Source organism: Nitrosomonas sp. (assembly GCA_016703745.1).
In the GTDB taxonomy this organism is placed as follows: Bacteria; Pseudomonadota; Gammaproteobacteria; order Burkholderiales; family Nitrosomonadaceae; genus Nitrosomonas.
The window spans coordinates 1,268,772-1,326,442 of record JADJBK010000006.1 but is presented as its reverse complement, the minus strand read 5'-3'; the positions used below and the strand labels follow the sequence as shown (position 1 = coordinate 1,326,442).

Here is a 57,671-nt window from a genome sequence, read left to right as displayed (position 1 = left end):
GCTTTATTCTCCCTATTCAATTTAATTTTATTATCCTGTTATGGATAAATGTCTAATTACACTAAACACCTACACACTTACCCGGGAAGCAAATTACCTCAGCATTGATACCCGGCAAAACACACTTCATACGTTTTATCATTTGCAAAACCCATAAAGATGAAAAGGATTCTAACTCAGATTTTTTCGCAATGGAAGTAAATCGAGCACTACCCAGTCAAAAAATTGACATTATTCCCCGCTGATTGTTGATTTCAGTGGTATGGAGGAAAACCAGTCTACTGATTGAGCTGACTGGCCCACTCCAGGGCAGATAATTCCGCATGCGCCAGCGCAGAAGCATCCAGAAACCCGAGGTCAGCAATGATATTGTTCACCCTGGTGCGATCATTCTTTTCGCTTGCTTCTACCAGCAACAGTTGCTGGCCGAGCCGTCCTTCGCGCTGCAACAACGCCCGTGTCATTTCTTCCGGCATTTCGAGCCGGTCTACGATCGCCTGAATATCCATGCCTAACAGCACGTCCAGCAGCGACATAATGCCCGTCATAAAGGCGCGATCCTGGTAGTTTTTATCATGCGGACGATCCAGGGCGGCAATTAACTCCATCAGGCGTCCTCGAATAGCCGCCGTCTGCATTAACGCATTAGCAGAGCTTTCACCGCCTGAATTGGCGGCATATAGCAGTAGCTGCACCCAGCGCTGTAATTGCTTAAAGCCCAGTACCATAACAGCCTGTTTGATGGAGCCGACTTTTTGCGTCAAGCCACCCGCAACGGAATTCACCATGCGCAACAGGTTATAGCTCAAACCGGGCTGATGCTTGAGCAGTTGCTCGATCTTTTCGATTTCTCCATCCTGCATGACCAGAGATAACAATTGCAACATCGAGAGATTTGCCGGATCAAGCTGCTTGCCAGACACAACTTCGGGTTTGGCGAAAAAAAACCCCTGAAACAGCTCAAACCCTTTATCCATACAGAATCTGGCCCGATCCGGAGTTTCTACCTTTTCAGCGAGCGGAATGACTGGCCAGCGTTTCAGTCGATTGATCAGTTGCTCAATAGCCGCATCAGTCAATGCAAGCACATCTACTTTGACCACGTTAACAATTGGCAACATCGACTCCAGTCTCTCGTCGATGGCAATCACATCATCCAGTGCCAGATGATATCCCTTCTGTTTCAGATCCAGACAACGCTGCACGATCTCTGGCGTGATAACAATGGATTCCAGCAGTTCCAGCACCACATGCTGATGCGGCAGCAGCAAAATGGCGTCACTTAACAACAACTCCGCACTAACATTAATAAAGCCACGCTGATTGCCCAATACCCGCTGAATGCCCAGCTGACCATAAGCATTGATCAGTACATTGGCAGATGCATTGACATCATCCGCCACCTGAGCCGAGTCTATTTGTCCGGGACGGAAGAGCAGTTCGTATGCAACCAGATTTCGCTCACGATCGAGTATAGGCTGTCGGCCAAGAAAAATATTATCCATGCTGGTCTATTGACTATCTACCGCTACTACCACGCGATTTTTGCCGGAGGCTTTTGCTTGATAGAGCGCCTCATCCGCGCGTTTAATCAGGGAATTCTGATTCTCCTGCAGCCGCCGCATTGCCAGACCGCCACTGAACGTGACGCTGACCGGCCGATTACCTGCTCCTCGGAAATGGGTCTTCAGGAAATTATTCTGCAAACGCTGCATTACCCAAATGGCTGATTCCGTTGGGGTATCCGGCAGCAGAATGACGAATTCCTCCCCACCAAATCGGGCAACCACGTCGCTGGGACGGAGGGTCTGTTTCGCGGTTTTGGCGAACTGGACCAGTACCTCATCGCCAAACTGGTGACCATACGTATCATTAATATACTTAAAATTATCAAGATCGATCACGACTGCGCACAATACATTTTCATTGCGGTCAGCGCGCGCTGCTTCCCGCAGATAGACCGTATCCAGCCCGCGCCGGTTAAATACGCCTGTCATCGGATCGGTATGCACCAGCTCACGTAACTGTTCCAGCTCCAGTTTCAGGGTTTCGATTTTCTGTTCGGCCAGACGCACTTGCTCCTGCGCGCTATACACCTCGTTATTGTGGCGCAAATCACGGGTTTCACTCAGTACCGTGTCGAGAATCCCAATAATCTCGCCGACATCTTCCGTGCTACGGATTTTCTGCGCATATTGTTCGACATGCTTGTAGTAATCAATAGTATTCGTATCGGGCTGAGGCAATTTTCGTTTGGTACCTGCAGGCTTTTTTCCACTTTCAGTTGCTGATTTGACAAGCTGCAGCGGTTTATCTTCTTTTGTGCGTCGTATCATCTCTTCCCCCGCTAAAAGGTATTAAATAAAATTGGGTTTTTTCACTGCAGCAGAGATTAGCAGAATCAAGTCGGTGTGGCGGTTGGAATTAAACCGGAATTACACGATTACAAATCGTTTTATTCCCCAGTCAATCGACCAGGTTGTGCTTGATGGCATAACGAATCAATTCGCTGTTATTGGCCAGTTTGAGTTTTTCCATCAAACGGGCGCGATAAACGCTGACAGTTTTGGGGCTAAGACACATGGCGGCGGAAATGTCAGAAAGCGCCTTGCCTGCGGCGATCATGCAGAAGGTCTGGTATTCGCGGTCGGACAAGGTGGTATGCAGCGGCTGATCTGAGCCAGCTGTAATGGTATTGGCGAGTTCTTCCGCCAGTATTGGAGTAATGTATTTGTGGCCACTGGCCACCGTGCGGATGGCAGTTACCAGCTGCGCCGGTGCGCTTTGTTTGCTCAGGTAGCCGGATGCGCCACCCTTAAGCGCACGCAGCGCAAATTCACTTTCGTTGTGCATGCTTAACATCAGCACGGCCATGGATGGATATTCTTTCTTGATTTGTTTCAGTACTTCGATGCCGTTGCGGTCGGGTAACGAAATATCCAGCAAAATGACATCAAACTCAAACTGGCGTACCAGTTTGAGTGCCTGAAAACCACTTTCAGCCTCGCCCGTCACGCTGATATCCCCGGTTTCACTCAGAATCTGCTTCAGTCCCTGACGCACAATCGCGTGATCATCGGTAATCATCACCTTAATCATGCACACACCTTTTTATCATTCAGAATCAAAAGTATGCCACAGGTTTTCATTCTTGATGGAGTTAGTTTCCTCTATTCGCCAGTCGGGTTTCCATCGAGCGGAACATCAATTCTGACGCAGGTGCCGGTTCCTGCCTGCGCGTTGCCTTCGATGTGGAAGTGGCCACCGAGCTGTTGACAGCGCTCGCGCATCCCCCTGATACCAAACGAATTGAGTTTATCCCTATCGCTATCAGCCAGACCGCACCCATCATCTACCACCCGCATAAGAAACCAGTCCCCCGTTTCGCCCAGCTCAACCTGCACCATTGACGCCCGCGCATGCTTGCTGATATTGGTTAGCGCTTCCTGAAACATGCGAAAAACCGCGACGGCAAGATCACCATTGAGCGCAATATCATCATCTGAACAATCGACCTCACAGACAATACCAGTACGTTTGCTGAATTCGCGCGCCTGCCAGTGCACCGCCGCCACGATACCGCAATCGAGAATTCCAGGGCGCAGGTCAAGTGCGATACGGCGTGTGCTATCGATCAGCATATCCGTCAGCACTTCAATCGCCGCCGCCTTGTTGCGATAAAACATAGTGGTGCGCGGCTGATCATCCAGACAGGGCAGTAATTCGCATTTGATTGCGGTCAGCGTGCCGCCGATATCATCATGAATTTCACGGGCAATGCGCGCGCGTTCCTGCTCCTTGACCTTCTGTGAATAGGCGGCAAGCTCCGCCAGCTGCGCGCGCGAATGAGCAATCTCAATCTCGATCTGCTTGTTGCGCGTAATATTGAGCATGATCCCGTCCCATAACACTGCTCCCTGCTGTGTATAACGAGGTGTCGCGCGCAAACTGATCCATTTGACATCATCCTCATCCCCAATCTGCACTCGTCCTTCCCAGTTCCAGGCCGTCATGCGCAGGCGGGAATCCCGCATCGAGCAATCGTAACTGGCAAGATCATCTGCCACGATCAGCGCACCAAATTTATCCGGTTGGGACTGCAACTCATTCGGCAGCAGTCCCAACAAGGCTTTGGCCCCTTCGCTGACATACGGAAAGAAAATACGCTCATCCGGCTCCAGCACAAACTGAAATACCAGTCCGGGTAAGTTCGCAGCCAGCGCACGAAAGCGTGTTTCACTTTTCTCCAGCGCTAGCCGCGTCTGCTGAAAATCCAGCCAATGCGCACTTTGACGCAAACAACGTCGCACGACCGCGAGCAGTGCGCCATCAATTTCACTTAATACATCCTGCGCCCCCGCTTCAATCAAGCGTGAAGTTGCCGTCACATCGGGGCTCGAACGGGTCAGCACAATTAATGGCACGCCCGGCGCATGCATGGCTGCCAGCGCCAGCGCCCGTTCAGCATCTGAATCCGGCTGATGATCTGCCAGCAAGAGATCCCATGACCGGGATAGCAGCCGTTCGGCCAGTTGAGCCTGATTCGCCATCCGTTCGATGGTCACGGTCATGTTTGCTTGAGCAAACAAGGCATCAATATCATGCGACGTTTGCTCTTCATGCCCGATTATCAGCATGGTCACTGGTTTAGTCATAAAAAATCCCAACAGTTTCTGATGGTTGTGAATAGGTGAATTGAATTTTTTTCCATTACACTTCTGCGGCCTGCGAAGTTTCCGGATGCCTGGGTTGCTGTGTCTTTAGTTATTATTTCCCCCTATCGACAATGGCTGCACATAACCCGTCAGTTCCAGATAGCCGCGTCCGACTGGTTTGCCATCACGTTCAAGCGTGACCGCTCCCTCCCAGTAGACCGCGCCGATGGACGCGCGGGAGTCCAGCTCCTGGTCATCCATGAGCGGAGTGAGCTGCCAGGTGGTTTCGCCCGTCCTGATCGTCATGGCCACTGGATAATCGGCCTGAGTATGTGGAGAACGCCAGCGCCGCCGTGGCTGGATATGCACATCGTCCGGCGCAAAGGTGGTCGTGCGTCCGTGAGCATCGCGCCATACCGCATGTGCCCAGATTTTCGCACCATCCTTGCTGCGTATCTGAAAAGCCATCAAGGCGCCTCCATCGTCCAGATTGGCGCCTGCCCAGTCCCACCCAACCGCGTTGGCATCAAGCAGCGCACTGGACCATTCATGATCGAGCCAGGCGGTGCCAGAAATGGCGATTGGCTTGCCGTTGCGGGTAAGGGTGCCTGTTACCTGCAGATGGGGCTCGCTATAGTAATAACTGGCCTGCTCCATTTTGGGTCCCTTGCGCGAAAAACCCTGTTCACCCTGTAACAGCAAGGGTTGAGTCGGCAGAAACGTCAGCTCCAGGGCAAAATCCGCCGCCTGGACGGCTGTCTGGTAACGCCCGTCGGTTTCGCGCCTGAAAAACCAGTCATCGAGTTTGACATCGGTATTGCCGGTACGGGCATACACCAGATCAAACCCTGCGCGCCTGATCCGCTGGTCGTGCAGCAGACTGTCCAGCCTGGGATCGGAAAGCGCCGCATGCGCGATGATCAGTTGTCCGGGTGCGAAGCGGCTGGGGTTATGTTGACTGGCCTGAGTTGCAATCCGAAAGAAGGTGACCTGAAAACCGAGTTTCTGGCCTTCTGCCGTTTGCAGCCAGCCCGTTGTGTACCACCATTCCATCCGGAAATCGGGGTGCGCGCCAAAATCCCGTGGAAAAACCATCGCATATCCTGGCGTGACAGGTGAGAACGAATCTCCGGCGGCCAGCAGCGGATGGCCAGTCAGCAACAAAACCAGCAACAGTAATGAACGCATCACCAGTCCTCCTTGACCGCACGCACCGCATCACGGGAGATGGCCGGTTTGCTTGCCTGATAAACGCTGAACATGGCTGCGCCCAGCATGGCCAGCGCCATGATCGCAAGCCATGTCCAGGGGAGATGCAGCTGCATCGTCCAGCGGAAAGACTGCGGGTTGATCACGAATACCAGTATCAGGCTGATGGTGACCCCGAGCATAAACCCCATGCTGATTCCAAAACCGGTCAGCAGACCACCTTCCGCGAGCAGCATGTGGCGAATCTGCCGTCGTGTGAGACCAATATGAGACAACATGCCAAACTCACGGATTCTGGTCAGCGCCTGAGCGGAGAAACTGGCTGCCACGCCCAGCAGGCCGACACCAACCGCGATCAGTTCCAGCAGATAGGTGACGGCAAAGCTGCGGTCAAACAGCGCCAGGCTGATCTCGCGAATTTCATTTTGAGGTGAGATTTTCAGGTTCTCCCCAAAGGGCAGGGCATGCAGATTTTTGATGATTTCATTGATCTCCACTCCGTCTTTTGCCCATATCGCGGCATCGCCGATATGCCTGTCGCCCGTCAGTCTGCGGTAATCATCAAGCTGCATCTGAATCGCGCCAAACTGACGCCCATAGTCGCGCCACACACCCGCAACGATAAAAATCTGCGCAGGGTCGCCAAGCGGCAATCTGACCTCCCGCCCCACGGTAAACTGATACAGATCCACCATCGCTTCCGATACCCAGATCGGTATCGCATCCTTCAGCCAGGCTGCTCGCGGCAGCGCCGCATCGGTCATCGGCAGGGTATGGGCGGGCTGATGCGCATCAATCGGACGCGCGATCAAAGTGATCATGGGTCTGTCTGGATCCAGTAAAACGGGTTGGGAACGCATCAGATCAATACGTTCGATACCGGCTATCGATGTGAGCAATTGTTGTTCCTCCGGCGTAAACCCGCGCACATCCTGGCGAATGACCGTGCGCACATAAATATCCGCTGGCAACACATGAGTCAGCCAATTTTCGACAGACAGGCGGAAACTCATCACCATAATTGCCATGGCCACCATCAGGCTGAAGCTCGCCAGTATTCCGCCCAGCGCAATCGCGGCCAGGCCGGATGCGTTGGAGAGCCGGGCAAACACCAGGGTACGCACGACACCTTTCGGATAACGCGCAGTCCACTTCGACAATTGCGCAAAAAACGCGCCCGCCAGCCAGGGCAGCAAAGCCACCCCGCCAATCAGCAACAGGACGACCGCCAGATAACCAAATACCGGCAGTTCACCCACGGGTGGCAGGCGCACAAAGAGCGCCGCTAACAGCAGGCACCCTCCTGCCAGCCACGGAAACCGTAACACGGCGAGCGCCTCGCGCTCGCTACCCGATTTCAGCGTAACGGCCAGTTGCGTTCGTGTTGCTTCCCATGCGGGCAGAAGGCTGCCGAGCAGCGTGACGCCGACCCCGGCCACGAAATAAAACAGAGCCGCCACGGGGCTGAAATGGAGAGCGGGCGTCATCCCAGCAAAAAAACCGGCGCCGAGATCCGCGCCATAGAAGCGTAATCCGATTGCGGCGATTCCATAGCCGAGCGCCAGCCCCAACAAGGCGCCGACCGTGCCAAGCAGCCCGCCTTCCAGCAACAACTGGCGCAATATCTGCTGGCGTGTCATGCCCAATACCTGCAGCAGTGCAATCTGGGCGCGCCGCCGCACGGTGGCCAGCACCTGGCTGGCAAATACGAGAAATGCGCCGGTAAATAACGCAACCAATGCCAGTATGTTGAGGTTGACACGATAGGCGCGTGACAGGTTATGCACGCGGGCATCCTGATTCGTACCTTCCACCAGCAGAAAATGATCGCCCAGCTGTTTGGCCAGTTTGGCCTTGAAAGTAGCGAGATTGACGCCTGTATGCAGTTTGAGCTCGATGCGCGACAGCAATCCGGCATAATCGAAATGCCACTGCGCCGCCCCGATATCCATCACACCGACACGTTGTCCGGCAGGCGCGCGCACCAGTCCACCAGCCACGCGCAGGGTGACTTGTTTCCCGCCCAGCGCCAGCGTCAGCTTGTCTCCTTCCTGTATCGCCAGCCATTCCATTGCGGCAGGGGACAGGAAAATGCCATCCTCAGACAACGTATCAAACTGGCGATCCGCTGCTGGTATTCCCAGCAGATCCGGCGTAATGGCCGCTGCCCGAAAAATATCCAGGCCAATAATTTTCAATTCCGGGCTACGCAGCGCCTCCTGATAGTCGGGAATACCGGCCATGATTTCCAGCATCGGACTGGCCTGCGCCACTTCCGGCAGTTGCAGGATTTCCGGAAAACGTAATTCGTCAAAAGCGGGCTGAGCCGCGACTACCGTTAAATCTGACATGCCCGTGAGGCTTTTGCTGGCAGCGGAAAATTCATTGACCGCCGCCGTATTGATCAGATGAATGGAAAATCCCAGCGCGACTCCCAGCATGATGGCAACGACCGCAACCAGCAGCTGCAACCGGCGTGCCCGCCATTCGCCCAGCAGCAGCCAGCGTGATAGCAATGAGCCGCTCATCGGGATGTTTCCGTCAGACCATCGCCCGTCAGCATCAACAATTTGTCCGCAGTCGCCGCTGCCGCAGGGGAATGTGTCACGAGAATAGCTGAGGCATTATTTGCCTTGATTTCCGCCCGAATCAACTGCAGAATTTCCTGTGCGGTGTCAGGGTCCAGATTGCCAGTCGGTTCATCGGCGAGAATCAAGCGTGGACGATGCACCAGCGCGCGTGCAATAGCCACCCGCTGCAATTCTCCGCCGGATAGCTGGTACGGAAAGGCATGCCCCCTCTCGCCGAGTCCGACTGCGGCGAGCATGGCAGCGGCGCGATCAAGCGGCATATGATTCAACAGCAGGGGCAGGGAGACGTTCTGCCATAGCGTCAAATGCGGCAGTACATGAAACGCCTGGAAAATGAACCCCAGATATTTGCGGCGCAGCTCGGTAGCAGCCGTTTCATTGCTGGCAGTCAGAATCTGGCCATTCACAAAAATTTCACCCTTATCCGCTCCATCCAGCCCGGCAATCAGATTGAGCAGCGTGGATTTGCCCACACCCGAATCCCCCATGATTGCGACATATTCACCGGCTGCAAGTGTAAAAGACAAGTCTGCAAGCACCTTGCGGTGGGCATAAGCCTTGCTGATAGCGCGTAATTCCAGAATAGGCATAGTCATCATGATAAGGATTGTAGCGTAATGATCATGGATTCAGCATGATATGGATAGGGATTCACGATGAACTTGCCACTTGCCCGCCAAGTCCAACGCTGCTGGATAATCTATCCATATGCTGACGCTGCGTGATGATGTGCTCGCCTATCGACAGGGATAGCAAGAAAAATTTCAAAATAAGGGAGAAGACATTGAGCCAATATACAATCTTCAGTGACTCAACAGGCGAGTTCGAAGCCATCAAGGCGGGCTGGTCCTGGCCTGCCTTTTTTTTCAATGTTATCTGGGCGCTGACCAAAGGAATGTGGGTGCTGGTTGTGGCCATCCTGCTGCTATTCCTGATAGCAGGCATGTTCGTGCGCATGACCCACGGCGACATCATGTGGACCAACGGGTTATCCTTGGTAGTGAGTCTTCTCATGGGCGCAACGGCTAATTCGCTGCAGGCAAAAAAACTGGCAACCTACGGATTTGAGCCGATTGCCACGGTGTCTGCCAACAGTCCCGAACAAGCGATTACACGCTACCTGGAACACAACCGGCAGGCTGCCGGGTAATCCTTTACTTCAACCCTTTCCCCTGCCGGGCACGCTGGTCAAGCTCGCGCAGGTGCGCCAGCTTTTCCGCTATTTTCGCTTCCAGCCCATGATGGGTGGGCTGATAAAACGGCACGGGCGGCATGCCCTCGGGCAGGTAATTTTCCGCCGCCGCGTATCCTTCAGGTTCGTCATGCGCGTAGCGGTAGCCTTGCCCGTGTCCCAGGTCGCGCATCAGTCTGGTTGGTGCGTTGCGTAAATGGAGGGGAACCGGTCGGGACGTATCCTGCGCAATCAGTTTGCGGGCTTTCTGGTAAGCCAGATAGGCCGCATTACTTTTGGGAGCGCTGGCCAGGTAGAGCGTGACCTGCGCAAGCGCCAGCTCGCCTTCGGGGCTGCCCAGCCGTTCGTAGACCGCGCTGGCATCGAGCGCCATCGGCAGCGCGCGCGGATCGGCCAGCCCGATATCTTCCATAGCGGTGCGAATCAGGCGGCGGGCCAGGTAGCGTGGATCAGCGCCCGCATCGAGCATGCGGCACAGCCAGTACAGCGCCGCATCCGGAGAAGAACCACGAATGGATTTGTGCAGCGCTGAAATCTGGTCATAGAACAGATCCCCGCCTTTGTCGAACCCACGGGAGTGACGCGCCAGCACGTTTTGCAGAAAATCAGCATCGATTAGCGCTTTGTTTTCGATTTGCGCGGCGTGGATGGCCTGTTCGAGCAGGTTCAGCAGTCGGCGGGCATCGCCATCAGCAAACTCGACCAGCAGCTCGCTGGCTGCTTCGGTAAAAGGTTGATCTGCAGCGCAAGTGTGTTGCGCACGTGCCAGCAACTGCCCGAGTTCCTCATGGGATAAGGCCGTCAGCGCATAGACCTGTGCGCGTGACAGCAATGCCCGGTTAACTTCAAACGAGGGATTTTCGGTGGTGGCGCCGATGAACGTGATCAGCCCCTGTTCCACGTGCGGCAGAAAGGCATCCTGCTGCGCCTTGTTGAAACGGTGCACTTCATCGACGAACAGAATCGTTGGCCGGTCTGACTGTTGCTGGGTCAGGCGAGCCTGTTCAATGGCTTCGCGGATTTCCTTAACACCGGACAGCACGGCTGAAATTGCAATGAATTCAGCCGCGAAGGCTCGCGCCATCAGCCGCGCCAATGTGGTCTTGCCGGTGCCGGGCGGGCCCCACAGAATCATCGAATAAGGTTGGCCGGATTGAAAGGCAATCCAAAGCGGCTTGCCCGGCGCAAGCAGGTGAGACTGGCCGATGACCGCCTCCAGGGATGACGGGCGCAGCCGTTCCGCCAGCGGAGCATGGGAGTGTTGCCCGCTGGCTCGCTCAGTCACGGATGATGTCCACGCCCGCAGGCGGAGTGAACTGGAACAGGTCATCCGGCAGCGCCGGGTTGTGCTCGGTTTGCGAGAAGATCAACCAGGTGAGTTGCCCCAGATTATCGCGCAGTATCATTTCGCGCAGCTCTCCTGTGCGAGAAAACCCCAGACGGATCAGCTCGAATGACGTGTCTTCGCTTTTGGAACTGGCTTCCAGCCATTCAAGTTCCCCTTGCGCCTCGATTTCCTGCAGATCAAAATCCTGTTCAATTGTTTTCCCCCCCGCCAGCAGCGCGGCTGGCGTGCTGCCGAGGGTAATATCCAGCTTGCGTGCCGTGACCTGTTCGAGATCCTGGTCATAAAACCAGACCTGCTCGCCATCTCCCACGATCAGCTGCTGATAGGGCGTGTCATAACTCCAGCGAAACTTGCCGGGGCGCGCAAACAACATGCTGCCACCGGATTTCTGAAGGACCCGGAAGTTTTGATCCAGCAGGGTTTGTGAAAATCCGGCGCGGAAGGTCTGCACCTTGTCCACAAAATTTTTAAGACTGGCAACAGCGGCAGCGGGTACCTGCGATGAAAACAGACTCAGCAGGAAAGCGGTGATAATCAGTAAAGAGCGGATCATAATGGCCTGGTTTGATGAGGAGGTTAAAGGATCAGTCGTCCCGTTTCGGTGCCAGCACTTCGCGGTTGCCGTTACTCTCCATGCTGGAAACGATACCGGCGCGTTCCATTTCTTCAATCAGCCTGGCAGCGCGGTTGTAGCCGATGCGCAACTGGCGCTGCACCAGCGAGATTGAAGCGCGGCGGGTCTTGATGACGATGCTGACCGCCTCATCGTACAAAGGATCAGTTTCTCCTCCGCCGGACTGACCACCGTTACTGTTCTCGCCTGCATCTTCTTCCACATCGGCTGCCTGCAGGATATCGTCGAGGTAACAGGCTTCGCCATGCTCCTTGAGATATTCGACCACCTTATGCACTTCATCATCGGCGACAAAAGCGCCGTGAATACGTTGCGGGTGGCCGCTGCCAGGCGGCAGATACAGCATGTCTCCCTGTCCCAGCAGGGCTTCCGCGCCCATCTGGTCGAGAATGGTGCGCGAATCGATCTTGCTGGAAACCTGAAAGGCGATCCGGGTCGGAATATTTGCCTTGATGAGACCGGTGATGACATCCACGGAGGGGCGTTGCGTGGCCAGCAGCAGATGAATGCCTGCCGCGCGCGCTTTCTGCGCCAGCCGGGCGATCAGTTTCTCGACCTTTTTGCCGACGATCATCATCAAATCGGCGAGCTCATCGATGACCACCACGATCAGCGGCATGTCTTCCAGCAATTCCGGCGATTCCGGCGTGATGCTTAACGGATTGGTCAGCGCGGCTTCATTTTTGATGGCATCCCGTATTTTCTGGTTATAGCCCGCAAGGTTACGCACACCCAATGCCGACATCAGCTTGTAGCGGCGCTCCATCTCGCTAACACACCAATTGAGCGCGTTAGCGGCATCACGCATATCGGTGACTACCGGAGTCAGCAGGTGCGGAATGCCATCATAGACGGACAGCTCCAGCATTTTGGGGTCGATCAGGATGAGGCGAACCTCCTCTGGCGTGGCCTTATAGAGCAGACTCAGAATGACAGCATTGATGGCGACCGATTTCCCCGAGCCGGTCGTACCGGCAACCAGGGCATGGGGCATTCTGGCCAGATCGGAAACCACCGGTTTACCGCTGATATCCTTGCCCAGCGCAATGGTCAGCGGCGAAGCATGGTCAGCGTAAACCCGGGAGGCAAGAATCTCATGCAGACGAACTATCTGGCGCTTGGGGTTGGGGATTTCCATGCCCATCGTCGATTTGCCGGGAATGGTCTCGACCACGCGAATGCTGGCCACAGTGAACGCGCGCGCCAGATCCCTGACCAGATTAACAATCTGGCTCCCCTTGACGCCCACTGCCGGTTCGATCTCATAACGGGTGATCACCGGGCCGGGATAAGCGGCCACCACTTTTACCTCCACGCCAAATTCCTTCAGCTTGCGCTCAATCAGGCGTGAGTTTGATTCCAGCATGTCGCTCGATAGCAACAGCACCTGTTTTTCGGGTTCATCCAGCAGCGCGAGCGGAGGCAGGGGAGAATCAGCCGTATCGAACAAAGGCAACCGGGTTTTTTCCTTATTACCGCGTGCGGGTTTTGGGATTTCGGTTTCCGGCAGGTCAATGCGCAGTGTGGGCTGGGCGAGGGGCTGATCTTTAAATGTTTCCAGCAAAGTGTCAGCCGGGTCAGCCGGAATGGCCGCTACCCGATTCATGCGCCGGTCACGCCAGCGATCCCAGTAAGCCAGAATCGAAGCGCCTGCCCATTCTATTGTGGCGCCAATGCGTTCCGACAGTTTCACCCAGGAAAGACCGGTAAACAGACTCAACCCGATAGCGAACAGAATCACCAGCCCCAGCGTCGCGCCGGTAAATCCGAGCAACATAGCGGCATAGCGGCTGAGCACCTCACCGAGCATACCGCCGGGCGCAAGCGGCAGCGACACTTGCAGCGTGTGAAAGCGCAATGACTCGATACCGCTGCTGGCAACGAGCAGGGTGAAAAATCCGGTAAACGCCACCGCAAGCGTGCGGGGATCAAGCACATGGGCTATATCGATACGGCGGTAACTCCACCAGAGCGCCGCCAGAAAGAACGCCACCCACCACCAGGCGGAGACGCCAAACAGATAAAACAGCAAATCCGACAACCAGGCGCCCGCCGCCCCGCCGGTATTACTGGTCTGCGCCCCCACGGCGCTGCGCGACCACCCCGGATCGGTCAGATCAAAGCTGATAAAAATCAGCACCAGATAAAGCGCAATCCCGCCCAGCACCAGCGCAATGGCTTCGCGCAATAACCGGCTGATTTGGGGCGGAAGTGGCGAACCGGCCGGTTTTTTCGCCATCGATTTATTGATGAAACTCATGGGAGGCGGCTAACAAGGCTAACAATCATGGTGGACGGGTAACGCGACAAGCGCCCTGATTCAGGATGCGAGCGTGGTGGAAACACAATCATCTGCGAACAAAGAACGGGAAAACACCAGTTTAACCGATTTTTCAGGTAATCAGTCCGGGTATGCATGTCGTTGAAACGGCTTCGTGGTTTCCGCGCTCCGCGCATCCCGCCACGCTATGAGTTAATGATGGGTATAGAAAACCCGGTTTTTTAACCCTATCCCTCTTAACGTGATAAGAAAATGCGTTTTTTATACATGTTATGTGTGAAATGTTGAACTTTTGACGCAGATAGCTAGATTACTTTAGGACGCCTCTAAAAATCCAATTTTGCGAGCAGCCGCTTGGCGACTTGCCTGCTTACCCCGTTTCGGCACAATACGGCGTTATTCGAAAAAAATTATCGCTTACATATAAACTATATGCCGCGCTCAAATTTTTTACTCGTGCCTTGCCTTGCTTGGAAACTTGAATTTTTAGAGGCACCCTTCAGATGATGAACAAAGCGAAAACCCGGCGCCGCCAATCCATTTGCCAACGTAAGTTCGCCGCGCTGGAATAAACTCTGACACGGCAGGGTGAATGGCAACTTGCTCAGATATAATGCCGATATGGAACGTATTCAGTTAATTAACCCAGATCGTATTACTTGGTGTTGTGCCGACCACGGCATAACACCGGGTGAACTTGCGACAGAACTGGGCATCGCAGTAACCAGCATGGAGCGCGTCATGGCGGGTGAAGGCATGACGTTCAATCAGTTGCGCAAAGTTGCCGAGTATTTTGGACGGGGAGTTTTATTCTTTCTTGAAAATGAGCCGGTCGATGAAGTGCAAGTGCATACGCCACAGTTCCGCACCTTAGCCAATCAGAAGCCGGAGTTGTCTGCAAAGCTCAAAACGCTGATCGAACGAGTAGAAAAGCAGCGGGAGGTATACTTAAGCCTGCGCGAAGACCTGGATGACGCTGACCGGCCACGATTTAGTCCACCAGACTTGCCCCGACAGTATCCGCGCGAGTCGGCTCTAATCGCACGCCAATGGCTTGGTCTCGGTGATCAGAATAAATTTGATTCCTACCGCGAAGCGATCGAAGCGCAAGGTGTATTGGTTTTTCAAAGTAACGGCTACAACGGCAAGTGGCAAATTGCCAAGCAAAGTCCGATTCTCGGTTTTGTCCTGTACGACTCGACCTGTCCGGTGATTGTAATCAAGAAACAGGCCTGGGAGTCCCAGCAGTCGTTCACGCTCATGCACGAGTTGGGTCACTTGCTGCTGCACAAGACCAGTTCGATTGATGACGAACGTGACTTGCAGTCCTATCAAGGCCAAGAGCGTGATGCCAATGCCTTTGCTGGACATCTCTTGGTCCCGGATTCTTTTCTGGCAAGCATCCGAGATGCAGAACGGCCCAATGATGCATCTCAATACGATGAGTGGCTTGCGCAGCCACGCAAGGCATGGGGCGTGAGTGGCGAAGTGATTTTGCGCCGGCTACTGGATGCAGGCCGCTTGCCACAAGGTCAATATGATGCCTATAGGCAATGGCGGGCGCGGTCGGTAACTGCACAAAAAAATGGTGGGAATCGGGAATACCGACACAGAGAGCCCGAGCATATTTTTGGTGATACGTTTGTACGGACGGTACTGGGCGCGCTGTACGCGCGTCATATTACACTGGCCAAGGCGAGTAGCTATCTCGATAGTCTGAAGATCAAAGACCTGCATCAGTTGAAACGCCACTATGCAGGTCTTTGATGCTTCATCCATGATTTACGCATGGGATAATTACCCAGTGCGTCAGTTTCCAGGATTGTGGGAATGGATGGTAGCAGAGATTGAAAAAAAGAGACTGGTAATGCCAGGCGTGGCATTTGAAGAAGTGGAAAACAAAACACCAGATTGTGGAGAATGGCTTATAGACAACAATCTGAAGCAACTGGCGATCAGCAGCTCTATTCTACGAGATGCCGTGAAGATTAAGGGATTGCTTGGCATTGTAGGCGATAACTATCATCCCAAAGGAGTTGGGGAAAACGACATTCTTATAATTGCCGCAACACGCGCCCATAGGGCCGAATTGGTCTCAGAAGAGGCGCGACAACCTATGCAGCCTCAAGAGCTTTCCAAAAGAAAAATTCCAGCAGTGTGTAACATGGCAACAGTTTCTGTTCCGTGTATCAACTTCCTTGAATACATCAGGCGTTCAGAAGAAATTTTTCGGTAGTTTGTGATGCTACGCAAAGAGTTGCAGGTGAACGAAATCGGAATTATATATGCTGAAGCCTCTAGCAAGTCGGTGGCGTTTTGCCACCGACTTAAATACAAGTCTCTAACCAATGCAGGCTTGCCACCAGTTGAAATTTCTATCCACTTAACAGGATAAGCAACAGTGGACGAAGCCGGCATCCGCGCCGAATATATCGACCACGAGCTGGCAGCTTTGAAAAAAATCCTGTCGCACCCAGCCTTCAGCGGTTATTGATCGGTTCGGGCAGGTTGTAGCTAAAAAGAGACAACTTGCCTGTTATGCCAAAGGATTATCTTGTCTGCCAGTTGGAACGGGTGCAGAATGCGCAAATCTGACAGGAAAAATTTCGGAGCGCTTCTTGAAAATTCAGAAACAGTGGAACAGGCAGGCCATCCTCCCCGGAGGCGAGCCAGCGTGGATTTTTAGAAATACCCTTCAGTTTCCCGCCCGGATAACCGTTATCAGCTCCAGTTTGTTATTTTTTTATGCATTTGCATTGATTTTTGTCATTGTCATGCTACCGTTGTTACGGCAAACTGGATCGATAAAGTTGCTTTATTCCATCAATTACCAGCAGTTCTGTGTTCTACACTTGCTCGTCGCTACAGAAGTATCACCCGGAAGGGCAGGTGTATCGCATGTGTTTTTTTTAATGTCAACCTAAGAAAGGAAATTATTTATCATGGCTATTACAGTGCAAGAAAGAGATCAGGTTCTGAAGATCGTAGCAGGATTGTTTAACGGCGCCCCCGGCGGCGCGTTTCTGAGTGATTTTTCAGCTGCGGTGGAAGCAGGCATGACTCTGTCCGAACTGGCCAGAGCCCTTGCTGCTACCAATGAATTCAAGCAGGACATCATGGGCGGTAAAGTCACGGTTGAGCAACAAGTCGCCGTGCTGATGAACCACTTTGGAGTGGTGGCGGATGATGTCGAAGGCAGCGCGGCCAGTCAGGCGCACGCCTTCTTCACCGACTCCGTCAATGCTAAAGTGGATTTCGGTGATATCGTCTACACCGCCGTTGTGTTCCTCGAAAACGACACCTCGGCAGAATTTGCCCCTTTCAGGGACATGTTGAATAACAAGGCTGCGGTCGCCGTCGCGCATGCGGAAAATAGCACCACCATCGCCAGCGTGGCCGCCGGTCAGGTAATTCTCGCCGGCGTGACCAGCGAAGGCCCTTCCACCCCGGAAGAAATCGCTGAGCATCTTGCTGGTGTATCAGGCGGCACATCGACATTTGTGCTCACCACGAGTGCGGACACCGTTACCGGCACTGCCGGCAATGACACCATTAACGGCAATACCGCTGACACCTGGACTGGTTTTGACGCCATTGACGGTGGTGCCGGTACCGACACTATGAATGTGCTGCTGACCGGCACGGCGGTTCCGGGTGCTTCCACCATCACTGGCGTTGAAAACCTGAACATCAACACCTCTGGTGCTGGCTTCACCATCGACACCACATCTTACACCGGCCTGACTGCCGTGAAAGTGGCATCTTCCGCAACCGGTGCAATCAGCGTGACTGGCGCAACCACGACCGCCGCTTCAGTGGTGGGTACTGGTGCTAGTAAGGTGGATGTGATTGGTACGGGCGGTGCGCTGTCCATTACGACTGGCGCAGCTGCTGTTAAAGTGGGTCAGACCGCCGCCGTCAACGCACTGACTTCCGCCACCGTTGTGGGTGGCACCACCGTCGAGATTAGTGACAACAAGACTACTGCCCAGGCCGATGGCACCACGCTGACCACCGTGTCCCTGAAGGGCAACACGGGCGCAGCCACTCTGAATACCGACGGCCTGACCACCCTGGCGCTGACCAACAACACACAGAATGCCACCGTGAGTGCCATTGCTGGCACTCGCGCACTGACTCTCAACCTCGACGGCGCAACGGGTGGCACTATTGCTGACGCTGAGGCAACGACGCTAAATGTGAATGCGACGGGTACGAAGTCGAGCGGAGTGACACTGAATGCGGCCAAAGCGACTACGGTTGCCGTTGATTCCGTCGTTGACCTTACGGTTGCCGATGTAAATATTGCTGCCGCAACGGGACTCACCATCGCTGGCGAGGGCAAGACCACGATCTCCGCAACTTCGACTGTGACCGCGCTGACTTCGATCGACGCATCGGCCAACACCGGCGGTGCAATCATCACTCCGGCCCTGGGCACTGGTGTTGCCTTCACCGGCGGTACAGGTGCTGACACCGTGTCCATCGCTGCAGCAGGAACCAAGACGATCGCAATGGGCGGTGGCGATGATACAGTTACCTACGGCGGTGCACTGGGTACCGGTGGTTCCATCGACGGTGGCGAGGGCACTGACACCATCGCGATGACAGCTGCTGCTGCCGTGACGGCGACAGGATCCACCACTTTTGCGGGGACTGTGAGCGGCTTCGAAGTGTTGGAACTGAACGCTGCGACCGGCGCTGCTGCTGCCATCAACTTGGCCAACGCTGACGGTATTAATTCGCTGACCATAAACGGCGCGACTGTTGGTGCGTTAACCGTAACTGGCGCTGCTGCTGGTTTCACCTTGACGCAAAAGGCGCTAACATCTTTTGCATCCAGCGTTGCGCTGGCATCCGATGTCGGTACTAACGACACGGTGAACCTGGCATTTAAAGCAAATGACGGTTTTACCAACACTGCGGCATTTACCATCGCCAACGTCGAAAACCTGGTGATCACCACAGCCGACACGGATACGGTTGCGCAAACTGCCCAGTTTGTGGCTCCGATTACGGCTGCTGCTGCGGTGAATGTGACTGTTTCCGGCGACACCGGCGTGAATCTGACCGGCCTGACCGCGACGACCATTACCAACCTGGACGCAAGCGGTCTGACCAGCACGGTGGCTGCTGCAGGTGGTCTGACCTGGACAGCCGGCGCATTGGCTGCCGCAGCTACGATTTCTGGTAGTGCTGCCGCGACCAACACGGTGGATTTCTCGGCTGCAACCAAGGCTGTGACCTACACCGGCGGCACCGGCAACGATGCCATTACTGCTAATGTGACTGGCGACGTTGCTACCATCACTCTAGGCGACGGCGTCAACAGCGTTGCAGGCGGTACGGCAACCAAGGCACTGACCGTCACCGGCGGCGCAGGCGTGGATACCATCACGACCGGTGACGGCGCGGACGTCATCACGGCAGGTGCTGGCAACGATATTATCAGCAGCGGTAAGGGCCTCGACCAGCTCACCGGTGGTGCGGGTAACGATACGTTCAACATCGTGGCCAATACCAATGGCAATATCTTCGCGACCATTACCGATGCCGCAGCCGGTGATATTCTTTCCTTTGCTGACAGTACAGGGTTTAATGCGACCCAGGTAACATTGGGTGATACCGCCGTGTTCCAGGATTTCCTGAATGAAGCGGCTAAGGGTAATGAGACTGAGAATTTGTCCTGGTTCCAGTTTGGCGGCAACACCTACGTGGTCGAAGATGTGAATGCTGGATCAAGCTTCGTCAACAACATCGACGAAGTTGTGAAGCTGGCAGGTGTTATCGACCTGAGCACTGCCACCTTCGCCGGTGATGCGCTGACCATCGCCTGATCTCTGGTGTAGCCCGTAGGTTGGGGTGAGCTTGCGAACCCCAACACAAACGTCAAACCAATCAAACCGCCCCTGGGAAACCGGAGGCGGTTTTTTTGTACGCCCAGCATGGGCACTCCTGCATAACGGTTGTGGTGTTGGGGTTCATGCTTCACCCCAACCTACGTTCTACGTTCTAACCAATGCCCGTAACTCTGTAGGTTGGGGTGAGCTTGCGAACCCCAACACAAACGTCAAACCAATCAAACCGCCTCTGGGGAACCGGAGGCGGTTTTTTTGTGCGCCCAGCATGGCGCACTCCTGCACAACGGTTATCGTGTTGGGGTTCATGCTTCACCCCAACCTGCGTTCTACGTTCTAACCAATGCCCGTAACTCTGTAGGTTGGGGTGAGCTTGCGAACCCCAACACAAACGCCAAACCAATCAAACCGCCCCTGGGAAACCGGAGGCGGTTTTTTTGTACGCCCAGCATGGGCACTCCTGCACAACGGCTGTGGTGTTGGGGTTCATGCTTCACCCCAACCTACGTTCTAACCAATGCCCGTAACTCGTAAGTCTGTCATGCGTTTGCCTCAATGAGGCTGTCATGATTTCAGGTTACTTTTGATGCTCGATACTTGTTTGTTATATGATAGCGATGTGAATATTTTGATTTCGATAGGGTTGAGGTGATAAATATGACAGATGATGAATTACGTGAAATTTTGGCCAATTTAGCGCTATCGCAGGCCAAGACGGATGCGCAGTTAGCCAAGACGGATGCCAAATTAAATAAATTAGCAGAGATGTATGGTGGTGTTGGTAATAATCAAGGGAAGGTTGCCGAAGAGTTTTATTACAATTCGCTTAAGCACAAGCTGCAACTCAACGGTATTGAATTTGATTTCATAGAAAAAAATATCACTCGCAGTAGAGGTGATATTGAGGAGGAATATGACTTGCTGCTGGTGAACGGCAAAGATGTGCTCATCATTGAAGTTAAATATTGCTTGCACCCCAAGGACATCACTCTTTTGGTAGGCCGGAAACAGACTAATTTTCTTAAATTGTTTCCGGAATATCGGGATTATAAAATTCATTTGGCATTAGCCAGTTTTTCGATGGAAGACGAGGTTAAGCGAATGGCATTAGAGCAAGGTGTGACACTTTTGCAGCGTCGGGGAGATATGATAGAAACCCTGGCGGCTTAACTTTTTTATAACGGCCGTACTGCGGATTCTCGAAAAAAGCCCGTGGGTTGGGGTGAGCTTGCGAACCCCAACACAAACGTCAAACCAATCAAACCGCCCCTGGGAAACCGGAGGCGGTTTTTTTGTACGCCCAGCATGGGCACTCCTGCACAACGGTTGTGGTGTTGGGGTTCATGCTTCACCCCAACCTACGTTCTAACCAACGCCCGTAACTCTGTAGGTTGGGGTGAGCTTGTGAACCCCAACACCAAACCAATCAAAATTAAAGAGGGTGGACCCCTTTTGATCTTATCGGCTATGTGGACGAAATTGACTAAAATTTTTATTGAGTGTAGCCTTTTGTCATGAGTAAACTGGACAGATTGAAGGAAGGCTGAAATTTCTTTTCATGAAAAAATGTTTTTTGCCGCGCTGGCTATTATTTTGGCATTGACAGGCTGGGCCTTTGAGAATTATTTGACTGTCAGTATATGGGTGCTGGTTTTGGTGATGTTCGGTCTGTTTTGTGCTATAGCTTTTGGTGTATGGAATTACAGACAGGTCAAGATATTATTATTGGAGATTGAAAATGTTGAATGATTTTCTATTTGGAATGATGTTGACAGGTTTTGTGGGTTTTATGGCTTGGCTCGCTTATGATGCATTTATGGATATAAGAAAGCGCAATAAACACCGCTAATTTTGTTTTTTCGCATCAGCCAGCGTAGCCCGTAGGTTGGGGTGAGCTTGCGAACCCCAACACAAACGCCAAACCAATCAAACCGCCCCTGGGAAACCGGAGGCGGTTTTTTTGTACGCCCAGCATGGGCACTCCTGCACAATGGTTGTCGTGTTGGGGTTCATGCTTCACCCCAACCTACGTTCTAACCAACGCCCGTAACTCGTAAGTCTGTCATGCGTTTGCCTCAATGAGGCTGTCATGATTTCAGGTTACTTTTGATGCTCGATACTTGTTTGTTATATGATAGCGATGTGAATATTTTGATTTCGATAGGGTTGAGGTGATAAATATGACAGATGATGAATTACGTGAAATTTTGGCCAATTTAGCGCTATCGCAGGCCAGGACGGATGCGCAGTTAGCCAAGACGGATGCGCAGTTAGCCAAGACGGATGCCAAATTAAATAAATTAGCAGAGATGTATGGTGGCGTTGGTAATAATCAAGGGAAGGTTGCCGAAGAGTTTTATTACAATTCGCTTAAGCACAAGCTGGAACTGAACGGTATTGAATTTGATTTCATAGAAAAAAATATCACTCGCAGTAGAGGTGATATTGAGGAGGAATATGACTTGCTGCTGGTGAACGGCAAAGATGTGCTCATCATTGAAGTTAAATATTGCTTGCACCCCAAGGACATCACTCTTTTGGTAGGCCGGAAACAGACCAATTTTCTTAAATTGTTTCCGGAATATCGGGATTATAAAATTCATTTGGCATTAGCCAGTTTTTCGATGGAAGACGAGGTTAAGCGAATGGCATTAGAGCAAGGTGTGACACTTTTGCAGCGTCGGGGAGATATGATAGAAACCCTGGCGGCTTAACTTTTTTATAACGGCCGTACTGCGGATTCTCGAAAAAAGCCCGTAGGTTGGGGTGAGCTTGCGAACCCCAACACAAACACTTTTGCAATAGCCTTGGGCAACCCCGTGCGGTTTTTTACATCTAAACGAAGCTGGTTTTTGTCGTGCAGGCTTTGAGTTGATCAGGATTCGCAGTGGGTTTTCATTTGCGCTGAGAAACTTTGACAAGAAAAAGAATACTATGTGCGCTTTGACAATGAGCAAACTGGATGAAGTGAAAGAGATTCTGAATACATTAAGAGTGGCTATGAGTCTGTCGTTCGGTATCCTGATGATCGTGGTGAGTGGAATATCAACCGGTTTGACCAGAATCGGGTAGATGTGGTCTTTTGGCTAGGTTTCCTGTTCGCGGTATTTTTGCTGGTGATTATTTCTCTGTTGATTATCAAAATTTCTCAAAAGACAAAAGACAAAAGACAAAAGACAAAAGACAAAAGACAAAAGAGATAAAGGAATTGTAAGCATGAATCTGGGTTTGTTGGCGATTATCGGCATTGTCATATTGACAGCGGCGGTGTTGCTCTTCGCAGTTTATAAATTGTCGGAAGAATAATTCGGTAAATCTGTAGCCGGAGAATTCAATTAAAGGCAATTAAAGAATTAAGAGAGGAAAAGGGGTCAGCCCCCTATTATTCGCCTTGCTATTGTGGTTGGCTGGTGATTGAATGGTTGTCGTGTTGGGGTTCGTGCTTCACCTCAACGGTGCGTACTGTTCTATTCCCTTGTATCTTTCAGAAAAACAAAGGGGGCTGTCTCGCGTCAATTATCTTGGCCGCTTTGACGACAATTATGATGGCCGGTTGAGTTTATTAGCTACTTCATGATTTTTTCTGGTTTTTCCTCCTATAACTTTCACTGTCGATTTCGATGATGGTTGCGTGATGGATGATCCGGTCGATGGCGGCAACAGTCATCATGGTGTCGGGGAAGATTTGATCCCACTGGCTAAAAGGCTGGTTTGAAGTAATGATGAGACTTCCGCTTTCATAGCGATGGGCAATGAAGTCAAACAATACTTGTGTTTCCGAATCGGTCTTTTTGACATAGCCGATATCATCAACGATCAGTACACGATATTTATCCAGCCGCGTCATGGCGGACATCAAGTCCAGTTCTTTCCTGGCTTGCTGCAGGAGTTGAACGAGTGCGGTAGCTGATATCCACTTGACGCGGATGCCTTGTTCAATCAAATGCAACCCCAATGCTGCCGCCACATGTGATTTGCCGACACCGGAGGGACCGATCAGCAACACATTGTCTGCCTGGCTCGCCCAGTAGGTATTGTCGCGCAGCGTGATGATTTTTTCTGAGCGGCTTGAGGCAGTTCGGTCAGCGCCAGAGTGGCAAAGCTTTTGCCGCGCGGTAGTTTGGCTTCATGCGTCCAGTTGCTGATTCTGCTTTGGAAGCGCTGGGCGACTTCCTGTTCGCACAGGGCGGCGAGATATTGGCTGTAGCTCCAGGCGTGTTCTGCGGCTTGATCCTGGAAGTGCCGGTAATGCTGGCCAAAGGCAGGGAGTCTGAGTTCCTTGAGCATCAGTGGGAGCGATTCAGACATGAGCTGCCTCCTTGCGTTGCCCAGTTTCCGCTGAGGAGCTGATCGTAGGTATCCGCAGTGTGTTGTTTAATTGGGATGTCCGGCTGTGGCGCATGCTGCCGCAGAAATCGCTTTTGCAGTGTTTGCAGTTCAGGTAGCGGATGTTGTTGCAACAATTCAGCGGCCAACTGGCTCTCGCAATCATAGTCGTAGGCAAAACGCAGCACCGATACCATCCATTTGCAAGCGAGTCCGGGATCAAATTGTTGTTGTACCCGCGCCCACAGCTGGTGATACTGTGGCGTTGGCAACAGATCATCCCGCAGCCGGGAAAAGCGAAAGGCTTGTGGCTTTGCCGCCAATGCATGAATCACATGACGGTAATCGATGCGCCGGGCGCGTCCTTCTGGCGCTTTCGGATACGCGCGCGGTAAGGTAATGACTGGTGTTTGGCCGACAAAGCATTCCAGACGATCGTGATAGAGATGAACCCGGATGTTCTCGCCAATGAGTCTGGATGGCACACTGTAGAGTCCCCGTTTGACCGCTATGGTGCTACTGGTGGTCACTTTGACGGTCAGTTCACTGAAGTCCATGAAGCGGTAGCGTGGCAGTGGCTGGAGATGCGATTGCTCTTCCGCCAATCGCCCCCTGCAGCGCAGATTGAGCTTATGGAACCTCTGAAAAACAAACATTCTGAACGGCAGTCACTCAAAAACTAGCCACTATTTTCAAATAGTGACGCTGATTTTTATGAAAACAGCTATTTCTCTCTGGAAACAAGTCCATTTACTGGCTTGTTTTCAAATTTCAGACGCAACAAGGCGTCGACGTTCATAGGCGTCACCACGGATGACGTTGGCAATGGCTGTCAGGAAGGTCAAACGGGCCGCATTTTTGGCCAGGCCGCGATAGCGATTTTTAGCATACCCAAAGCGGATTTTGATATCCCGAAACACGTGTTCGACTTTGGCGCGGCGTTTCGCCAGCTCACGGGCGGCACCGCGCAGTAGTTGAGCCGCCCCGGAATCGTCTTTCGTGAGCCTGGCCAGTTTGCCCGGACGCATCGCGATCACGCAGGCTGGAGGGCTTTCCGCCGGCATCTCCGGGCGTTTATCCAGCCCCTGATATCCGGCATCGCCATGAACAAACTGTTCCTCGCCATGCAGCAGGGCGGCGGCTTCGGCAACGTCGCTGACATGCCCCGAGGTTACTTTGAGCGTATGCACCAACCCGGTTTCATGATCGACGCCGATATGAAACTTGCTGCCGAAAAACCATTGATTGCCCTTTTTGCTGGAATGCATTTCTGGATCACGCGACCGGCTCTTATTTTTGGTTGAAGTCGGCGCGGCAATCAGGCTGGCATCGACGATGGTGCCGGCTTTCAAGAACAACCCACGCTCACCCAGCGTTTGGTTGATGACCTGGAAGATCTGATCCATTAACCCGTGTTTTTCCAGTAAATGCCGAAATTGCAAAATGGTGCTTTCATCCGGCACGGCTTCCAGACGAATGCCGCAAAAACGGCGCAGTGATTCAATCTCATACAGCGCATCTTCCATGCCCGGATCGGAATAGTTGTAGATAATTTGCGCAACATGCGCGCGCAGCATCAATTCCAAGGCAAATGGTTTGCGGCCACGCCCATTGCCTGGCGCATAGTGTGGTTCAATAACATCAATCATAGCCTGCCAAGGCAATAATCCATCAAGTTGATCGAGAAACTTCTCGCGGCGCGTGACTTTGCCCTTATTGGCGTATTCGGCATCAGCAAAACTCATCTGTTGGTAAGGTTTCATGAATAGCTTCTCGAAAAAGTTTGATGCAGAATTATATTACTTGCGGGGAATTAATCAGAGGTTCCTTATCGACGATCCGTTCAAGAAAACGGCGGTAGGCGCCCACACTTTCGAAATCCGCAGATCCCCGCAGTTTGATCGCCTGCTCAATCCGGTGTTTGAGCGAACCATGGGCATTTTCTACGGCGCCATTTTCATGGCTGACGCCCAGGTTATTGACCGTAGGCTTCATGCCATAGTGTTGACACAGCGCCGCATAAGATTGCGTGAGTTCTTGTTTTTGGCTCGCATTGACGTATGCGGCACTCAGGCTGTCGGTGCGATGTTCCCTGGGCACGCCGCCCAGTTTATGCAAGGCGGTCTGCAAACCATCGGCCAACGCACTATAACTTTCCCCGCCCCGGATGATATGAACCGCGCGCCAATGACTATAAGCCAGACGAAACTGATACAGCAGGTGATCAAATGGTTTGCCTGCAATCGTGATTGCCGTGCGCGGCCGGGTAAAATCGGACAACCCCTGGTGCCCGGCAGGCACCGACTGGCAAAACATGACCGCCTTACCGGGACCTTGCGTTGCCCGCCAGTGTTTTACACGGCGCTGCAAGCTTCTGAGCAATTTCTCCGGGTATTGGCCGGGATATCGATCATCCAGGTACTCCCAAAGCGTAGTCCCGGTCAGTTCAGGTTCCCCGTGCAGCAATGGAATCAATTCGGTCTCCCAAACCAGCTCAAAAGGATCCTGGCGCGTGCGCCACTGCCGTTGCGACTTCTCCACCCGCACACCCTTCTCAATCCTGCGGCCACTGCGGATACTTACCCCCGCTTTCGCAGCCGCTGTCTCCTGACCATGCCCTATCTGACGATTCTTCATATAAATAGCTTCCTGTTGATGAGTGATATGTTTTCCAGGCAAGTTCTTTCTCCTTATATAGAAAAGAACTCATACTGATACTTTCACTCAACCGGTCAAGATAATTGTCGTCAGACCGGACAGGTTAATTGTCGTCTAATAGCATGATCATCCCTTTCCATGTCACCACCGGTATGGCGGGCATGTTGATAGCGTTGATACAGTTCGAGATGTGCCGGATTGAAATGGAGCGGATGCCATGCTGCCAACAGATGCTGGTGCTGTTTCCCTGCCCGGCGCTGTGTACGGTTTGTACAGAATTGTTGAACAGGTACTCTTACCGGTACACAGGACTGGCATTGACCGCATTCTGGTCGATAGATGAAAAAGCCACTGCGACGGTATCCCCGCTTGATCAGATGCGCGTAAACGAGGGGTTCAGGCACATTATGCGGCACCACGATTCGTGAACGTGCAAGCCTGTCGGGCAGATAACTGCACGGGTAATGCTCGGTAAGGTGAAAATCCATAGTTGCTTCTGCACCAGGTATTATTGGGGATAAGTATAGTCAAAATTCCATTTCCCCTGTCGATTTGGCAACTCAACCCAAGTGGCAATCAGATCGGCGAACGCCTGTCTGGGGATTTCGACGGCGCCCATCGAGATGAGATGGGGTGTTTTCATTTGGCAGTCAATTAATCCGAAATTCCATTCTTGAAGTTGTCTGGCCAGGTAAACCAGAGCAATTTTGGAGGCATCATTGACTCTTGAAAACATCGATTCTCCAAAAAATACCCTACCTAGAGCGATTCCATATAGCCCTCCTACCAACTCATCATCCAGCCAGGTTTCTATTGAATGACATAATCCCTCTTCATGCAGGTTTTCGTAGGCTGCAATCATTTCCGGGTGAATCCAGGTGCCGTTCTGCCCATGACGAGGTGCGGCGCAGGCATGCATAACCGCACTGAAATCACGGTCAGCACGAACCACATAACGATGTTGTTTCAAGGTCTTGTGAAGTGAGCGGGTAATCCTGATATCGGAAGGGAACATTATCATGCGCGGATCTGGGCTCCACCACAGAATAGGCTCGCCTGCATTGAACCACGGAAAAATTCCTTTTCTATAGGCGGCCAGCAATCGCCGTGTGGATAAATCCCCGCCTGCGGCAAGCAGGCCGTTGGGTTCCCGTAAAGCTTGTTGCAGAGGCGGAAAGGGGGAATGGGGCAACAAAAAGGGAATCATGGTAAGCAAAGGTTGGTAATAAACAAAAAAATGACAATATCTTGATCTGGGTCAAGCAGCAAAGCATGGAGAATCCATATTATCCGCCAAGCAGTAGATGGATTTTGATAAATAAAATTGGAGGGTCAGGTGAGTCATCATTATATTAATAAAAAAATAATTCCTTTCGGTATGGCAGTTACCCTGCTGTTAACTATGGCTTCTTCGCAGGCAATGGCACAAGCCAGTTCGACAAATGCACTGGAAGAACAGATCAAAATTATGGAGCAACAGCTCCAAACGGTGCGTGGTGAATTGGACCGGATCAAATCCAATGCGGTGCAGGATGCGCAAAAGGTAAGGGCATTGGAGCAGTCTGCAGCAACCCGGGCACCAGTAGCGGCCGGGGGCAAGCATATGGTTTTTTTTCGAGGGGGATATGCGCGTAGCAACAATCTGCGCAATGGTGTTTCTATTCAAAGCAGCGTGGCTCCAGTTGGTGCGCAAGAACAGGCAGACCGAAATGCATGGTACATAGGTGCGGGATTTGATTTTAACCTGACCGATAATGTCTGGGATCTGATGCCGGGAACCAGTGTATTTGCCGAGCTGATGTTTGAATACAAGCAATTTGGAAAGGTTGGGGGTAGTGCGTTGGCCAATTCGCCAACGCAGCTTGCGGGTGGTGCATTGAATCCCAATGGCGTGACCGTGGATATGTTCACGTTGACAGCTTCACCCAAGATCAAGTTTATGGAAGGCAGCCGCTTTCGGCCATGGATTATCCCGGCCGGGTTAGCGATTCATGTAATCAGTCCGCCATCTGAATCTATTACCGTCTTACAGCCGAGTGTCATGTTTGCTGCGGGCGCTGATTACAATATCTGGAAAGCGGTGTTTCTTGGCGTGGATGCCCGCTATCACCTGACTTCTGGGAGATTGGATGGCGTTAAAATAGATGGATTTACGGTTGGTGGCTATTTGGGATTGGGTTTTTAATTTGAATAATTTGTGGCAGGAAGGCGGTAAGAAGCTTCTTACCGCCTGTTGTGAGTAGTGACGTTTCTCTCCTCAAGTTTCGGACAAAGTCGGCGCGTCTGATACAGATTTTGTGACGAAGCCTTTACACCTCGCGGTCAATTTTGCGAGGTGTTTTTTTGTGTGCGTCCATATTGAACATACTAAGCATAAAAAAACCGCCCCTGAAGGGCGGTCTCAATTTGATGCATCATGTATTAATTCTCATTTATCGTCATCAGTTTGATCTGGCATGGAATCACGTTCCATCAGTGCACTAGGTGGATACTGAGCAGGTTTTTCAGCCATACAAGCAGTCAGTGACAGAGTCACCATTAATGCAGCGAAAATAAACAAAAGTCTCATTTTGACCTCCTATAATTAATTTCAATGAACACTAAATATATCGTTATCGTTATAAATATTACTTTGACACTACCAAGTCTTCATATTGCGCAAGACCTCTATATTGATACCAGAATTAAAATCGATTGTCCAGCAATTTAATCGATAGATTGGTGGCATCAGTTGCGAATTATAAGAAAGTTGGTCTTCAAAAGAAAGCAGGAATTGTAATTTTGCTCGGTAACTTTACCCAGAGTGGGTCACTATTTCATAGTCATGCGTTATCTTGACGGTATTCTTCAACATCATTGAAGCAGAGCAGTACTTCTCTGCGGAAAGGTTGATGGCGCGCTCAACCTGTTGCGGATTCAATTCTTTCCCGGTAACAATAAAATGCAGATGGATTTGGGTGAAAACCTTGGGATCAACCATCGCACGTTGTGATTCTATGTACACCTGACAATCTGTTATTAGCTGACGGCTTTTGCGTAAAATCAGGACAACATCAAACGCCGTGCATCCACCGAGTCCAAGCAAAATCATTTCCATCGGACGCGGTCCCAAATTTTTGCCACCTGCTTCTGGTGCGCCATCCATTAATACAGCGTGACCACTATCCGTTTCTCCCAGAAAACTGACGCCTTCACGTAAGGTGATTTTTGCTTTCATTGGTTTCCTGCTATTGTCGAGTTGATGGATAGTATTTATCAGTGGCAACTAATGCGGTGCCTAAGTTTAGAAGTTCCTGCCATTCATCGCCTGCTTCCATTCCCTTGATGATCCGATCGATATTGGCTGCCTGGCGGAGAGCATTCAACAGTAACTTCAGATCAATACGCTTGAATGCAGCAGCAATCGGTTTTTGTCTGGACGGCCAGATGCGTAGTGTTTTCATAATCTGAGCAAGGGGTGTATTTCGATCGATATTGAGCGCCGTATGCAGCTTGAGCAATAAACGAATCTCCTCCGCCAGTACAGCCAGAATATAGGGGGAAGCTACACCTTCTGCCCGCAAATTCCACAGGATATGGGAAAATCGGGCAACATCAGCATGCATCATCGCTTCTGCCAGTTGGGTAACATCGTAACGCGCTACATCGAGGAGGGTGGTTTTGATCTCGTCGAATGACAATTCTCCCTGTGGATAAAGTAAAGCCAGTTTCTGGATTTCCTGGTGAGCAGCGAGCAGGTTGCCTTCTACCTTGTCTACGAAAAACTGCAGCGTATTCCGGTTGGCGTGCTGATTCTGACAGCGCAGGCGTTTCTCAATCCAGGCAGCAAGTTGTTCACGCTTGATCGCCGGAATCATGATGAGATATCCGGTCTGTTCCAGTGCCTTGAACCATTTGCTATTCTGGCTTTGCTGATCCAGCCAGGGAAGTAAAACCACGGTGACTGTTTCAGCTGGCAAGCGTTGGCTGAATGCTTCCAGGGCAGTACTGCCTTCTCTACCGGGTTTTCCGGTCGGGATGCGGATATCAAGCAAGCGGCGATTACCAAACAATGAAGACTGGCGACCCCATTGTTGTAATTTTGCCCAGACAAAATGTTGGTCGACTGTCATGACTTCGCGATTCACATAACCTTGTTTACTTGCGTGTAAGCGGATCTCGTCAGACGTCTCCATAGTCAGTAACAGTTCACCACCCATCACCACGTAAAGAGGCGCTATCGCTTGCTTGAGCTGATCGGTAAGCTGATCTGGAGAGAGTCTCATTGAAGTGGCTTAGCCGCAGAGTTAGCTGCTGATACTTGTCGCAGAATCTGCTGTACTGCATCACGCTGCATATCGCGATACAACATCTCTTCCTCTGCCACTTTGGCGAGCACCTGTGCATCCAGAAAGGGAAGAATGCGTGTCAAGTTGATTTCTCGCAGCATGGCCAGCTCATTTCCGGCAGGATCGAGCAGGCGGACAGCTACCCGATAACCCAGCTCAAATTCACGTACCCGTCCACCCGCAGAAAGTGACAAGATTCTTTTTTCATTGATGGCATGCACAATTTGCAGCACGATTTCAGCCTTCTCAATGTGTTCAACGATTTTTACCTGGGTATGTGTACTGAGTGCACGTTTAACATCCGCGCCAATTGTTAACCCAACTGGTGCTGTCACATAAACCCGCTCATAAGGCAGGTCAGTCACTTGCCCGCGAAGCTGAAAGCCACAAGCAGTTAAGCAAAAAAATAAAGATATCGCCAACAGGCGGGTCAACATGGATCGCAACGCAGGTGACAGTAGACTCAGCATATCGATTAAATTACGATGTTTACCAGTTTGCCAGGGACGATCACTATTTTTTTGATAGATTGGCCGACAATCATTTTTTGAACAGGCTCATCTGCCATGGCAGCATGTTCAATGGTTGTTCGATCAGCTTCTCTGGCGACCTGGATACGACTGCGTAGCTTGCCGTTGACTTGCACTACCAGCGTGACCTCATCTTGCACCAGTGCCTGCTCATCTGCCTGTGGCCATGGCTGATCAAGTAATTCTGTGTCTGGTCTGAGTTCCCGCCAGAGAGTATGGCAAATATGCGGTACGATGGGTGAGAGCAGTAGTAAAACGACTTCAAGCGATTCCTGCATCAGTTTACGCGCCGATAGATCATTTTCCGGTAGTTTTGCCAGCTCATTGATAAGTTCCATCACGGCAGCAATTGCGGTGTTAAAAGTATGTCGTCGCTCCAGATCATCTGTTACCTTGACAATAGTCTGGTGAAGCTGACAACGTAGTGACTTCAGCCCGTCTGGAAGTGAGTGCTGTAGAGAGCTATTCTCCTGTGCGAGCATGCCTGACTGCACATGCAGATAAACCTGCCGCCACAGGCGTTTAAGAAAGCGGAAAGCGCCTTCTACGCCGGCATCTGACCATTCCAGCGTCTGTGTGGGCGGGCTGGCAAACATCATGAATAATCTGGCAGTATCTGCACCGTACTGATCGACGATACCTTGCGGATCGACACCATTATTTTTGGATTTGGACATTGTCCCCACGCCTCCGAACTCAACTGGCTCAGCATCTGCGCGGAGAATGTAAGTTTTGCTATCCGCCTGGTGGATGACATCAACTTCCGCAGGCGCATAGTATTCGATACGCCCGTTTTTAGATTTGCGGGAAAAAATTTCATTGAGCACCATTCCTTGCGTAAGTAAATTGGAGAAGGGCTCATCAAAGCTTATCAGACCGAAATCACGCATGACCTTGCTCCAGAAGCGAGAGTAGAGAAGATGCAGAATGGCATGTTCGATACCGCCTATATATTGGTCAACCGGCAACCAATAGTTGGCACGCTGATCAACCATTGCACCGTTCTGATCGGGACAGGCATAACGGATGAAATACCATGAGGAGTCGACAAAGGTATCCATCGTGTCTGTTTCTCGTCGAGCAGGGTTGCCGCAGCGCGGGCAGCTGCATGCATAAAATGCCGCAGTTTTCGTCAACGGATTACCGGAACCGTCCGGCACCAGATCTTCAGGCAGGATGACCGGGAGCTGATCATCCGGCACCGGCACCACCCCGCATTGATCGCAATGAATCAACGGAATCGGACAACCCCAGTAGCGTTGCCGTGAAATTCCCCAGTCGCGCAGGCGATAACGAATTTTCTTCTCACCGAGTTCTTTTTCAGCAAGTGCGACGGCAACTGCATCGATTGCAGCCAGCGATTCCAGGTTGGAAAACTTTCCGGAATCCATGGTGATGCCGTATGAGGTGAAGGCCTCATTCAGCGGCAGATTCAATTCACCATGTAACGGTCTAATTACCGCTCTGATCGGCAGGCCATAACGGCTGGCAAATTCAAAATCGCGCTCGTCATGTGCCGGCACGGCCATGACGGCACCTTCGCCGTAGCTCATCAGAACATAATTGGCAATCCATACCGGTAAACGCTCACCTGTCAGTGGGTGTATGACAAAAAAATCAGTTGCCATGCCTGTTTTTTCCTGGGTGGCGAGTTCGGCCTCGATTATCGCGCCTTGTTTGCAAGTTTCGATAAAAGCGCCTAGTGTTGGATTGGTTTGTGCCGCATGGAGAGCCACAGGATGTTCCGGGGCAATCGCTACGTAGGTTGCGCCCATCAGGGTGTCTGCGCGGGTTGTGAAAACCTTCAGTGCCTGTGGCATGCCGGAAACCATATCTGGCGGAAAGATGATATCCGCGCCGTAACTTTTACCTATCCAGTTAGCCTGCATGATTCCAACCCGTTCCGGCCAGCCGGGTAGTTTTTCAAGGTCGGACAGCAACTCGTCTGCGTAGTGAGTTATCGCCAGGTAATAACCCGGAATTTCGCGCTTTTCCACCAGAGCGCCTGTGCGCCAACCGCGCCCGTCAATAACCTGCTCATTTGCCAGCACCGTCTGGTCGACCGGATCCCAGTTAACGATCTGCGTCTTTTGATAGGCGATACCTTTTTCCAGCATGCGTAGAAACAGCCATTGATTCCAGCGATAATAGGCAGGATGACAGGTTGCGATCTCGCGCGACCAGTCGATTCCCAATCCAAGACTTTGCAGCTGGCTGCGCATGTAGGCGATATTGTCATAGGTCCACTGCGCGGGCGGCACACTGCGCTGGATGGCTGCATTCTCGGCTGGCAGCCCAAAAGCATCCCAGCCCATAGGTTGGAGCACGTTATAACCTTTCATTCGGTGATAACGGGATAACACATCGCCGATGGTGTAATTGCGTACATGCCCCATATGCAGTTTGCCGGAAGGGTAGGGAAACATCGACAAACAATAGAATTTGGGTCTGTCTGTGTCTTCCGATACCTTGAAGATCGCTTTTTCCTGCCAGTAGCGTTGAGTGGCCGGTTCTATTTCCTGAGGCTGGTATTTTTCTTGCATGGAGTGGGTGTGTTGGCTGAAACGTTCAAACGCGCATTATAGCTTGAAAGAAATGCTCTGAATGCTGTTGCCGTGCAGCTGAGCCTGGTCATAGCACAATTCACCGTTTGAGCTTATCCTGCAGCCACTCACCCAGCATGCCCTCGATCACCATATTGTTATAACTGACTATGCCAGTGACTTCACCATTTTCAATGACCGGTGCCAGCGACAGGCCAAACCGGTCGAAAAGACGTGCACAATAGCGGATATCCATCTGTGCTGATACCGACAGAACCGGTTTGGACATGATTTCGTAAATATTGATTCGTGTTGGGGAGCAGTCTTTTGCCAGCACCTTCCTGGCAATATCGGACAGCATGACGATACCGTATTCATCATCAACGTGCCGTTTGTTGACAATCATCGCGCCGGTATCCGGGTAACGCATATTTTTGAGTGCATCAGCAACGGTGGCAATTCCCTCCACAAGATCAAAATGGTGCTGCATGACTTTGCCAACACGCACTGGTTTACCAGTAGTCATATTTTTTCCTCTATCACAGTTGTCAGTTTTTCAATCTGGTGCGCTACTCCCACAGCGTCTTCGACATCGATCTGAAAAGCGATACCCGTACCTGCTGTCGCATCAAACTGGCCCACCTCCGCGATTGTTTCCATGATGGCTCTGGAAAGATGTTCTTCAACCAGAAGCATGACGACATCACGCTGCGTTTCCAGGGAAAGACCCAAAAAAGTCTTGACCCTGTCCATGCCTTCGCCACGCGCGCTGGAAATGATGGTTGCGCCTGTAGCGCCGGCCCTGCGCGCTGCCTCCATTACCCGTTCGGTTTGGCAGTCATCCAGAAACGTGATGATTAACTTGAAATGCATAACTTGCTCCATCTGTTCATTTTAAAATACCGGAATGATAGGCGTCATTTATCGGGCTGGCCATTTCTTTTCAACCGTTTGGCGAGATACTCGGCAATTTGTGCATAGGCCATCACGGTCATAATTGGAAAGAGGCAAGCAAAAGCAATCAGACCAAATCCGTCTGTCAGCGGGTTGCGTCCGGGTACCGCCTCGGCCAGGCCCAGTCCCAATGCGGCGATAATTGGCACCGTAACAGTCGAGGTTGCCACGCCACCTGAATCAAATGCAAGCGGGATAATTATTCTGGGTGCGCACCAGGTTTGTAACACCACGATGATGTAGGCGGTAACGATGAACCACTGAATTGGCAACCCGGTAATAATGCGAAATACGCCCACAGTAATACCCAGTGCCACTCCTATTGCCACGGCCAGTCGGAGTGAGATTGGGTGAATTGCCCCGCCGGATACCTCGCCTGCCTTGAGCGCAACCGCGATTAAGGCGGGTTCAGCAAGCGTGGTGGCAAAACCAATCAAAAAGGCGAAAATCAATACCCAATAATAGTCTGTCCAGGCTAGTGCAACTTCCGGTAGGTTGCCGCGTAGAAATTCGGGCGTAGTTAATTGTGTTGCCATTAGCCTGCCAATCGGAAATAACGCACGATCCAGTCCTACCAGGAACAGTGTCAAACCAAGCAGTACGAACAGGAATCCAAACAATACCCGTCGCAAGTTTGCAATAGGGCGGCGCAAAACAAAGAACTGAAAACCAAACAGCGCCAAAGCAATTGGCAATACATCACCCAGTGTGGCCACCAGTGTTTCCAGGATCGTATCTGCCCAGGTCATGACAGAATTATCCCGTAAGCCATAACAAAAATGATGGGTGTTAATGATGCGAAAGCGATAATACCAAAACCATCCACCATCGGATTCCGCCCACGGATAGATGAAGCCAGTCCCACACCCAATGCGGTGACCAGGGGTACGGTAATGGTAGAAGTAGTGACCCCGCCAGAATCATAGGCAATACCAATAATTTCTACTGGTGCAAATAAGGTCATCACAATGATCAGTAGATAGCCTCCGATAATAAAATGATGAATCGGCCAGCCTTTGATGATACGAATGACGCCTAAAACAACTGCGGTGCCCACTGCCAGCGCAACCGTCAAACGTAAACCCATGGCATAGTCCTCAGCTGCTTGCGGCGTATCTATAACAAAACCCGCTCGTACCGCCATTACGCCAGCTTCACCGGTAACTGCGATTAGGGCTGGCTCCGCTATTGTGGTACCAAAACCGAGTGCAAAAGCAAATGCCAGCAACCACGGCACACTTCCCTTCTGGGCAAATGCATGCGCCATGCTCTCGCCAATTGGAAACAACCCCATTTCTAAGCCGTAAATAAACAAAGTTAACCCCACGACAACCAGCAAACTGCCAAATATCAGGTTGGCAATATCAGGCGGCGCTTGTTGCAGCACAAATAATTGAAACAAAGAGATGACTCCAACAATGGGCAGTAAATCTCTTCCACTGCGTAATAACGAAATCAGAAACACATAAATGGAGGCTTTCAAAATAGTCTCTTGAGGTTGTCTTTTTTAAAAAATATCGGTTACCTGGTTGAATAATGAAGCTGTAGAAGAACATCAGGCACGATATTTTTACCAGTAAATCAGCTGCTTGAATCGCCCCGGGTTTTCCGGAGATAAAATGATTTGAGAGGAGGAGTATATGAAAAATCAAATTAGTTATTCACCGGAAGTCCGGGAGCGAGCAGTAAGGTTGGTATTCGAGCAGCAAAAAGAGCATGAATCGCAATGGTCATCGATCAAATCGATCGCATCGAAGATTGGCTGCACAGCGGAAACATTGCGAGCATGGGTAAGAAGAGCGGAGACGGATCGAGGAATTCGAGGCGGGTTGTCGACATCGGATCGTGAGCGGCTCAAGGAATTGGAACGGGAGAATCGTGAATTAAAGCGGGCTAACGAGATATTACGGAAGGCATCCGCTTATTTTGCCCAGGCGGAGCTCGACCGCCGACCGAAATGATGATGTTATTTGTTGATAGAAATAAGGTGGAATATGGGGTCGAGCCGATCTGTAAGCAAATACAGATTGCCCCGTCGACTTATTATGAGCACAAAAGGCGGAGAGAGATCCGGATCGATTGCCCGGTCGCGTCAGGCGGGACACGAAGCTGGCACTCGAAATACAGCAGGTTTGGGAAAGTAACTTCCGGGTTTACGGTGTTCGTAAAGTATGGCGGCAATTGTTGCGAGAAGGCATTAGCGCTGCGCGTTGCACCGTCGAGCGATTGATGAAGACACTTGGGATACAAGGCGCCAGGCGTGGTAAAAAGTGCCGGACAACGATTGCAGATAACTTACTTGCCTGCCCAACAGATAAGGTTAACCGACAATTTGTGGCGACCCGGCCCAATCAATTGTGGGTAGCGGATATTACCTTTGTTGCAACGTGGATGGGATTTGTTTATGTAGCTTTTATTACCGATGTTTTTGCCCGGTATATTGTTGGTTGGCGAGTCAGCCGGTCATTACATACCGATCTGGTGCTCGACGCATTGGAACAGGCATTGTGCGCACGGCGCGAAATTAAGGGATTAGTCCATCATAGCGACCACGGTAGTCAATACTTGTCGATTCGCTATACGGAACGCTTGATACAAGCCAATATTGATGCTTCTGTTGGTAGTGTTGGTGATTCTTATGACAATGCACTCGCCGAAACAATTAACGGATTATACAAGACCGAGGTCATACGGCACCGCGGCCCCTGGCGCAATATCGACGATGTTGAGTTTGCAACCTTGGAATGGGTAGATTGGTTCAATAATCGCCGATTGTTGGAGCCGATTGGAAATATTCCGCCGGCAGAATTTGAAATGGCCTATTATCGCCAACCAAGAGAGTCAGCCGTTGCGGTTTGACTCAAGGTAAATAGTCTCCGGAAAAACCGGGGCGATTCAGCTAACACAAGATATCAATGTGCGCAACCTAAATGAAACAATATCGTCTCTTTTTTGAGACACATAAATATGTTTAAAAACAATTGATTAATAAATTGCTGTGGTTTTTGTCACTTATCGGGCGACAGTTATGAAAGTGCCTTCTTTTTGAAAATGCACAACCTATTGTTTTGTATGTAATAAAAATATGGCATGATTTGTGCTTTAATCAGTAAGTACAGTTTTATTTTTCTATATCAATTTATTTTCAATATGAACACATTCATGAGGGTCAATCATTATGCAGATCGAAACGAATAAGCCTGCCACAAACTTAAATCTGAAAGAAATTCCGTACCAAAATCAAAACCCCTACTTCAAAAATCGTTTTCCTTCATACCCAAAGCCGTCGAATCTCAACTATCGGCTTTCAGAAAATTCCAGCAATAAACATCTCTCCAAGATTGAAACAGACTGCTTGCTGGAAACCGCCGGCTTCAGTATCCATCTGGTCAGTTCTTTCAAGCAGCGCATCAAAGCCAGCACACTCATCAAGCGCATGTATGCCACTCGTGGTTATCAGACAGAGAGTACTTCTGTTTTTTCAGATAGTCCTAATCAGTACACCTTTGAAGCCCGCAACGATCACCAACTTCTGGGTACGTTAACGTTGACAATTGATTCAGACAGTGGTCTGCTTGCTGACCAGCTGTATAAAAATGAAATTGATGCTTTTCGTAACGCAGGCAAAAATGTATGTGAGGTATCCAAGCTTGCTTTCACTCCCAATACCAGCTCAAAGCAAATTTTTGCCGCTTTGTTTCATATTGCTTATCTGTATGCCCGTTTCCTTCATGGCGTTGAAGCTGCGTTTATCGAAATCAATCCTCGCCACGTTCGCTTCTATAAGAGTACATTGGGATTCAACCAAATTGGTGACCAGCGCACTTGTCCACGCGTCGATGCACCCGCAATTCTGCTTGGTCTCGACCTGAATCACATGAAAGATCAGATAGCGCAACGCGCTGGGCTGAATCCAGAGGATAAGGGTAAATTAATCTACCCACACTTCCTTGTCCCGCGAATAGCCAGTCAAGTGCTTAATAAGATTATTCAGATGCACTCTACAGTAAGACGATCTGGCGATGGAATCCAGCCACTGGATATGCCCTTTCATGCTGTCAATTCAGGAATTCGGAGTGCTGCTGAACAATGAATCTGGCGGAGGTGGGCATGACAGGAAAATTTTCCTGAATAACAAGACATCACGGGAGGCAGTTGATAATGAGACTGACTGAAAATTATGCTCAAATTGTTCGGTTGGCGGTGACGAAAGCTTTTGGCGCAAATGCTCAGGTTTGGCTATTGGGTGATTACAAAAATTTCAAGTGCTGTGATGAAATAATTCATCTTCTCGTATGTCCGGATCCGGCTGTCAGTAACCATCTGTTGCGCCGAAAAAGCAGCCTGCTTGCTCAACTTGAACAGACTATCGGCCAATACAAGGTTGAAGTTACCTTGGAAGAATGTGATTCTGAGGAAACTTGTTTTCCGGTGCAGCTTACGCACAAAACCGGTATCAGGTTATAACTCCTCGTTATTTAATGTCTTCTTCTGGTGGTATCGCTCTTGCTTCATCTTCGAGCATAACGGGAATGCCGTCCCGAATAGAATAAGCCAGACGATCGGGTTTGCAGATTAATTCCTGGTTATCTTTCTTGTAAATAAGCGGCCCTTTGCAGAGCGGACAAACAAGAATATCCAGCAGTTTAGGATCCATAAATTTTTCTCTTAATCTCTGTAAAATGACTTCTCGCAAACCGGGTTCTATCTGGCATTCCTGCCAAGGGTACCAGATTCTCGCATCGTTGATACCCAGGCATTTTACTGCATCCTCCCATGGCATTAGAATCATTTGTACATTATCGAGCTCAAAATCTTTTTGAGTGAATTTGTGCTCGGCAGGAAAGGTTTTTATGGTCAGAGCTGCTTTCAGGAACTTCAAGTTATCCACAAAACGCTGAGCATTCGTTTCAGTCGCTATGGCGTAAATACGCTTTTCATTTAATTCGTTTATATTGGCAGCCAATATTGGCTGCATTAGGTTGACATATTTTTGTTCCTGCAGATCAAACCGGAATACTCTGGCCCGTCTACCCACATCAGGAACTTGCTGTCTGCTTTCCGCTGTTAACACTGCATCTGCATTTTTCAGACGGGACAGTCTGTCGCGTAGAGGACCTGCTGGCATAATCAAGCCGTTACCGAAATTGACATGATTAGTGTTGACTACAATAACTTCGGTATCACGATGCAGGCGTAAATCCTGCAAACCGTCATTACATACCAAAACGTTGCATTCTGGGTGCGTCTGTAGCAGCGCTTTTGCTACTTCGATACGGTCGTAACCAATCCATATTGGACAGGATTGGTGAAGCATATTGGAAAGCAGTAGCGACTCGTCTCCAGTCAACCTGGCATTGCCCGCGTTTGTAACTGCCATTGGCCGATGATAATTATCGGGATAACCACGACCAATAATGGCAGGACGTAGACCGTAGCTTTTCAGTAGATTGATTACCCAGATCAGGATAGGTGATTTTTCGGTATTGTTAGCAGTGATACTATCAATCACGATAACCGGTACCGTAATCTTAACGGCGGTCAATATAGCTCGCCGGTATAAATAGCGGCGGATTGTCTGAAATACTATATAGAGCAGGCTGGCCGGCCACAGCAGCAAGTGGAGCGGTGTGATGCGGTGCCAGTACAGCTCAGACCAGTTCATAAAATTTTCTCCAGTAGAAACAAAGAACCACTTGTGGCAATGTAGCACTAAATTTGCATACTACTCAAGACTCACGAGCAAAGCTGTTAGCAGAAATGACATATTGTGAGGATTGAATGTGCTTTATTTCTGGGGGGGTGTTCAATATATCAGGGTTGTCCAGTCAGGTAGTGACAGACGGGCAATCTCAGGACTAATGTAACTCTATATTTTTGCCACACAGGAGAGCTCACATTTCTTCGCGACTCATGGGGGTTGTTGCTGTGGTATTAACCGTTACATGTTCAAACAGCCAACAGGGTGGCGCAAGAGAGAGAGAGTAATGTAACTACAAACCACAATAGTTTGCGTGGGGTAATGTTGGTTTCCGGTAGTTTTTTACTTGTTAATCGCAGACCGAGACACCAGAGGCGATGTATATTGTTTTGTTCCATGTGTTGCCGGACTTTTGCCAAGAAAGCAATAAAAATAAAGACAAGAATGATATGAGCGCCGGTAATTAGATTCACGAGAGTGGGATCAGCCTTGCTCAGTGCAAAAAATTCAAAATAATAAACGGTCATACCGATAATTTCCGCAACGATGGTTGGAATCAAAAACTTCTTCATTCGACCCCAGTTATGACAAAAATCGACCCGATTCTCTTTTTTTAGCAGAACACGCACTCCTGCAATGAATCCGGCCCAGAAGCACGGCTGGAGAGCTAGCACTTCTTTGGTTGTCATCACTTCTTCATTACGTAATATTGACGATAGGATGACGGTATAGGCAACAATTGCCGACAACATCTTGAAAATTTCTGTGTTACGTTTCAACGAAACCAGGAGTGGCGTCGATTGTTTCATATCACCGGACTCAAACCAGATAAGGGATCCTACTGACAGGGTAACTACGATGGCAAATTCCTTGGTCAGATTGACGTCTTCCGGTTTTCCGAGAAGCCAGAAATCAAGGTCAAGCAAGTGGATCATGACCAGTGCAAGGAATATCCATATAGGAGTGGTCGCCAGCCACATGGCGATGGCGGTTTCATTTATTTTTCCACCTTCCTGGGGAATAAATAGACGAAAGTAATGACAGGTCACCTGGACACAAAGTGCGCCACACACCACCATTACTATCCCATAGGGATAAAAGAGATCTACCATGCTGTTGAAAAGATCGGCAAGTGTAGTTAGCGAGAAGGCGGTGTATAGCAGCCAGGTAGCACCAGTGGCAAGTGTCCCTAACAGGAAACCTGATGATGCAGAGACCAGCCAGGCTTGATCGGGTTTGTTCCTGTAACAATCCGCGATCATCAGGCGATCAAAGATGATCATCATGCCGAGACTGAATGAACTGAAGCATGCAACGATAGTTCCGTTGCCCATCGTGTACTCCTTGTTTGGCCGTAGATGCTACTTATAATCGTCAGTTCCTGACGCTGGATTTATCGAGCGGTTACAAAAGTAAAGGGTATCCAGTAGAGAGGCTGTACAGCACAAAAAATATTCCGACAGAATCTGCACTTGGAAGCAATTACCCAAAGACGGTAGCCTCAAAGCTTTTGCTGATGGGTGGTTAAAAACTACCGTACAGTAATACTAAATACGCAAAAACAGTATATTGCTGACCCCGGTAGGGTATAGATCGAAAAAGTGGGGGAGAATAGTCCTATTTCCTTAGATTTAAAGAAATAGTTTGTAAAAATAATAGATTGCGTTATTGGGTTAATTTTTTCGTCAATTTGCCGTTTTACTTCCTTGCGTATGTATCTCAAACTCGGGTACCAGAGACAAGCAGATATGAAAGGAAAAATAAAATTTGATTACGGTTTTAACGATGGATCGCCGTATCAGATACTTGAAATTGATATTAGCAATGGCGAAGCGAATAAGGTTTATCGTTTAACGGTTGAATTTAGTGATGAAGAAGTGGATTTTGGTATGTTTGGCACTGATGATCATGGGAATGCGAAACTGGAGTTCGCTAGTTATCCTGAGGTAAATCAGGAAAAAATTACTGATTATCTGCCAGCAGGTAAGGATGTGCGATGTATTCAGCGGATTCTGATTTACCTGCATGGCCACCCCGCGCTGGTGACCGAGTTGCGGTTGAATCTTTATAATTGGACCCGTAAAAGGGTTTCGTTGCCACTGTGACATCATTCTTATGTACGGAATGACTGGTTATCTGGTGTAGTCAAATAATAACGCCGAATGGGCTTTAACTGATTGTTGAGGTCGTAGCATAGCGGTTTTCCTGTCGCGATATGAAGTCGTATTGCCTGCCAGGACGTCAGTTCTTCCAGTTGCATCGCTAGTGTCTTTAGTAAATTTTTGTGAGAAACGATGAGCAGTTGTTTACCCTGACGTATTTCTGGGAGAATGATGTCCTGCCACAAGGGCTGTACTCTGTTCAAGGTCTGAAGCAGGCTTTCAGCCAGCGGTAAGGATGTGTGCTCTATAGATGCATAGCGTGCCTGATTAGCTGGCGCGCGTGGGTCTCCCGCTGCCAGCAAAGGTGGCGTGGCGTGAGAACGTAGCTGGCAGTCCAGAATTGGCCAGATACCAAATTTCCTGACAGCTTCAAGACGGCGCAAACCTTCCAGTGCTCCGTAATGGCGTTCATTCAGTCGCCAATCCTGGTAAATCTTGAGTTGATCAAGCTGCATAACAGACTGAATCAGTGCCAGGGTGTGTTGTGCGCGTTTGAGTTCTGAAGTAAAACAAGCATCAAAAGTAAACCCGCATTGTTTGAGGATGTTCCCCGCCTGTTTGGCTTCGGTTTCTCCGCGCGCGCTGAGGGCAACATCGCTCCAGCCTGTGAAACGCCCTTCATGATTCCAGATACTCTGACCATGACGCAACAGCACCAGGCGAGTTAAGACCTGATTTCCTGGCATCTCGATGTTATTCCTGCTTGACGGTTTTCTTGTTGAGCGACGAGCGTGAAGCTTCCTGCCAAATATGGCCAAGAGCGCTCCACAAACCACGACGACTGGTTTGCTGAATCTCCGGGTTGTCCTGGAATGCCTGGGATAAGCGTCTTTGTGCTTCACCCAGATTATGGTAAGGCATGCTCATGAAAAGATGGTGAGTAGCGTGATAGCGTAATCCTACCGGTGCCCATAGCGCAGTTAACCAACCTCCGGGCACGTTGATGGAATCTTTGTATTGTTCAACCAGGGTTAGAGGGAGATCATCATTATGTCGATAGGCATGAGCGGCGAGTGTACGAAGGGAGTTAAAAATGAAAACCATGGCAGCAATTGCGTACCAAAGCACCAGTAGCTGATAGGGTAAAAAACCCAGCAATACACTGGTGATGACGGTAACAGCAAACAGAAAGGTTGCGAATTCCTGCAAGCGCCAATTCTGATCGTTACGAACCGTGTCTTGACCGCGCTGATAAGCGGGGTTGATGGTTAGTGAAGATGCGCGTTCCCAGACAATTTTGCGAATTGCCGGACTCATATACGATATGGGTGTTAGTACTAAAAAACGTATTACCAGTAACAAGGGTAGCAGCAAGGACAGCCATACATAACCAACCATCATTAGTGGGCGTTGTGTGGCAAAGGGCAGATACTCCCCATCTTTGCTGGTGCCATAGACTCCTGGTTTATGATGCTCATAGTGGACGCCATCATAAGTAAACGACGGAATCATGAAAGGTATTCCACAGGTAAGATTCCATACCAGCCGAAAGAACCGGAACGTACCTCGTTCGAGATGAGTAAGCTCATGCACAAAAATAGCGGCACGATAGAAAGCAAATACCGCGATGAGAAAAGCTCCGATCTGCCAGATTGACCACGTGGGTGACTGCAATGCTGTGACGAGCGCTATCCAGCCTGTAATATTATTTAATAAAAAATCTGACCAGTAGATGAATGGATTGGGTTTCATCAGATCACGCACCAGTGCGCGCGCTTCATATAGAGGGAAACCAGGTAGTAAGTTAGGGTCGGTCATGGCTTATAGGTCATCCCCAGCAGGACAGGAGTCTTTCCCTGAGCAGTTGATTGGTAGCGGCGTCAGTTGGATTGATCCTATCAAGTGTTGGTTGCCCTGGCCAGCCGGTATCAACAAATACCAACCCGTTGAATTGCTGGTTTTGTGCGTAACGGGGAATAACATGAAAGTGTACGTCAGGGTCAATCATCATTAACATAAGGTAATTAAGTTTGTCGTACTGAAATGCCTTTTTCAGCGCTGATTCGATTTGACCTGTTACAAGTTGCAATTCTGCAAAACTTGTGGCGCTTAGTGCCGAGAAAGTCTGAACAGGCTCGTGCGCGATCAATACCAATGCGCCCAGTGTTGTCTGCGCTGGGCGCAGCAATACGCTCCAGTATGAAAACTGTTGGATAATGCTATCCGGTGCGCCGAATTTCTGCATGGTGGTATTAAGAGTTTTCATATATACAAACCGCTCAATCTCATAACGGGGCCGCTTGATGACGCATATCAGGATCCAAAGCATCATGTCCTTCCGAAGATTGTTTTTCAGTCGGAAAATATTTTCTTGCTTTCTGTAGATCGTGCAAATAATCAATTTCACACCAGCGACAGCCTGCCACTGAATGACTGCCGACTATGCCTGTTTTGGCTAGCTGGTCTATAATTGCCAGATACCACGATCTGAGATTGGCTGGGTCGCGCAACGCTTGCTCAATTGTTGTGCGGAAGACTCGAGCGCCTTCCCCGCGAAAACAAATCATCCCAATTGATTCCGCATCAGTTTCAGGTGCGGATAGTTTTTTGCTGACCTGCCTGACCCCCCCTTGGGTATCAAGCTGGACTTTCATATCATCTTCGTCAAATTCTTCCTTGAAATCAATGCAAAGTGTAATGGGTGATGCCTCGTTATTCAATACACCAGCCAGTAAGGCGCTGTCGATTAATGTATCTCCATTCAGGAGTAAAAAATCGGTGTTCATTTCCTCACGGGCTATCCAGCAGCTGGCAAGATTATCCGCTACTTCGTAAAAAGGATTAAATTTTGCTTTCACGCCCGGAATATCCTGATACCGCTCAGACAAGAGCCTCTCAACTTGGTCGATCTGAAAGCCACTCACTACTACAATCTCATCAAACCCAGCCGCAAGCAGGGCATCAACCTGCCATGCGACTACGGGTTTTCCCGATACCGATAGCAGGCATTTGGGGGTACTTTCTGTCAATGGTAATAGGCGTCTGCCCTGTCCTGCACTGAGAATAATAGCTTTACGAAGCATTGGATGATTTATCTGGTTAATGATTGATCGGGTGTAATTGTCTGCGTTGATTCTGCTCCGAATATCGCACTCAGACGTTTCAGCTGGTCGACAATCTGTTTGATCGATGATAAAAAATCGGTTACTTGCTGACTGGTATTGGTGATACCAAAACTTATCCGTACTGCACAGCGCGCTAACATGGGATCAATTTGCATCGATTCCAGTACGTGGCTTTTCCCTGGTGTCGCACTGGAACAGGCCGCTCCACTTGCAACTGCAAATCCAGCCTTGTTCAGTTGGACAACTAAAGTATCGCCTTCAATATCAGGCAGCGCAAAGTAGGTCGTATTGGGCAGGCGTTGTGCGCCCTCACCAAAAATGATGGCTCCCATTGAGAGCAGACCCTGTTCCATCTGATCACGCAAGATGCGAGTGTGGGTAGCTAGTTTCGTCATTCTGGATGCGGCCAGTTCGCAGGCGACACCGAACCCAACAATGGCAGGTACATTTTCCGTACCGGAGCGCAATCCATTCTCATGTCCACCACCATAAATCAGCGGCTTGAGCGGTAATCCCTGGTCAATAATCAGTGCTGCCACACCTTTTGGCCCATAAATCTTGTGTGAAGATACGGTCATAGCGTGCACACCCAATTCTGCGAAGTTTACTGGGATTTTGGCAAATGCCTGTACCGCATCGGTATGTATCCATATACCTAGTGCGGCGGCCGCTTCAGCAACAGCTGCAACCGGTTGAATCACGCCAGTTTCATTGTTGGCCAGCATCATGGATACCATTGCGGGTTTGATTCGTGACAATGCTGCAATGGCTGCATTTGCATCCACATCTCCAGTTTCTTTGACAGCAAGTTCATGCAGCTGCCATTTTTCGCTGGTTCTCCAGGCTAACGCCTGCGAAGGACGGAGAACGCAAGGGTGTTCCACAGCACTGACGAGGAGCGTAGCGGGTGTGATGCTATCTGCTACGCCGCGAATAAAGAGGTTGTTTGCTTCCGATCCTCCGCTGGTAAAAATCACCTGTGAAGGCGTGGCGCCTACAGCTAATGCTACTTGTTCGCGCGCCTTTTCAATTGCGCGATGAGCTCGCAGACCATAGGCATGACTGCTGGACGGGTTACCATAATTTCCTTGGAAATAAGGTAGCATGGCAGCCACGGCAGCCTCATCCACAGCGGTGGTGGCGTTATGGTCAAAGTAAACTTGCGTCGCTGAATCGGTCATGCAATGTATTATACCGTTCAAGTAAAAATGTATGATTTATTAACAAGTATTATTGTTGGCTGCTGGTACAAACTAAGGCTCGGGAAAGCTAATCCAATGGCGCCACATCTTTATCTGATTGTTTGACAACGCCTGCTTTCTTCAAGGAATAGTATAAATTTTATTCCGCCCAATGTCTTGATTTGATTTGGACAAGCTTTTTATTAAAGAGTAAAATCCGCAAGCGATGAATTGTATAGAACCCATAAAACCATTTTAAGAATTAAGTAGGAGAAATTTGATGGCAGTAACAACTGAACAAAAAGCACAAGTTGTGCATGAGTATCAACGAGTCGCCGGCGATACGGGCTCGCCGGAGGTGCAGGTGGCACTTTTGACAAATCGCATCAATGGCCTGATTGACCATTTCAAGAAGCATGTCAAAGACCATCATTCCCGCCGTGGGTTGCTGCGCATGGTTAGCCAGCGGCGTAGGTTGCTTGATTACTTGAAATCAAAAAATAATAGCAGCTATCAAACTTTGATCGAAAGACTTGGATTAAGAAAATAAACATCAATCTCTCCGATTCCTGGCGGCAACTCACGATAGTACGTGTCGAGCAGTCGTCAAAACTTCTTTGCTGGCAGTAAATAACCGGAATATCATCAGATTATGTTGATGATATTCCGTCGGATTATTGCTTGACGAAGTATTTTGTTACAAATCTTAAGCATATATTTATCAAAAAGAAGGATGATTAATTGGAACCGATGAAAAAAAGCATAGCTTATGGCAATCATACCCTTACGCTAGAAACTGGTGAAATTGCTAAACAAGCGCATGGCGCGGTTATGGTTTCCATGGATGATACGGTCGTACTGGTTACTGTGGTCGGAAAAAAACAAGCTAAGCCAGATCAGGATTTTTTCCCTCTAACTGTCGATTATCAGGAGAAGTTTTATTCTGCAGGTCGTATTCCGGGTAGTTTTTTCAAACGTGAAGGTCGTCCATCAGAAAAAGAAACATTAACTTCTCGCTTGATTGATCGTCCGATACGCCCACTTTTTCCAGACGGCTTTTATAATGAGGTGCAAGTTGTTGCGACCGTGATGTCGTCTGATCCCGAAATCGATGCGGATATACCGGCCATGATTGGTGCTTCTGCTGCACTGGTACTCTCCGGCATCCCCTTCAATGGACCGATTGGGGCGGCAAGAGTCGGTTACATCAACAATGAATATGTATTAAATCCAACAACTACCCAGCTCGATGAAACGGAGCTTAATCTGGTTGTTGCCGGCACTCAGCAAGCCGTGTTAATGGTTGAATCAGAAGCCAGAGAGCTCCCCGAGGACATCATGTTGGGAGCTGTAATGTATGGCCACGAACAGATGCAGAAAATAATCGACATGATTAATGAGCTGGCTGATGAAGTGGGTGTGGCAGCCTGGGACTGGCAGCCAACAGAAAAAGATCATGTATTGACCGAAACAATTTCCCAACTTGCCGAAGCTGATTTACGCAAGGCGTTTCAAGTAAAGCAAAAATCAGTCCGGGCCGAGACAATTAACGAGATATGGCAACGTGTTTTTAGTGAGCTCGGTGTGGGTGCTGAAGGTGGACCAGGCGAACAAGCGGTGCGCGAGCTGGGTTTTGAACTCGAATCCAAGATCGTTCGTAACAGTATTCTGGATGGTGAGTCTCGAATTGATGGTCGGGGTACCCGTACGGTTCGGCCTATTTCGATTCGGCATAGTGTGCTACCCCGGACCCACGGATCAACTCTGTTTACACGCGGCGAAACCCAGGCACTGGTGATCGCCACGTTGGGCACTACTCGTGATGAACAAAAAATCGATGCTTTGCAAGGCGATTACAGTGAACGTTTCATGCTGCACTACAACATGCCGCCTTACGCGACTGGAGAAACTGGACGAGTGGGTACACCAAAGCGACGTGAAATTGGACACGGCCGCCTGGCAAAACGCTCATTGGTTGCGGTATTGCCGTCAGTGGATGAGTTTGGTTACTCCATGCGTGTAGTTTCTGAAGTAACGGAATCCAATGGCTCAAGCTCCATGGCTTCTGTCTGTGGTGGTTGCTTGGCGCTTATGGATGCAGGTGTGCCGCTAAAAGCGCATGTGGCTGGCATCGCCATGGGGTTGATCAAAGAAGGTAATCGCTTTGCTGTTTTGACCGATATTCTGGGTGATGAAGATCATTTGGGAGATATGGACTTCAAGGTGGCCGGTACCGAGAACGGTATTACCGCTCTGCAAATGGATATAAAAATCCAGGGCATTACTCGTGAAATTATGCAGGTTGCTTTGTTGCAGGCAAAAGAAGGACGGCTGCATATTCTGGAAATTATGAAGCAATCACTTCCGCAAACACGCGAAAGCATTTCCATTCACGCACCACGTATCATCAAGTTTAAAATTAATCCAGAAAAAATTCGTGATGTGATTGGGAAAGGTGGTGCAGTCATTCGCGCATTAACTGAGGAAACGGGTACTACAATTGATATTTCTGATGATGGTGTTGTTACCATTGCTTGTGTCAATAATGAAGGTGGCGAACAGGCCAGGAAACGCATCGAAGATATTACTGCAGATGTAGAAGTTGGGCGGGTTTATGATGGTACCGTACTTAAATTACTGGATTTCGGTGCCATTGTCAGTGTATTGCCTGGGAAAGATGGTCTGCTACATATCTCTCAGATTGCTAATGAGCGCGTAGAGAATGTCGCTGATCATCTCAAGGAAGGTCAGACCGTGCGCGTCAAAGTGCTTGAAGCAGATGACAAGGGCAGATTGCGTCTCAGTATGAAAGCTGCTGTTGCAGAATCAGAAATAATCGATAGCGAATCGACCTGATAGACACGGGGTTCATTTAGGCTTTGTAGCAATTAAACGATTCATTGCTACAAAGCGTTCCTTTTATCTGAACTTATCAAGTTGTTCTGGTGGGGCTGCGCGCCATTTTTATTAATCTTGCTCAGTCACATCAATTTTTCGAATCATGGTTCATCAAATGCGTTTTGTATCCACTCTATTTCACTATTTCCAGAAATAAGGATGGCATCGAAGCGACAGAGCATATCGTTATCCTGATGGGACAGATAGTATCTGGCGGTTTGGATAAGTTTTGCTTGTTTTCTGGGGGTGATGCTCGCAGCGGCGCCACCATAATGATCACTACTGCGCATTCTGACTTCGACAAATACCAGCGTATCATCATCCTGCATAATTAAATCAATTTCTCCAAAGCGGCAGCGATAATTTCTTGCCACTAACCTTAGTTTGTTCTGGCCTAGAAAGATGGCTGCCAGATTTTCGGCATCGGATCCTTTATGTATCATGCCAGTAAAGGATTCAATTATCTGGGACAATATTGCCTTTCTTGAATATTGCCGGTATGAGTCTACGATTGAAATGACCGGGTAGGCTCGGATGAATAAATCCACTGACCCCATCCAGTACGATCGTCTCTGGTGAGCGATATTCCAGAATCTTTTGCGCCAGCTGGAACGCATCAATTCCTAACGCATAGAATCTTTGTAGACTGATATCGGTTGGCATATTGGGTGAATGATAATGTTGAACCGGAGCAAGTTCTGGCTGTATCAACCAGGGCATATCAATAAAGCGTACTGCTTCCAGTCTTTCAACGTAAGCTGGGTCTTTGTTGCCAAATACGAGGGAAGTGGCATAAATCGGCGTACTGGGATGAATGAGTGAACGCACTGATTCGCTATTAAAGGAGTTGAGTGCAAGGAAAATGATATGATCTTGCTTGTGATTATGTCCGGAAAGCACGGAGAGTTTCTCGCGAAAACTGATTTCCATTTCCTCCGCTGAAAAATCCGGATTGGTTTTCAGCCAGGCATCCGCAAAAGCTGCTTTCAGTCTTTTTGATAATTCGCTACGATCTACGAGAATGACTGCATGATATTTACCACTGGCTGCTGCCATTTTGGCAATGTACTGTGCTTCTGACTCGATATTAATACCAAAAAAGAAAAGTTGTGCCGAAAGACTGGCCATTTTGTTTGTCGGATAATTCAGAGCTAATGTTGGCAGAGAAATTAGGTGACTCAATACGAGCGTATCCACGCTGTCTCGTGTAAGGGGGCCGATTATCATGTGGGCACCGTCATCAACAGCTTGTTGATAGGCCGATAGAACACTTGACGCCTTATCGTCAGTTGGATAGGGGATGATCTGCCGAATAAAATCTGGTTCAAGCCTGGCTGCGTTCTCGAACCCTTTTTGTACCGCAAATGCAGCTTGCCTCAGAGTGGGGGAATCAAAGGGGAGAAGGAGGGCAAAATGTCCTCCAAGGTGAGATGGGATGGTATTTGATAAAAATTCTTCATTGGGTTGATTGGCAGAAGCAGATATATAAATGTTCGATGATAACAACCATACCAGACAACATCGCAGTAAATTTTTCATGGTGGAATTACCAATTGTGCATAAGGAAATCAAAGGGATATTATATGTTGTCGCTACGCCGATTGGTAATTTAAGTGATATTACCTTGCGTGCGCTCGAAGTATTATCCGAAGTGGAAGTGATTGCAGCTGAGCACATTCAGACGGCTCAAAAATTACTGTCGCGTCATGGCGTTACGACCCGCGTGATACCCGTTCATCAGCATAATGAAAACAGCGCTGTCGAAAAAATAATTTTTTTTCTGAATAATAATCAGTCTGTTGCCTTGATTACGGACGCGGGAACTCCGGCAATATCTGATCCTGGCGCAAGACTGGTACGTAGTGTGCGTGAACGGGGCTACAGTGTTGTGCCGATACCAGGTGCCAATGCGGCCATCAGTGCGCTGTCTGCATCGGGTTTGCTGGCGCCTCATTTCTTTTTCTATGGGTTTCTACCGGTAAAGTCTACAGAACGTCGACGCAGATTGACTGCGCTCAAGTCCCTGCATGCCTGTATTCTGGTTTTTTATGAGGCGCCACACCGCATACTTGAAACTGTAACGGATATGGTTCACATTTTTGGAGTGGAACGTGGGGTTACCTTTGCGCGCGAACTGACAAAGGTTTTTGAGACTATCCATACTTGCGCATTAGGTGATGCGATAGCCTGGTTGCAGGCCGATACCAACCGCTTGCGTGGTGAGTTTGTTTTATTATTGACAGCGATTGAGCCACCTTTACAAACTGAGTTTTTGAACCCACAAGTAGAGCAGACGCTTGCCGTTCTGCAAAAAAATCTACCTTTGAAGCATGCTGTGCAGCTAACGGCGGAAATTACCGGTGAGAACCGTAAGAGACTATATGCAATTGCATTAGAGAAACAGAAGGCAGTATCATGAATACTCAATTTATTTCCACTGTGCAGCAGACACTTACATTGACGCGGCCCGACGATTGGCATCTGCATTTGCGCGATGGCGGTGCGATGCAATCAGTACTGCCAGATACCGCGCGTTGCTTTGCGCGGGCGATCATTATGCCTAATCTCGTTCCTCCAGTGGTAGATACCGAGCAGGCGAGGGCTTATCGCAAACGCATACTCGAAGCGGTTCCGGATGGGATGAAATTTGAGCCACTGATGACGCTTTATCTCACGGATACGACATCACCTGATGAAATTGTGTGTGCCAAAAATAGTGGTTTTGTCCATGCCGTTAAGCTTTATCCTGCTGGAGCCACCACGCACTCTGCTGCCGGTGTGACGGATATTTCCCGCTGCTACGGCACATTGGAAAAAATGGAGGCGATCGATATGCCGCTGCTTGTGCATGGGGAAGTTGTTGATCCGGTAATCGATATGTTTGACCGGGAGAAAATCTTTATTGACCGTGTATTGTTGCCGCTTACCCAGCGTTTTTCGGGATTGCGTATTATATTTGAGCATATCACTACCCGAGAAGCGGTCGATTTTGTGCAGGCAGCATCCAGGAAAATTGCGGCAACGATTACGCCGCATCATTTGCTGTTGAACCGCAATGCCATGTTAGCTGGTGGACTACGACCACATCACTATTGCCTGCCAGTATTAAAACGGGAAAATCACCGTCAGGCACTCATTGAGGCGGCGACTAGCGGTAATCCGAGATTCTTTCTGGGAACCGATAGCGCGCCACATCCAGTCCATCACAAGGAAACGGCCTGTGGTTGTGCCGGTATTTACAGTGCTCATGCGGCGATCGAATTTTACGCCTCGGTTTTTGAGCAGGTGGGTCGTCTGGATAAACTTGAAGCTTTTGCCAGTTTTTATGGCGCAGATTTTTATCGTTTGCCACGTAATCAGGATCACATCACGCTCATCAGGCAGCCCTGGAAAATTCCTGGACAGTTTGAGTTTGCAGATAATCAACTGGTGCCGCTGGGTGCAGGAGAGTATCTCAACTGGAAGTTGTCTACTTAATTGGTTCAGATGAGTCACTTCTATTATTGTCTGCAACATAAAAATCCAGTTGCCCAACTTTCCAGACCAGAAACAGCACCGGTATGCCCAATAGCGCTGTGCCAGTAAAAAACATTGCATAGCCATAGACATCTACAAATTCTCCGCTGAATCCGGCGATGAATTTTGGCAGTAATAGCATGACCGAACTGAACATGGCATATTGTGTTGCGGAATAAGCGGTGTGCGTCAGGCTGGATAAGTAAGCGACAAATGCTGATGAGGCAATTCCTGCAGAAAGGTTGTCGGCCGAAATGACAAATATCAGCCCGCTAATATCATGCCCTCTGCTTGCCAGCCATACAAACAGCAGATTCGTCGCGGCGGATAAAACCGCACCCAGAAACAGAGTACGGATGATACCAATTTTTGCAATCAGTACTCCGCCCACTACCGCACCCAGTATTGTCATGATGACACCGTAGACTTTGGAGACCATTGCGACCTCGTCCTTGCTGTAACCCATGTCTACATAAAAAGGATTGCTCATCACACCCATAACGACATCAGAAATCCGGTATACCGCAATCAGGGTCAAAATCAGCAAGGCATGAAGGCCAAAGCGTGTGATGAAATCCCGGAAAGGCGCGACTACTGCGCCATAGAGCCAGATCAACATGCCAGAGAAACGTGCATTGATACGCCAGCGCAATACAATTTTACGTGCTAGTTCCTCATTTTCTATGGTCAGTTGCGGATTGACTGATACCTCAGGTTCACGAATAAGTAGTGTGGTTGTAATGCCGATCAGCATGCAAGCTGCCATAAAATAATAGGCCGTTTGCCAGGAATGGTAGTCATAACTGCCAGGAGTCGGGTCAAATGCAGCCGCTAACCATAACGCACCAGCCGAGGCCATAATCATGGCCATGCGGTAGCCTGCCTGATAAGTTGCCGCCATCGCTCCTTGCATTTGCAGCGCGACGGCCTCAATACGGTAGGCGTCGAGCGCAATATCCTGGGTTGCCGAGGCAAACGCTACCGCTAAAGCAAAGAAAATCATATGGGATAATTGTTCTGCTGGATTGGTATTGGCCATGCCGATCAATGCAGTAGCAATGGCTAATTGGGACAGCAGTAACCAGGCACGTCGCCGCCCAAGCCATCGAGATAGCAGAGGCAGCGGCATTTTATCCACTAGCGGTGCCCACGCCCACTTGAATCCGTAAGCCAGGCCAATCCAGCTGAAATAGCCAATGGTGGCGCGATCGATACCTGCTTCACGTAGCCAGAAGGAAAGTGTTCCCAGTATCAGCAGCAGCGGTAATCCGGCGGAAAAGCCAAGCATGAGCATGCCGAATACCCGTGGGTGCAGGTAGATGCACCATACCTGTCTCCAACTGGCGGATGTCATAACGAGTAGTCGTAGTCGATGACCAGTGGTGCATGATCGGAAAACCGCTCATCCTTGTAGATGGACACAGACCTGGCGGTATCAGCCAGTGCTGGGGTGGCAATCTGATAATCAATACGCCAGCCAACATTTTTGAGCCATGCTTGACCACGATTTGACCACCAGGTGTATTGCTCCGGTTCGAGATTGATTTTGCGAAACACATCCACGAACCTCAATTGATCGAAAAGTGTTGACAGCCAGGCGCGTTCTTCAGGCAAAAATCCTGAGTTTTTCTGATTGGAACGCCAGTTTTTGATATCAATAATCTGATGGGCAATATTCCAGTCACCACATAACACCACATCACGCCCACTTTGGGCTAGCGCCTGCAAAATAGGGGAAAAGTGTTCCATAAAAAAATATTTCATTTCCTGGCGATGCTCGCCGCTGGAACCAGATGGCAAATAGAGTGAAATGACGGTCAGATTCGCAAAGTCCGCTCTTAAAAAGCGTCCTTCCAAATCAATGGCAGGAATGCCAATGCCTTCAACAAGATTATCTGGCTCCCGGCGGGAATAAATACCCACACCGCTATATCCTTTTTTGCCAGCACAATGAAAATATCCGCAATAACTATCTGGTGTACGCATTTTCTCGGTTAAATCTCCTAACTGCGCTTTCAGTTCCTGCACACAAACAATATCGGCATTTTGTCGGGATAGCCATTCAAAAAAACCTTTGCTGGCCGCTGAGCGCAAGCCATTCAGGTTCAGTGTGATGATTCTCATTGGAGGTGATAAAAATAATGACTGAATAGTCTAGTTCTCAACCAGACCTGGTTTGCAATAAAAACGCGCGGGGAATAATGGCGAACGACTGGAGTTTTTTAACACATCTCCCCCATTGCGGATACACGCTAACGTCGCCTTATCCAAACTGGCAAAATATTCATTGCTACCAGGCAAGTCTGAGATTGGTGGAACAGCTTCGCGGACACGGCGGCAGGTCTGTGGCTCATCATCTGGCGCTGAATCGGCGGTGTTAAGTGGCAGTGGACATAAGCGGCACGGATCGCCTGGACACAAGCACCCTTTACATTGCGTGGCATCAGATGCCTGTGCGTTCAGTTTTGGTGACGCGGGTAACGTCATCCAACACAGCATAACAACCGCGAATAGCTTTAATTGCATTTGTATATTCTCATAAAAAATAGTTAGTCCCCGGAGTCCTGATCGAGATTTGATTCAGTTTTTTGTGGAATAATTTCACGCAACAATTTGAACAGGAGTCGGAAATTCTTCGGGGGTTTATTGGCAAGTCGCTCGTGCTGCACATTGCGCAGCAAAGTACGTAATTGTTGGATATTTGTCTGCGGATAAGCCTCGGAAAATTTAGTTAGCGCGGTTTCATCACTTAATAATCTCTCCCGCCATTTTTCAAGACGATGTAGCCAGGCAGTGTGACTGGCGCTGGATTGCTGCCATTCATTCAGTTTTTCCTGAACTGGCAGTGGATCAATCGCACGCATCCATTTGCCAATAAATTGCATTTGACGCCTGCGCGCGCCATGTTTACTGATGTGGCGGGCTTCCAGCAATGCTTCCATTAGGATATCAGGTAAATCAAGCTGTTGCAGCTGTTCTGGATTCAGTTGAGTCAGCTGCTCTCCTAACGCTTGCAGGTCGTGCATTTGTTGTTTGACGCGCGTTTTGCTCGGGCCAGAATCGATATTGTCTTCGACGGATATGTTCTGGTCCGTTTGCAGTTGATTTTTATGCTTTTGATGAGTAGACACGGCGTCAGTATTCGAGAAACTGTTATCATAACGCGCTTTGAAGTAACATCGCTTGTAATTGTCACTCAAACCGGCTGCCTACTACCAATTTCATGAATAATTCAATAGACAAAACTGAATCTACGCAAATTTTTGCATGTGGCCCTGAAATTCTACAGGACATCGCTGCTACCATTCTGAAGCTGGCCAAAAAGGGTGGGGCAAGTGCTTGCGAAACACATATTTCTGAGGGTAGCGGGCAAAATGTGACTGCCCGTATGGGTGAGGTGGAGACCATTGAATATACACGCGATAAAGGACTTTCTGTAACGGTTTACATTGGACAGAATCGTGGCAATGCCAGCAGCAGTGATTTTTCTCCTAAAGCCATTGAAGAAACTGTTTCCGCCGCGTTGGACATTGCACGCTATACGTCAGCAGATAGCTTCGCCGGATTGGCGGAAGCCGATTTACTGGCAACGAGCTTCCCTGATCTTGATTTGTATCACCCTTGGTCATTGCCTGTCGAGCAAGCTATTGAAATGGCGAAACAATGCGAGGCAGCGGCGCTGGCAGTCGATAAGCGTATCGTTAACTCCGAGGGGGCGAGTGTGTCTGTCAGTGCGGCGCAATTTGTCTATGCCAACAGCCTTGGTTTCATTGGTGGGTATCCATCTTCCAGTCACGGTATCAGCTGCGCCGTCATCGCGGGTGAAGAAAACAGTATGCAACGTGATTACTGGTATAGCGTGGCGCGAGCGCGGGATGATCTTGAACACATTAATACGGTTGGTCAGAAGGCTGGTCAGCGCAGCCTCGCGCGGTTGGGTGCCCGAAAAATTGCAACCTGCGAGGCATCCGTGCTGTTTGATGCATTGATTGCCCCAAGTCTGCTTGGTTATTTCGTTCAGGCTATTAGCGGCTCGAATCT

53 protein-coding genes, 2 pseudogenes and 1 other annotated feature (1 of these 56 only partly in view) are annotated in these 57,671 nt (G+C 49.8%); of the genes and pseudogenes, 18 read left to right on the top strand and 37 right to left on the bottom strand.

Translation table 11 applies throughout. From position 1 onward, the window contains the following. Positions 1–278: 278 nt before the first annotated feature. From IPG31_07330 to IPG31_07300, 7 genes are all read right to left on the bottom strand, one after another. Positions 279–1,505: an HDOD domain-containing protein gene (locus IPG31_07330; protein MBK6618171.1), complete on the bottom strand. Its 1,227-nt coding sequence runs from the start codon at positions 1,503–1,505 to the stop codon at positions 279–281. A gap of 6 nt (positions 1,506–1,511) precedes the next feature. Continuing rightward, positions 1,512–2,336 carry a GGDEF domain-containing protein gene (locus IPG31_07325; protein MBK6618170.1) on the bottom strand — a complete coding sequence of 275 codons (825 nt, stop codon included), beginning with the start codon at positions 2,334–2,336 and terminating at the stop codon, positions 1,512–1,514. A 130-nt stretch (positions 2,337–2,466) separates the two neighbouring features. Then, positions 2,467–3,099 carry a response regulator transcription factor gene (locus IPG31_07320; GenBank protein MBK6618169.1) on the bottom strand — a complete coding sequence of 211 codons (633 nt, stop codon included), beginning with the start codon at positions 3,097–3,099 and terminating at the stop codon, positions 2,467–2,469. 71 nt (positions 3,100–3,170) lie between these two features. Next, entirely contained in the window at positions 3,171–4,637 is a 1,467-nt protein-coding gene (locus tag IPG31_07315) for a histidine kinase (protein MBK6618168.1), read from the bottom strand. Positions 4,638–4,760: 123 nt separating this feature from the next. After that, a complete protein-coding gene (locus IPG31_07310) occupies positions 4,761–5,843 on the bottom strand; it encodes a carotenoid 1,2-hydratase (protein MBK6618167.1) in 1,083 nt (360 codons plus the stop codon). Beyond that, complete coding sequence (locus IPG31_07305; protein MBK6618166.1) at positions 5,843–8,392, bottom strand: ABC transporter permease; 2,550 nt, start codon at positions 8,390–8,392, stop codon at positions 5,843–5,845. Before IPG31_07305 ends, IPG31_07310 begins: the two co-directional genes overlap by 1 nt. After that, on the bottom strand, positions 8,389–9,054 hold the full coding sequence (locus IPG31_07300) for an ABC transporter ATP-binding protein (GenBank protein ID MBK6618165.1): 666 nt from the start codon (positions 9,052–9,054) through the stop codon (positions 8,389–8,391). The genes IPG31_07305 and IPG31_07300 overlap by 4 nt, the downstream gene beginning before the upstream one ends. A 185-nt stretch (positions 9,055–9,239) precedes the next feature. On the opposite strand from IPG31_07300, the gene IPG31_07295 reads away from it, so the two are divergent. Continuing rightward, positions 9,240–9,605 carry a DUF2628 domain-containing protein gene (locus tag IPG31_07295; protein ID MBK6618164.1) on the top strand — a complete coding sequence of 122 codons (366 nt, stop codon included), beginning with the start codon at positions 9,240–9,242 and terminating at the stop codon, positions 9,603–9,605. A gap of 4 nt (positions 9,606–9,609) precedes the next feature. Here the strand turns inward: IPG31_07295 and IPG31_07290 are convergent, their stop codons facing one another. From IPG31_07290 to IPG31_07280, 3 genes are read right to left on the bottom strand one after another with little or no spacing between them, the layout of a single operon-like run. Then, the gene (locus IPG31_07290) at positions 9,610–10,977 is read right to left on the bottom strand and encodes a replication-associated recombination protein A (protein MBK6618163.1); all 1,368 of its coding nucleotides are present in this window, start codon (positions 10,975–10,977) and stop codon (positions 9,610–9,612) included. Further along, on the bottom strand, positions 10,925–11,548 hold the full coding sequence (gene lolA / locus IPG31_07285; GenBank protein ID MBK6618162.1) for an outer membrane lipoprotein chaperone LolA: 624 nt from the start codon (positions 11,546–11,548) through the stop codon (positions 10,925–10,927). The genes IPG31_07290 and lolA overlap by 53 nt, the downstream gene beginning before the upstream one ends. 31 nt (positions 11,549–11,579) lie before the next feature. Then, positions 11,580–13,889 (bottom strand): DNA translocase FtsK 4TM domain-containing protein, encoded by a 2,310-nt coding sequence (locus tag IPG31_07280; GenBank protein MBK6618161.1) that lies wholly within the window; start codon positions 13,887–13,889, stop codon positions 11,580–11,582. 642 nt (positions 13,890–14,531) lie between these two features. Here IPG31_07280 and IPG31_07275 point away from each other — a divergent pair. The 7 genes from IPG31_07275 to IPG31_07245 all read left to right on the top strand — a co-directional run bounded on the left by IPG31_07275 (position 14,532) and on the right by IPG31_07245 (position 22,840). After that, positions 14,532–15,677: an ImmA/IrrE family metallo-endopeptidase gene (locus IPG31_07275; protein ID MBK6618160.1), complete on the top strand. Its 1,146-nt coding sequence runs from the start codon at positions 14,532–14,534 to the stop codon at positions 15,675–15,677. Next, positions 15,664–16,146, top strand: coding sequence for a DUF4411 family protein (locus tag IPG31_07270; protein ID MBK6618159.1), 483 nt, complete (start codon positions 15,664–15,666; stop codon positions 16,144–16,146). The genes IPG31_07275 and IPG31_07270 overlap by 14 nt, the downstream gene beginning before the upstream one ends. 706 nt (positions 16,147–16,852) lie before the next feature. Then, the gene (locus IPG31_07265; protein ID MBK6618158.1) at positions 16,853–19,747 is read left to right on the top strand and encodes a hypothetical protein; all 2,895 of its coding nucleotides are present in this window, start codon (positions 16,853–16,855) and stop codon (positions 19,745–19,747) included. Between the two features lie 678 nt (positions 19,748–20,425). After that, positions 20,426–20,938 carry a hypothetical protein gene (locus tag IPG31_07260; GenBank protein ID MBK6618157.1) on the top strand — a complete coding sequence of 171 codons (513 nt, stop codon included), beginning with the start codon at positions 20,426–20,428 and terminating at the stop codon, positions 20,936–20,938. Positions 20,939–21,334: 396 nt separating this feature from the next. Further along, positions 21,335–21,517, top strand: a complete 183-nt coding sequence (locus tag IPG31_07255) for a hypothetical protein (protein MBK6618156.1) — start codon at positions 21,335–21,337, stop codon at positions 21,515–21,517. Positions 21,518–21,948: 431 nt separating this feature from the next. Then, complete coding sequence (locus tag IPG31_07250; GenBank protein ID MBK6618155.1) at positions 21,949–22,482, top strand: hypothetical protein; 534 nt, start codon at positions 21,949–21,951, stop codon at positions 22,480–22,482. A gap of 220 nt (positions 22,483–22,702) precedes the next feature. After that, positions 22,703–22,840, top strand: coding sequence for a hypothetical protein (locus IPG31_07245; GenBank protein ID MBK6618154.1), 138 nt, complete (start codon positions 22,703–22,705; stop codon positions 22,838–22,840). Positions 22,841–23,339: 499 nt separating this feature from the next. On the opposite strand, the pseudogene IPG31_07240 reads toward IPG31_07245, so the two are convergent. The 6 genes and pseudogenes from IPG31_07240 to IPG31_07215 all read right to left on the bottom strand — a co-directional run bounded on the left by IPG31_07240 (position 23,340) and on the right by IPG31_07215 (position 27,959). Continuing rightward, positions 23,340–24,076: pseudogene (locus tag IPG31_07240) on the bottom strand (ATP-binding protein). Continuing rightward, on the bottom strand, positions 24,055–24,750 hold the full coding sequence (locus IPG31_07235) for a hypothetical protein (GenBank protein MBK6618153.1): 696 nt from the start codon (positions 24,748–24,750) through the stop codon (positions 24,055–24,057). Before IPG31_07235 ends, IPG31_07240 begins: the two are co-directional and overlap by 22 nt. Positions 24,751–24,858: 108 nt before the next feature. After that, complete coding sequence (locus IPG31_07230) at positions 24,859–25,839, bottom strand: IS5 family transposase (protein ID MBK6618152.1); 981 nt, start codon at positions 25,837–25,839, stop codon at positions 24,859–24,861. Between the two features lie 49 nt (positions 25,840–25,888). Continuing rightward, positions 25,889–26,773: an IS21 family transposase gene (locus IPG31_07225; protein ID MBK6618151.1), complete on the bottom strand. Its 885-nt coding sequence runs from the start codon at positions 26,771–26,773 to the stop codon at positions 25,889–25,891. 68 nt (positions 26,774–26,841) lie between these two features. Then, positions 26,842–27,240 (bottom strand): hypothetical protein, encoded by a 399-nt coding sequence (locus tag IPG31_07220; protein MBK6618150.1) that lies wholly within the window; start codon positions 27,238–27,240, stop codon positions 26,842–26,844. A gap of 20 nt (positions 27,241–27,260) precedes the next feature. Next, entirely contained in the window at positions 27,261–27,959 is a 699-nt protein-coding gene (locus IPG31_07215) for a leucyl/phenylalanyl-tRNA--protein transferase (protein MBK6618149.1), read from the bottom strand. A gap of 171 nt (positions 27,960–28,130) precedes the next feature. Between IPG31_07215 and IPG31_07210 the strand changes: the two genes are divergently transcribed. Further along, positions 28,131–28,937, top strand: a complete 807-nt coding sequence (locus tag IPG31_07210; GenBank protein MBK6618148.1) for a porin family protein — start codon at positions 28,131–28,133, stop codon at positions 28,935–28,937. Positions 28,938–29,180: 243 nt separating this feature from the next. Here IPG31_07210 and IPG31_07205 read toward each other — a convergent pair whose 3' ends face one another. From IPG31_07205 to IPG31_07165, 9 genes are all read right to left on the bottom strand, one after another. Further along, positions 29,181–29,321 (bottom strand): hypothetical protein, encoded by a 141-nt coding sequence (locus tag IPG31_07205; protein ID MBK6618147.1) that lies wholly within the window; start codon positions 29,319–29,321, stop codon positions 29,181–29,183. A gap of 225 nt (positions 29,322–29,546) precedes the next feature. After that, on the bottom strand, positions 29,547–29,969 hold the full coding sequence (locus IPG31_07200) for an OsmC family protein (GenBank protein MBK6618146.1): 423 nt from the start codon (positions 29,967–29,969) through the stop codon (positions 29,547–29,549). A 10-nt stretch (positions 29,970–29,979) separates the two neighbouring features. Next, on the bottom strand, positions 29,980–31,017 hold the full coding sequence (locus IPG31_07195) for a DNA polymerase III subunit delta (protein ID MBK6618145.1): 1,038 nt from the start codon (positions 31,015–31,017) through the stop codon (positions 29,980–29,982). Next, a complete protein-coding gene (locus tag IPG31_07190) occupies positions 31,014–31,517 on the bottom strand; it encodes a hypothetical protein (protein ID MBK6618144.1) in 504 nt (167 codons plus the stop codon). The genes IPG31_07195 and IPG31_07190 overlap by 4 nt, the downstream gene beginning before the upstream one ends. A gap of 38 nt (positions 31,518–31,555) precedes the next feature. After that, a complete protein-coding gene (locus tag IPG31_07185) occupies positions 31,556–34,153 on the bottom strand; it encodes a leucine--tRNA ligase (protein MBK6618143.1) in 2,598 nt (865 codons plus the stop codon). Positions 34,154–34,253: 100 nt separating this feature from the next. Next, a complete protein-coding gene (locus tag IPG31_07180; GenBank protein ID MBK6618142.1) occupies positions 34,254–34,679 on the bottom strand; it encodes a CBS domain-containing protein in 426 nt (141 codons plus the stop codon). Continuing rightward, positions 34,676–35,026 (bottom strand): P-II family nitrogen regulator, encoded by a 351-nt coding sequence (locus IPG31_07175; GenBank protein MBK6618141.1) that lies wholly within the window; start codon positions 35,024–35,026, stop codon positions 34,676–34,678. The genes IPG31_07180 and IPG31_07175 overlap by 4 nt, the downstream gene beginning before the upstream one ends. A 44-nt stretch (positions 35,027–35,070) precedes the next feature. Continuing rightward, positions 35,071–35,856, bottom strand: coding sequence for a DUF1538 domain-containing protein (locus IPG31_07170; GenBank protein ID MBK6618140.1), 786 nt, complete (start codon positions 35,854–35,856; stop codon positions 35,071–35,073). Then, positions 35,853–36,590 (bottom strand): DUF1538 domain-containing protein, encoded by a 738-nt coding sequence (locus IPG31_07165; protein ID MBK6618139.1) that lies wholly within the window; start codon positions 36,588–36,590, stop codon positions 35,853–35,855. The genes IPG31_07170 and IPG31_07165 overlap by 4 nt, the downstream gene beginning before the upstream one ends. Before the next feature lie 157 nt (positions 36,591–36,747). Between IPG31_07165 and IPG31_07160 the strand changes: the two are divergent. The 3 genes and pseudogenes from IPG31_07160 to IPG31_07150 all read left to right on the top strand — a co-directional run bounded on the left by IPG31_07160 (position 36,748) and on the right by IPG31_07150 (position 39,574). Further along, positions 36,748–37,966, top strand: a pseudogene (locus IPG31_07160) (IS3 family transposase). Continuing rightward, positions 37,026–37,142 (top strand) — a sequence feature (AL1L pseudoknot). (Overlaps the previous pseudogene by 117 nt.) Before the next feature lie 319 nt (positions 37,967–38,285). Then, the gene (locus IPG31_07155) at positions 38,286–39,200 is read left to right on the top strand and encodes a long-chain N-acyl amino acid synthase (protein MBK6618138.1); all 915 of its coding nucleotides are present in this window, start codon (positions 38,286–38,288) and stop codon (positions 39,198–39,200) included. A gap of 68 nt (positions 39,201–39,268) precedes the next feature. After that, positions 39,269–39,574: a hypothetical protein gene (locus IPG31_07150; GenBank protein ID MBK6618137.1), complete on the top strand. Its 306-nt coding sequence runs from the start codon at positions 39,269–39,271 to the stop codon at positions 39,572–39,574. A gap of 7 nt (positions 39,575–39,581) precedes the next feature. Here IPG31_07150 and lpxK read toward each other — a convergent pair whose 3' ends face one another. Further along, positions 39,582–40,772 (bottom strand): tetraacyldisaccharide 4'-kinase, encoded by a 1,191-nt coding sequence (lpxK, locus tag IPG31_07145; GenBank protein MBK6618136.1) that lies wholly within the window; start codon positions 40,770–40,772, stop codon positions 39,582–39,584. A gap of 284 nt (positions 40,773–41,056) precedes the next feature. Further along, positions 41,057–42,142, bottom strand: coding sequence for a hypothetical protein (locus tag IPG31_07140; GenBank protein ID MBK6618135.1), 1,086 nt, complete (start codon positions 42,140–42,142; stop codon positions 41,057–41,059). A 414-nt stretch (positions 42,143–42,556) separates the two neighbouring features. On the opposite strand from IPG31_07140, the gene IPG31_07135 reads away from it, so the two are divergent. After that, positions 42,557–42,913: a hypothetical protein gene (locus tag IPG31_07135; GenBank protein MBK6618134.1), complete on the top strand. Its 357-nt coding sequence runs from the start codon at positions 42,557–42,559 to the stop codon at positions 42,911–42,913. Positions 42,914–42,921: 8 nt separating this feature from the next. Here IPG31_07135 and IPG31_07130 read toward each other — a convergent pair whose 3' ends face one another. From IPG31_07130 to IPG31_07110, 5 genes are read right to left on the bottom strand one after another with little or no spacing between them, the layout of a single operon-like run. Then, entirely contained in the window at positions 42,922–43,656 is a 735-nt protein-coding gene (locus IPG31_07130; GenBank protein MBK6618133.1) for a 2,3-bisphosphoglycerate-dependent phosphoglycerate mutase, read from the bottom strand. 7 nt (positions 43,657–43,663) lie between these two features. Continuing rightward, positions 43,664–44,728, bottom strand: a complete 1,065-nt coding sequence (locus IPG31_07125) for a fatty acid desaturase (GenBank protein ID MBK6618132.1) — start codon at positions 44,726–44,728, stop codon at positions 43,664–43,666. Between the two features lie 10 nt (positions 44,729–44,738). Continuing rightward, positions 44,739–45,176, bottom strand: coding sequence for an HIT family protein (locus IPG31_07120; protein MBK6618131.1), 438 nt, complete (start codon positions 45,174–45,176; stop codon positions 44,739–44,741). A gap of 19 nt (positions 45,177–45,195) precedes the next feature. Continuing rightward, positions 45,196–45,993 carry a phosphocholine cytidylyltransferase family protein gene (locus IPG31_07115; GenBank protein MBK6618130.1) on the bottom strand — a complete coding sequence of 266 codons (798 nt, stop codon included), beginning with the start codon at positions 45,991–45,993 and terminating at the stop codon, positions 45,196–45,198. 8 nt (positions 45,994–46,001) lie between these two features. Continuing rightward, on the bottom strand, positions 46,002–47,216 hold the full coding sequence (locus tag IPG31_07110) for a cysteine desulfurase (protein MBK6618129.1): 1,215 nt from the start codon (positions 47,214–47,216) through the stop codon (positions 46,002–46,004). 280 nt (positions 47,217–47,496) lie between these two features. On the opposite strand from IPG31_07110, the gene rpsO reads away from it, so the two are divergent. Together rpsO and pnp are read left to right on the top strand one after the other, a co-directional pair. Continuing rightward, positions 47,497–47,766 carry a 30S ribosomal protein S15 gene (rpsO, locus tag IPG31_07105; GenBank protein MBK6618128.1) on the top strand — a complete coding sequence of 90 codons (270 nt, stop codon included), beginning with the start codon at positions 47,497–47,499 and terminating at the stop codon, positions 47,764–47,766. A gap of 191 nt (positions 47,767–47,957) precedes the next feature. Next, positions 47,958–50,072, top strand: coding sequence for a polyribonucleotide nucleotidyltransferase (gene pnp, locus IPG31_07100; protein ID MBK6618127.1), 2,115 nt, complete (start codon positions 47,958–47,960; stop codon positions 50,070–50,072). A 143-nt stretch (positions 50,073–50,215) separates the two neighbouring features. Here pnp and IPG31_07095 read toward each other — a convergent pair whose 3' ends face one another. Beyond that, positions 50,216–50,557 (bottom strand): YraN family protein, encoded by a 342-nt coding sequence (locus tag IPG31_07095; protein MBK6618126.1) that lies wholly within the window; start codon positions 50,555–50,557, stop codon positions 50,216–50,218. Between the two features lie 13 nt (positions 50,558–50,570). After that, positions 50,571–51,653, bottom strand: coding sequence for a penicillin-binding protein activator (locus IPG31_07090; protein ID MBK6618125.1), 1,083 nt, complete (start codon positions 51,651–51,653; stop codon positions 50,571–50,573). On the opposite strand from IPG31_07090, the gene rsmI reads away from it, so the two are divergent. Together rsmI and pyrC are read left to right on the top strand one after the other, a co-directional pair. Further along, positions 51,652–52,533, top strand: a complete 882-nt coding sequence (gene rsmI / locus IPG31_07085; GenBank protein ID MBK6618124.1) for a 16S rRNA (cytidine(1402)-2'-O)-methyltransferase — start codon at positions 51,652–51,654, stop codon at positions 52,531–52,533. The genes IPG31_07090 and rsmI overlap by 2 nt on opposite strands. Next, positions 52,530–53,591, top strand: coding sequence for a dihydroorotase (pyrC, locus tag IPG31_07080; GenBank protein ID MBK6618123.1), 1,062 nt, complete (start codon positions 52,530–52,532; stop codon positions 53,589–53,591). The genes rsmI and pyrC overlap by 4 nt, the downstream gene beginning before the upstream one ends. Here the strand turns inward: pyrC and IPG31_07075 are convergent. From IPG31_07075 to IPG31_07065, 3 genes are all read right to left on the bottom strand, one after another. Beyond that, positions 53,584–54,984, bottom strand: coding sequence for an MFS transporter (locus tag IPG31_07075; GenBank protein MBK6618122.1), 1,401 nt, complete (start codon positions 54,982–54,984; stop codon positions 53,584–53,586). The genes pyrC and IPG31_07075 overlap by 8 nt on opposite strands. Next, positions 54,981–55,754 carry an exodeoxyribonuclease III gene (xth, locus tag IPG31_07070; GenBank protein MBK6618121.1) on the bottom strand — a complete coding sequence of 258 codons (774 nt, stop codon included), beginning with the start codon at positions 55,752–55,754 and terminating at the stop codon, positions 54,981–54,983. The genes IPG31_07075 and xth overlap by 4 nt, the downstream gene beginning before the upstream one ends. Before the next feature lie 425 nt (positions 55,755–56,179). Continuing rightward, positions 56,180–56,656: a DUF615 domain-containing protein gene (locus IPG31_07065; GenBank protein ID MBK6618120.1), complete on the bottom strand. Its 477-nt coding sequence runs from the start codon at positions 56,654–56,656 to the stop codon at positions 56,180–56,182. Positions 56,657–56,853: 197 nt separating this feature from the next. On the opposite strand from IPG31_07065, the gene pmbA reads away from it, so the two are divergent. Continuing rightward, positions 56,854–57,671, top strand: the 5' portion of a protein-coding gene (pmbA, locus tag IPG31_07060; GenBank protein ID MBK6618119.1) for a metalloprotease PmbA. The gene runs 550 nt beyond the window's last position; the window shows 818 of its 1,368 coding nt (coding positions 1–818); its start codon is at positions 56,854–56,856; the stop codon falls past the right edge of the window.

Coding starts and splice junctions, on each gene's coding strand:
- IPG31_07330 (MBK6618171.1), bottom strand. CDS start 1,505: ATGGATAATATTTTTCTTGGCCGACAGCCTATACTCGATCGTGAGCGA.
- IPG31_07325 (MBK6618170.1), bottom strand. CDS start 2,336: ATGATACGACGCACAAAAGAAGATAAACCGCTGCAGCTTGTCAAATCA.
- IPG31_07320 (MBK6618169.1), bottom strand. CDS start 3,099: ATGATTAAGGTGATGATTACCGATGATCACGCGATTGTGCGTCAGGGA.
- IPG31_07315 (MBK6618168.1), bottom strand. CDS start 4,637: ATGCTGATAATCGGGCATGAAGAGCAAACGTCGCATGATATTGATGCC.
- IPG31_07310 (MBK6618167.1), bottom strand. CDS start 5,843: ATGCGTTCATTACTGTTGCTGGTTTTGTTGCTGACTGGCCATCCGCTG.
- IPG31_07305 (MBK6618166.1), bottom strand. CDS start 8,392: ATGAGCGGCTCATTGCTATCACGCTGGCTGCTGCTGGGCGAATGGCGG.
- IPG31_07300 (MBK6618165.1), bottom strand. CDS start 9,054: ATGATGACTATGCCTATTCTGGAATTACGCGCTATCAGCAAGGCTTAT.
- IPG31_07290 (MBK6618163.1), bottom strand. CDS start 10,977: ATGACCTGTTCCAGTTCACTCCGCCTGCGGGCGTGGACATCATCCGTG.
- lolA (MBK6618162.1), bottom strand. CDS start 11,548: ATGATCCGCTCTTTACTGATTATCACCGCTTTCCTGCTGAGTCTGTTT.
- IPG31_07280 (MBK6618161.1), bottom strand. CDS start 13,889: ATGAGTTTCATCAATAAATCGATGGCGAAAAAACCGGCCGGTTCGCCA.
- IPG31_07275 (MBK6618160.1), top strand. CDS start 14,532: ATGGAACGTATTCAGTTAATTAACCCAGATCGTATTACTTGGTGTTGT.
- IPG31_07270 (MBK6618159.1), top strand. CDS start 15,664: ATGCAGGTCTTTGATGCTTCATCCATGATTTACGCATGGGATAATTAC.
- IPG31_07265 (MBK6618158.1), top strand. CDS start 16,853: ATGGCTATTACAGTGCAAGAAAGAGATCAGGTTCTGAAGATCGTAGCA.
- IPG31_07260 (MBK6618157.1), top strand. CDS start 20,426: ATGACAGATGATGAATTACGTGAAATTTTGGCCAATTTAGCGCTATCG.
- IPG31_07255 (MBK6618156.1), top strand. CDS start 21,335: ATGTTTTTTGCCGCGCTGGCTATTATTTTGGCATTGACAGGCTGGGCC.
- IPG31_07250 (MBK6618155.1), top strand. CDS start 21,949: ATGACAGATGATGAATTACGTGAAATTTTGGCCAATTTAGCGCTATCG.
- IPG31_07245 (MBK6618154.1), top strand. CDS start 22,703: ATGTGCGCTTTGACAATGAGCAAACTGGATGAAGTGAAAGAGATTCTG.
- IPG31_07235 (MBK6618153.1), bottom strand. CDS start 24,750: ATGTTTGTTTTTCAGAGGTTCCATAAGCTCAATCTGCGCTGCAGGGGG.
- IPG31_07230 (MBK6618152.1), bottom strand. CDS start 25,839: ATGAGTTTTGCTGATGCCGAATACGCCAATAAGGGCAAAGTCACGCGC.
- IPG31_07220 (MBK6618150.1), bottom strand. CDS start 27,240: ATGGATTTTCACCTTACCGAGCATTACCCGTGCAGTTATCTGCCCGAC.
- IPG31_07215 (MBK6618149.1), bottom strand. CDS start 27,959: ATGATTCCCTTTTTGTTGCCCCATTCCCCCTTTCCGCCTCTGCAACAA.
- IPG31_07210 (MBK6618148.1), top strand. CDS start 28,131: ATGGCAGTTACCCTGCTGTTAACTATGGCTTCTTCGCAGGCAATGGCA.
- IPG31_07205 (MBK6618147.1), bottom strand. CDS start 29,321: ATGAGACTTTTGTTTATTTTCGCTGCATTAATGGTGACTCTGTCACTG.
- IPG31_07200 (MBK6618146.1), bottom strand. CDS start 29,969: ATGAAAGCAAAAATCACCTTACGTGAAGGCGTCAGTTTTCTGGGAGAA.
- IPG31_07195 (MBK6618145.1), bottom strand. CDS start 31,017: ATGAGACTCTCTCCAGATCAGCTTACCGATCAGCTCAAGCAAGCGATA.
- IPG31_07190 (MBK6618144.1), bottom strand. CDS start 31,517: ATGTTGACCCGCCTGTTGGCGATATCTTTATTTTTTTGCTTAACTGCT.
- IPG31_07185 (MBK6618143.1), bottom strand. CDS start 34,153: ATGCAAGAAAAATACCAGCCTCAGGAAATAGAACCGGCCACTCAACGC.
- IPG31_07180 (MBK6618142.1), bottom strand. CDS start 34,679: ATGACTACTGGTAAACCAGTGCGTGTTGGCAAAGTCATGCAGCACCAT.
- IPG31_07175 (MBK6618141.1), bottom strand. CDS start 35,026: ATGCATTTCAAGTTAATCATCACGTTTCTGGATGACTGCCAAACCGAA.
- IPG31_07170 (MBK6618140.1), bottom strand. CDS start 35,856: ATGACCTGGGCAGATACGATCCTGGAAACACTGGTGGCCACACTGGGT.
- IPG31_07155 (MBK6618138.1), top strand. CDS start 38,286: ATGCAGATCGAAACGAATAAGCCTGCCACAAACTTAAATCTGAAAGAA.
- IPG31_07150 (MBK6618137.1), top strand. CDS start 39,269: ATGAGACTGACTGAAAATTATGCTCAAATTGTTCGGTTGGCGGTGACG.
- lpxK (MBK6618136.1), bottom strand. CDS start 40,772: ATGAACTGGTCTGAGCTGTACTGGCACCGCATCACACCGCTCCACTTG.
- IPG31_07140 (MBK6618135.1), bottom strand. CDS start 42,142: ATGGGCAACGGAACTATCGTTGCATGCTTCAGTTCATTCAGTCTCGGC.
- IPG31_07135 (MBK6618134.1), top strand. CDS start 42,557: ATGAAAGGAAAAATAAAATTTGATTACGGTTTTAACGATGGATCGCCG.
- IPG31_07130 (MBK6618133.1), bottom strand. CDS start 43,656: ATGCCAGGAAATCAGGTCTTAACTCGCCTGGTGCTGTTGCGTCATGGT.
- IPG31_07125 (MBK6618132.1), bottom strand. CDS start 44,728: ATGACCGACCCTAACTTACTACCTGGTTTCCCTCTATATGAAGCGCGC.
- IPG31_07120 (MBK6618131.1), bottom strand. CDS start 45,176: ATGAAAACTCTTAATACCACCATGCAGAAATTCGGCGCACCGGATAGC.
- IPG31_07115 (MBK6618130.1), bottom strand. CDS start 45,993: ATGCTTCGTAAAGCTATTATTCTCAGTGCAGGACAGGGCAGACGCCTA.
- IPG31_07110 (MBK6618129.1), bottom strand. CDS start 47,216: ATGACCGATTCAGCGACGCAAGTTTACTTTGACCATAACGCCACCACC.
- rpsO (MBK6618128.1), top strand. CDS start 47,497: ATGGCAGTAACAACTGAACAAAAAGCACAAGTTGTGCATGAGTATCAA.
- IPG31_07095 (MBK6618126.1), bottom strand. CDS start 50,557: ATGATACATAAAGGATCCGATGCCGAAAATCTGGCAGCCATCTTTCTA.
- rsmI (MBK6618124.1), top strand. CDS start 51,652: ATGGTGGAATTACCAATTGTGCATAAGGAAATCAAAGGGATATTATAT.
- IPG31_07090 (MBK6618125.1), bottom strand. CDS start 51,653: ATGAAAAATTTACTGCGATGTTGTCTGGTATGGTTGTTATCATCGAAC.
- pyrC (MBK6618123.1), top strand. CDS start 52,530: ATGAATACTCAATTTATTTCCACTGTGCAGCAGACACTTACATTGACG.
- IPG31_07075 (MBK6618122.1), bottom strand. CDS start 54,984: ATGACATCCGCCAGTTGGAGACAGGTATGGTGCATCTACCTGCACCCA.
- xth (MBK6618121.1), bottom strand. CDS start 55,754: ATGAGAATCATCACACTGAACCTGAATGGCTTGCGCTCAGCGGCCAGC.
- IPG31_07065 (MBK6618120.1), bottom strand. CDS start 56,656: ATGCACGACCTGCAAGCGTTAGGAGAGCAGCTGACTCAACTGAATCCA.